Source organism: Solirhodobacter sp., from assembly GCF_964715405.1.
Genome location: NZ_CBAICG010000017.1, coordinates 1 through 53,388, shown reverse-complemented (window position 1 = coordinate 53,388; position 53,388 = coordinate 1). Strand labels below are relative to the sequence as shown.

General features: G+C 68.1%; 59 protein-coding genes and 1 pseudogene (1 of these 60 only partly in view). 28 read left to right on the top strand and 32 right to left on the bottom strand.

The features are described from left to right. Window positions 1–393, bottom strand: the beginning of a protein-coding gene (locus tag AC11WY_RS09660; protein ID WP_482924834.1) for a uracil-DNA glycosylase. 408 nt of this gene lie to the left of the window's left edge; 393 of the gene's 801 nt are visible here — the first part of the coding sequence; the start codon lies at window positions 391–393; the stop codon falls past the left edge of the window. Between the two features lie 188 nt (window positions 394–581). Here AC11WY_RS09660 and AC11WY_RS09655 point away from each other — a divergent pair, with 188 nt between their 5' ends. The 5 genes from AC11WY_RS09655 to AC11WY_RS09635 all read left to right on the top strand — a co-directional run bounded on the left by AC11WY_RS09655 (window position 582) and on the right by AC11WY_RS09635 (window position 4,485). Beyond that, window positions 582–1,544 carry an aspartate carbamoyltransferase catalytic subunit gene (locus AC11WY_RS09655; RefSeq protein ID WP_482924832.1) on the top strand — a complete coding sequence of 321 codons (963 nt, stop codon included), beginning with the start codon at window positions 582–584 and terminating at the stop codon, window positions 1,542–1,544. Next, window positions 1,541–2,119: a hypothetical protein gene (locus AC11WY_RS09650; protein ID WP_482924830.1), complete on the top strand. Its 579-nt coding sequence runs from the start codon at window positions 1,541–1,543 to the stop codon at window positions 2,117–2,119. The genes AC11WY_RS09655 and AC11WY_RS09650 overlap by 4 nt, the downstream gene beginning before the upstream one ends. After that, the gene (gene pyrC, locus AC11WY_RS09645) at window positions 2,116–3,396 is read left to right on the top strand and encodes a dihydroorotase (protein WP_482924829.1); all 1,281 of its coding nucleotides are present in this window, start codon (window positions 2,116–2,118) and stop codon (window positions 3,394–3,396) included. The genes AC11WY_RS09650 and pyrC overlap by 4 nt, the downstream gene beginning before the upstream one ends. Window positions 3,397–3,399: 3 nt before the next feature. After that, on the top strand, window positions 3,400–4,014 hold the full coding sequence (gene plsY / locus AC11WY_RS09640; RefSeq protein ID WP_482924827.1) for a glycerol-3-phosphate 1-O-acyltransferase PlsY: 615 nt from the start codon (window positions 3,400–3,402) through the stop codon (window positions 4,012–4,014). Window positions 4,015–4,083: 69 nt separating this feature from the next. Beyond that, window positions 4,084–4,485, top strand: a complete 402-nt coding sequence (locus tag AC11WY_RS09635) for a DUF805 domain-containing protein (protein ID WP_482924825.1) — start codon at window positions 4,084–4,086, stop codon at window positions 4,483–4,485. A 113-nt stretch (window positions 4,486–4,598) separates the two neighbouring features. On the opposite strand, the gene AC11WY_RS09630 is transcribed toward AC11WY_RS09635, so the two are convergent. The 3 genes from AC11WY_RS09630 to AC11WY_RS09620 form a co-directional block, all read right to left on the bottom strand. Next, window positions 4,599–5,972 (bottom strand): glutamate--cysteine ligase, encoded by a 1,374-nt coding sequence (locus tag AC11WY_RS09630; RefSeq protein ID WP_482924823.1) that lies wholly within the window; start codon window positions 5,970–5,972, stop codon window positions 4,599–4,601. Between the two features lie 73 nt (window positions 5,973–6,045). After that, a complete protein-coding gene (locus tag AC11WY_RS09625) occupies window positions 6,046–6,561 on the bottom strand; it encodes a hypothetical protein (RefSeq protein WP_482924821.1) in 516 nt (171 codons plus the stop codon). A 3-nt stretch (window positions 6,562–6,564) separates the two neighbouring features. Continuing rightward, the gene (locus tag AC11WY_RS09620; protein ID WP_482924819.1) at window positions 6,565–7,296 is read right to left on the bottom strand and encodes a 16S rRNA (uracil(1498)-N(3))-methyltransferase; all 732 of its coding nucleotides are present in this window, start codon (window positions 7,294–7,296) and stop codon (window positions 6,565–6,567) included. Between the two features lie 12 nt (window positions 7,297–7,308). On the opposite strand from AC11WY_RS09620, the gene ubiA reads away from it, so the two are divergent. The 3 genes from ubiA (at window position 7,309) to AC11WY_RS09605 (ending at window position 10,805) form a co-directional block, all read left to right on the top strand. Then, complete coding sequence (gene ubiA, locus AC11WY_RS09615) at window positions 7,309–8,280, top strand: 4-hydroxybenzoate octaprenyltransferase (protein ID WP_482924818.1); 972 nt, start codon at window positions 7,309–7,311, stop codon at window positions 8,278–8,280. Window positions 8,281–8,381: 101 nt separating this feature from the next. Then, a complete protein-coding gene (locus tag AC11WY_RS09610) occupies window positions 8,382–10,466 on the top strand; it encodes an OmpA family protein (RefSeq protein ID WP_482924816.1) in 2,085 nt (694 codons plus the stop codon). A 12-nt stretch (window positions 10,467–10,478) separates the two neighbouring features. After that, complete coding sequence (locus tag AC11WY_RS09605; RefSeq protein WP_482924814.1) at window positions 10,479–10,805, top strand: hypothetical protein; 327 nt, start codon at window positions 10,479–10,481, stop codon at window positions 10,803–10,805. 109 nt (window positions 10,806–10,914) lie between these two features. On the opposite strand, the gene AC11WY_RS09600 is transcribed toward AC11WY_RS09605, so the two are convergent. From AC11WY_RS09600 to AC11WY_RS09555, 10 genes are all read right to left on the bottom strand, one after another. Then, on the bottom strand, window positions 10,915–11,304 hold the full coding sequence (locus AC11WY_RS09600; protein WP_482924813.1) for a c-type cytochrome: 390 nt from the start codon (window positions 11,302–11,304) through the stop codon (window positions 10,915–10,917). 86 nt (window positions 11,305–11,390) lie between these two features. Continuing rightward, the gene (locus AC11WY_RS09595) at window positions 11,391–12,227 is read right to left on the bottom strand and encodes an FTR1 family iron permease (RefSeq protein WP_482924811.1); all 837 of its coding nucleotides are present in this window, start codon (window positions 12,225–12,227) and stop codon (window positions 11,391–11,393) included. Between the two features lie 13 nt (window positions 12,228–12,240). Continuing rightward, a complete protein-coding gene (locus AC11WY_RS09590) occupies window positions 12,241–12,579 on the bottom strand; it encodes a cupredoxin domain-containing protein (RefSeq protein WP_482924810.1) in 339 nt (112 codons plus the stop codon). Window positions 12,580–12,686: 107 nt separating this feature from the next. Further along, entirely contained in the window at window positions 12,687–13,130 is a 444-nt protein-coding gene (locus tag AC11WY_RS09585) for a molybdenum cofactor biosynthesis protein MoaE (RefSeq protein WP_482924808.1), read from the bottom strand. A gap of 1 nt (window position 13,131) precedes the next feature. After that, window positions 13,132–13,380 (bottom strand): molybdopterin converting factor subunit 1, encoded by a 249-nt coding sequence (gene moaD, locus AC11WY_RS09580; RefSeq protein ID WP_482924806.1) that lies wholly within the window; start codon window positions 13,378–13,380, stop codon window positions 13,132–13,134. Beyond that, the gene (gene pgsA, locus AC11WY_RS09575) at window positions 13,377–13,982 is read right to left on the bottom strand and encodes a CDP-diacylglycerol--glycerol-3-phosphate 3-phosphatidyltransferase (protein WP_482924804.1); all 606 of its coding nucleotides are present in this window, start codon (window positions 13,980–13,982) and stop codon (window positions 13,377–13,379) included. The genes moaD and pgsA overlap by 4 nt, the downstream gene beginning before the upstream one ends. A 93-nt stretch (window positions 13,983–14,075) precedes the next feature. Continuing rightward, the gene (uvrC, locus tag AC11WY_RS09570; RefSeq protein ID WP_482924802.1) at window positions 14,076–15,965 is read right to left on the bottom strand and encodes an excinuclease ABC subunit UvrC; all 1,890 of its coding nucleotides are present in this window, start codon (window positions 15,963–15,965) and stop codon (window positions 14,076–14,078) included. 306 nt (window positions 15,966–16,271) lie between these two features. Next, on the bottom strand, window positions 16,272–17,057 hold the full coding sequence (locus AC11WY_RS09565; protein ID WP_482924801.1) for an SDR family oxidoreductase: 786 nt from the start codon (window positions 17,055–17,057) through the stop codon (window positions 16,272–16,274). After that, a complete protein-coding gene (locus tag AC11WY_RS09560) occupies window positions 17,054–17,227 on the bottom strand; it encodes a hypothetical protein (protein ID WP_482924799.1) in 174 nt (57 codons plus the stop codon). Before AC11WY_RS09560 ends, AC11WY_RS09565 begins: the two co-directional genes overlap by 4 nt. A 4-nt stretch (window positions 17,228–17,231) precedes the next feature. Then, on the bottom strand, window positions 17,232–18,032 hold the full coding sequence (locus tag AC11WY_RS09555; RefSeq protein ID WP_482924860.1) for a S49 family peptidase: 801 nt from the start codon (window positions 18,030–18,032) through the stop codon (window positions 17,232–17,234). 125 nt (window positions 18,033–18,157) lie between these two features. On the opposite strand from AC11WY_RS09555, the gene AC11WY_RS09550 reads away from it, so the two are divergent. Continuing rightward, window positions 18,158–19,675: a malonate--CoA ligase gene (locus AC11WY_RS09550; RefSeq protein ID WP_482924798.1), complete on the top strand. Its 1,518-nt coding sequence runs from the start codon at window positions 18,158–18,160 to the stop codon at window positions 19,673–19,675. Between the two features lie 387 nt (window positions 19,676–20,062). On the opposite strand, the gene AC11WY_RS09545 is transcribed toward AC11WY_RS09550, so the two are convergent. Both AC11WY_RS09545 and greA read right to left on the bottom strand, forming a co-directional pair. Then, a complete protein-coding gene (locus AC11WY_RS09545; protein ID WP_482924796.1) occupies window positions 20,063–21,088 on the bottom strand; it encodes a hypothetical protein in 1,026 nt (341 codons plus the stop codon). A 19-nt stretch (window positions 21,089–21,107) separates the two neighbouring features. Next, entirely contained in the window at window positions 21,108–21,578 is a 471-nt protein-coding gene (greA, locus tag AC11WY_RS09540; protein ID WP_482924795.1) for a transcription elongation factor GreA, read from the bottom strand. A 297-nt stretch (window positions 21,579–21,875) separates the two neighbouring features. Between greA and AC11WY_RS09535 the strand changes: the two genes are divergently transcribed. The 3 genes from AC11WY_RS09535 to AC11WY_RS09525 all read left to right on the top strand — a co-directional run bounded on the left by AC11WY_RS09535 (window position 21,876) and on the right by AC11WY_RS09525 (window position 26,211). Next, a complete protein-coding gene (locus AC11WY_RS09535) occupies window positions 21,876–23,528 on the top strand; it encodes an electron transfer flavoprotein-ubiquinone oxidoreductase (RefSeq protein ID WP_482924793.1) in 1,653 nt (550 codons plus the stop codon). Between the two features lie 114 nt (window positions 23,529–23,642). After that, complete coding sequence (locus AC11WY_RS09530) at window positions 23,643–25,358, top strand: tetratricopeptide repeat protein (protein WP_482924791.1); 1,716 nt, start codon at window positions 23,643–23,645, stop codon at window positions 25,356–25,358. After that, a complete protein-coding gene (locus AC11WY_RS09525; RefSeq protein ID WP_482924790.1) occupies window positions 25,339–26,211 on the top strand; it encodes a 4-(cytidine 5'-diphospho)-2-C-methyl-D-erythritol kinase in 873 nt (290 codons plus the stop codon). Before AC11WY_RS09530 ends, AC11WY_RS09525 begins: the two co-directional genes overlap by 20 nt. Here AC11WY_RS09525 and AC11WY_RS09520 read toward each other — a convergent pair. Beyond that, the gene (locus AC11WY_RS09520) at window positions 26,187–27,188 is read right to left on the bottom strand and encodes a polyprenyl synthetase family protein (protein WP_482924788.1); all 1,002 of its coding nucleotides are present in this window, start codon (window positions 27,186–27,188) and stop codon (window positions 26,187–26,189) included. The genes AC11WY_RS09525 and AC11WY_RS09520 overlap by 25 nt on opposite strands. A 50-nt stretch (window positions 27,189–27,238) precedes the next feature. On the opposite strand from AC11WY_RS09520, the gene AC11WY_RS09515 reads away from it, so the two are divergent. The 3 genes from AC11WY_RS09515 (at window position 27,239) to AC11WY_RS09505 (ending at window position 28,511) form a co-directional block, all read left to right on the top strand. Further along, window positions 27,239–27,454, top strand: a complete 216-nt coding sequence (locus tag AC11WY_RS09515; RefSeq protein ID WP_482924787.1) for a putative signal transducing protein — start codon at window positions 27,239–27,241, stop codon at window positions 27,452–27,454. Between the two features lie 3 nt (window positions 27,455–27,457). Further along, a complete protein-coding gene (locus AC11WY_RS09510; protein WP_482924785.1) occupies window positions 27,458–28,222 on the top strand; it encodes a tRNA1(Val) (adenine(37)-N6)-methyltransferase in 765 nt (254 codons plus the stop codon). A gap of 121 nt (window positions 28,223–28,343) precedes the next feature. Further along, the gene (locus tag AC11WY_RS09505) at window positions 28,344–28,511 is read left to right on the top strand and encodes a YdcH family protein (RefSeq protein ID WP_482924784.1); all 168 of its coding nucleotides are present in this window, start codon (window positions 28,344–28,346) and stop codon (window positions 28,509–28,511) included. Here AC11WY_RS09505 and yddG read toward each other — a convergent pair. The 4 genes from yddG to AC11WY_RS09485 all read right to left on the bottom strand — a co-directional run bounded on the left by yddG (window position 28,498) and on the right by AC11WY_RS09485 (window position 32,597). Continuing rightward, entirely contained in the window at window positions 28,498–29,412 is a 915-nt protein-coding gene (yddG, locus tag AC11WY_RS09500; protein ID WP_482924782.1) for an aromatic amino acid exporter YddG, read from the bottom strand. The genes AC11WY_RS09505 and yddG overlap by 14 nt on opposite strands. Before the next feature lie 88 nt (window positions 29,413–29,500). Beyond that, window positions 29,501–30,226 (bottom strand): acetoacetyl-CoA reductase, encoded by a 726-nt coding sequence (gene phbB, locus AC11WY_RS09495; protein WP_482924780.1) that lies wholly within the window; start codon window positions 30,224–30,226, stop codon window positions 29,501–29,503. Between the two features lie 98 nt (window positions 30,227–30,324). Further along, a complete protein-coding gene (locus tag AC11WY_RS09490) occupies window positions 30,325–31,500 on the bottom strand; it encodes an acetyl-CoA C-acetyltransferase (RefSeq protein ID WP_482924778.1) in 1,176 nt (391 codons plus the stop codon). 263 nt (window positions 31,501–31,763) lie between these two features. Next, window positions 31,764–32,597 (bottom strand): EAL domain-containing protein, encoded by an 834-nt coding sequence (locus AC11WY_RS09485; RefSeq protein WP_482924776.1) that lies wholly within the window; start codon window positions 32,595–32,597, stop codon window positions 31,764–31,766. 114 nt (window positions 32,598–32,711) lie between these two features. Here AC11WY_RS09485 and AC11WY_RS09480 point away from each other — a divergent pair, with 114 nt between their 5' ends. The 4 genes from AC11WY_RS09480 (at window position 32,712) to AC11WY_RS09465 (ending at window position 35,904) form a co-directional block, all read left to right on the top strand. Next, on the top strand, window positions 32,712–33,278 hold the full coding sequence (locus tag AC11WY_RS09480; RefSeq protein WP_482924774.1) for a DNA-3-methyladenine glycosylase I: 567 nt from the start codon (window positions 32,712–32,714) through the stop codon (window positions 33,276–33,278). Window positions 33,279–33,341: 63 nt separating this feature from the next. Beyond that, window positions 33,342–33,962 carry a class I SAM-dependent methyltransferase gene (locus AC11WY_RS09475; protein ID WP_482924772.1) on the top strand — a complete coding sequence of 207 codons (621 nt, stop codon included), beginning with the start codon at window positions 33,342–33,344 and terminating at the stop codon, window positions 33,960–33,962. A 146-nt stretch (window positions 33,963–34,108) separates the two neighbouring features. Beyond that, window positions 34,109–34,765, top strand: a complete 657-nt coding sequence (trhA, locus tag AC11WY_RS09470) for a PAQR family membrane homeostasis protein TrhA (protein WP_482924770.1) — start codon at window positions 34,109–34,111, stop codon at window positions 34,763–34,765. Window positions 34,766–35,079: 314 nt separating this feature from the next. After that, window positions 35,080–35,904, top strand: a complete 825-nt coding sequence (locus AC11WY_RS09465; protein WP_482924768.1) for an SAM-dependent methyltransferase — start codon at window positions 35,080–35,082, stop codon at window positions 35,902–35,904. A 3-nt stretch (window positions 35,905–35,907) separates the two neighbouring features. Here the strand turns inward: AC11WY_RS09465 and AC11WY_RS09460 are convergent, their stop codons facing one another. From AC11WY_RS09460 to AC11WY_RS09450, 3 genes and pseudogenes are all read right to left on the bottom strand, one after another. Next, the gene (locus AC11WY_RS09460) at window positions 35,908–36,768 is read right to left on the bottom strand and encodes a D-amino-acid transaminase (RefSeq protein WP_482924766.1); all 861 of its coding nucleotides are present in this window, start codon (window positions 36,766–36,768) and stop codon (window positions 35,908–35,910) included. A 4-nt stretch (window positions 36,769–36,772) separates the two neighbouring features. Then, window positions 36,773–37,735: pseudogene (gene dgcA / locus AC11WY_RS09455) on the bottom strand (N-acetyl-D-Glu racemase DgcA). Next, the gene (locus AC11WY_RS09450) at window positions 37,732–38,055 is read right to left on the bottom strand and encodes a hypothetical protein (RefSeq protein WP_482924765.1); all 324 of its coding nucleotides are present in this window, start codon (window positions 38,053–38,055) and stop codon (window positions 37,732–37,734) included. The pseudogene dgcA and the gene AC11WY_RS09450 overlap by 4 nt, the downstream one beginning before the upstream one ends. 184 nt (window positions 38,056–38,239) lie before the next feature. Here AC11WY_RS09450 and AC11WY_RS09445 point away from each other — a divergent pair, with 184 nt between their 5' ends. From AC11WY_RS09445 to AC11WY_RS09430, 4 genes are all read left to right on the top strand, one after another. Next, entirely contained in the window at window positions 38,240–39,199 is a 960-nt protein-coding gene (locus AC11WY_RS09445; RefSeq protein ID WP_482924763.1) for an L-malyl-CoA/beta-methylmalyl-CoA lyase, read from the top strand. Between the two features lie 239 nt (window positions 39,200–39,438). Then, a complete protein-coding gene (locus AC11WY_RS09440; RefSeq protein WP_482924761.1) occupies window positions 39,439–39,744 on the top strand; it encodes a hypothetical protein in 306 nt (101 codons plus the stop codon). An 84-nt stretch (window positions 39,745–39,828) separates the two neighbouring features. Beyond that, window positions 39,829–40,788: an acetyl-CoA carboxylase carboxyltransferase subunit alpha gene (locus tag AC11WY_RS09435; protein WP_482924759.1), complete on the top strand. Its 960-nt coding sequence runs from the start codon at window positions 39,829–39,831 to the stop codon at window positions 40,786–40,788. Further along, a complete protein-coding gene (locus AC11WY_RS09430; protein WP_482924758.1) occupies window positions 40,785–41,099 on the top strand; it encodes a DMT family transporter in 315 nt (104 codons plus the stop codon). Before AC11WY_RS09435 ends, AC11WY_RS09430 begins: the two co-directional genes overlap by 4 nt. Before the next feature lie 103 nt (window positions 41,100–41,202). Here the strand turns inward: AC11WY_RS09430 and AC11WY_RS09425 are convergent, their stop codons facing one another. Genes AC11WY_RS09425 through AC11WY_RS09415 form a run of 3 tightly spaced genes read right to left on the bottom strand, consistent with a single transcriptional unit; the run spans window position 41,203 to window position 43,510 of the window. Continuing rightward, window positions 41,203–41,937, bottom strand: a complete 735-nt coding sequence (locus AC11WY_RS09425; RefSeq protein WP_482924756.1) for a lysophospholipid acyltransferase family protein — start codon at window positions 41,935–41,937, stop codon at window positions 41,203–41,205. Beyond that, window positions 41,937–42,842, bottom strand: coding sequence for a cell division protein FtsX (locus AC11WY_RS09420; protein WP_482924754.1), 906 nt, complete (start codon window positions 42,840–42,842; stop codon window positions 41,937–41,939). The genes AC11WY_RS09425 and AC11WY_RS09420 overlap by 1 nt, the downstream gene beginning before the upstream one ends. Beyond that, on the bottom strand, window positions 42,839–43,510 hold the full coding sequence (locus AC11WY_RS09415; RefSeq protein ID WP_482924752.1) for a cell division ATP-binding protein FtsE: 672 nt from the start codon (window positions 43,508–43,510) through the stop codon (window positions 42,839–42,841). The genes AC11WY_RS09420 and AC11WY_RS09415 overlap by 4 nt, the downstream gene beginning before the upstream one ends. Window positions 43,511–43,685: 175 nt before the next feature. On the opposite strand from AC11WY_RS09415, the gene AC11WY_RS09410 reads away from it, so the two are divergent. Then, on the top strand, window positions 43,686–44,579 hold the full coding sequence (locus tag AC11WY_RS09410) for a zinc-ribbon domain-containing protein (protein WP_482924750.1): 894 nt from the start codon (window positions 43,686–43,688) through the stop codon (window positions 44,577–44,579). Window positions 44,580–44,603: 24 nt separating this feature from the next. On the opposite strand, the gene AC11WY_RS09405 is transcribed toward AC11WY_RS09410, so the two are convergent. The 4 genes from AC11WY_RS09405 to argH are packed head-to-tail and all read right to left on the bottom strand — an operon-like array spanning window position 44,604 to window position 50,082. Further along, on the bottom strand, window positions 44,604–47,174 hold the full coding sequence (locus tag AC11WY_RS09405) for a TIGR02302 family protein (protein ID WP_482924748.1): 2,571 nt from the start codon (window positions 47,172–47,174) through the stop codon (window positions 44,604–44,606). A gap of 36 nt (window positions 47,175–47,210) precedes the next feature. Further along, window positions 47,211–48,476, bottom strand: a complete 1,266-nt coding sequence (gene lysA / locus AC11WY_RS09400) for a diaminopimelate decarboxylase (protein WP_482924746.1) — start codon at window positions 48,474–48,476, stop codon at window positions 47,211–47,213. Between the two features lie 56 nt (window positions 48,477–48,532). Beyond that, entirely contained in the window at window positions 48,533–48,676 is a 144-nt protein-coding gene (locus AC11WY_RS09395) for a hypothetical protein (protein WP_482924744.1), read from the bottom strand. Further along, a complete protein-coding gene (gene argH / locus AC11WY_RS09390) occupies window positions 48,673–50,082 on the bottom strand; it encodes an argininosuccinate lyase (protein WP_482924742.1) in 1,410 nt (469 codons plus the stop codon). The genes AC11WY_RS09395 and argH overlap by 4 nt, the downstream gene beginning before the upstream one ends. Before the next feature lie 23 nt (window positions 50,083–50,105). Between argH and AC11WY_RS09385 the strand changes: the two genes are divergently transcribed. From AC11WY_RS09385 to AC11WY_RS09370, 4 genes are all read left to right on the top strand, one after another. After that, on the top strand, window positions 50,106–50,663 hold the full coding sequence (locus AC11WY_RS09385; protein ID WP_482924740.1) for a TlpA family protein disulfide reductase: 558 nt from the start codon (window positions 50,106–50,108) through the stop codon (window positions 50,661–50,663). Window positions 50,664–50,777: 114 nt separating this feature from the next. Next, a complete protein-coding gene (gene gfa, locus AC11WY_RS09380) occupies window positions 50,778–51,353 on the top strand; it encodes an S-(hydroxymethyl)glutathione synthase (RefSeq protein ID WP_482924738.1) in 576 nt (191 codons plus the stop codon). 75 nt (window positions 51,354–51,428) lie between these two features. Continuing rightward, entirely contained in the window at window positions 51,429–51,824 is a 396-nt protein-coding gene (locus AC11WY_RS09375; RefSeq protein WP_482924737.1) for a hypothetical protein, read from the top strand. Beyond that, a complete protein-coding gene (locus tag AC11WY_RS09370) occupies window positions 51,821–52,759 on the top strand; it encodes a sterol desaturase family protein (RefSeq protein WP_482924735.1) in 939 nt (312 codons plus the stop codon). Before AC11WY_RS09375 ends, AC11WY_RS09370 begins: the two co-directional genes overlap by 4 nt. A gap of 53 nt (window positions 52,760–52,812) precedes the next feature. Here AC11WY_RS09370 and AC11WY_RS09365 read toward each other — a convergent pair whose 3' ends face one another. After that, on the bottom strand, window positions 52,813–53,208 hold the full coding sequence (locus AC11WY_RS09365; RefSeq protein ID WP_482924733.1) for a hypothetical protein: 396 nt from the start codon (window positions 53,206–53,208) through the stop codon (window positions 52,813–52,815). Between the last annotated feature and the right edge of the window lie 180 nt (window positions 53,209–53,388).

Sequence of the window (53,388 nt, the reverse complement as noted above, 5' to 3'; positions counted from 1 at the left end):
GGGGCGGCCTTCGAGGTCTTCCTCGCGGCCCGGCGCCTCGCCCAGGATCAGCACACGGGCGGCGGGGTTGCCGTCGGCGAAAACGGTGTTGCGCGCGCCCTTTTTCAACTCGCAGAGGTCGAAGGCGGCGATGGCGTCACGAAGGTCGGCAAGCGTGCGGGCGGATTGCGCGGCGGCGCGGGCGGCGGCGACGGGGTCCGGGCCGGTTGCATCGGGGAGGGCATGATTTTTCTGCGAAAAATCGGGGGCTGGTGGCGCGGCGCGCGGGGCGGCGACGGGCTCGACGGCATCGAAGCGGGTCACCGGCTGTTCGCCGATCGCCTCATCCGCGCCAAGCTCCACCTGCCACGCCAGCGCGGCCAGTGCCGCGTGAAAGTCGAGCCCCTGTTCCATGCCGCCAAGCTAGGCGCATGGGTCCGAAACGGCAATGGCCCGGCGGGCAGGCATATCCACAGGCGCAGGAGTGGGGGTTTCACACCCCCACACCCCCGTGGGATACTTGAGAACGGAAGAAGGTGGGCGGCGGAAGGCTTGCCCGGGACGGTGGGGCTTCCTATAAGCCAGCAAAGACCGGAGGCCCCATGACATTCCGCGCGCGACACCTGCTTGGCATCGAGCATCTGGCCCCCGACGAGATTCGCACCCTTCTTGATCTGGCCGACACCTACGTCGACCTCAACCGCCGCACGATCAAGCGGACCGATACGCTGGCGGGGATGACGCAGATCAACATGTTCTTCGAAGCCTCCACCCGCACGCAGGCGAGTTTCGAACTGGCCGGCAAGCGGCTGGGGGCGGATGTGATGAACATGGCGGTCGCCCATTCCAGCGTGAAGAAGGGCGAGACGCTGATCGACACCGCGCTGACGCTGAACGCGATGCGGCCGGACCTGCTGGTGGTGCGGCATCCGTCGTCGGGCGCGGTGAATCTGCTGGCGTCGAAGGTGAACTGCGCCGTGCTGAACGCGGGCGACGGGCGGCATGAGCATCCGACGCAGGCATTGCTGGATGCGCTGACGATCCGGCGGGCGAAGGGGCGGTTGCAGCGGCTGACGGTGGCGATCTGCGGCGACATCGCGCATTCGCGGGTCGCGCGGTCGAACATCCTGCTGCTGGGCAAGATGGAGAACCGCATCCGCCTGATCGGGCCGCCGACTCTGATGCCCGCGGGTGTCTCCGAGTTCGGCTGCGAGGTCTACGACGACATGCGCGCCGGGCTGGAGGGCGCCGACGTGGTGATGATGCTGCGCTTGCAGAAGGAGCGGATGGACGGCGCCTTCATCCCGTCGGAGCGGGAGTATTACCACCGCTTTGGCCTCGACGCGGAAAAGCTGTCGTTCGCCAAGGACGACGCCATCGTGATGCATCCGGGGCCGATGAACCGGGGGGTGGAGATCGACGGCGAGCTGGCCGACGACATCAACCGGAGCGTGATTCAGGAGCAGGTGGAGATGGGGGTGGCGGTGCGGATGGCCGCGATGGACCTGCTGGCGCGGAACCTGAAGGCGGAGCGGGGACGGATGGCGGCGGGGGCGGTGGGGTGAGCGGCGACTGGTCCGCCATTCTTGAACCCGGTGAGCGGGTGATCTGGCAGGGTCAGCCGGACGGGCGGTTCATCCTCAGGTGGCGGACACCGTTGGACCCCTACAGCGGGGTCATAGCTCTTGTCATGGCGTGCCTAGCCCTGATCCATTTCGGCTCGGGCAAGGCTTTTCTGATCGCCTATTTCATCGTGATCCTTCCGTTCGGACTCATCATGCTCGGCATTGCCATTCGCTTCCTCGTACTCCTGCCAGTCCGGGATGCCCGGACAAGGCGTGCGACGACATACCTTCTGAGCAACCGCTGGGCGCGAGCGGTCAGGTCGTACCCTGAGCAGGCGGTCGATCGCTACGCGATATCGCCCTCCACCGAGGTGACGTTGGATGAGGGCCGCGGCGGAAATTCGGACGGTAACGTCTGGTTCGGGGCCGTCCGGGTCATGCCGCTGACTATCCTATTCTGGCACGGATCCAGAGTAAGGTCATCTCCCGCAACTCGGCCCGTGGGTTTCGAACTGATCCCCGACGCGCGGGCCGTCTATGATCTGATCCAAGGGTTGCAGCGAGGCGCGGCATGAGTGCGACAATTACCTTCACCAACGCCCGCCTGATCGACCCTGACTCGGGCGAGGAGACCCTTGGCAGCCTGCGCATCGAGGACGGGGTGATCGCCGCTGTGGGCGATCTGGCCCCCGAAGGCCGCATCATCGACTGCCACGGCCACTGCCTCGCGCCCGGCATTGTCGACCTTGGTGTCAAGGTGGGCGAGCCTGGCGAGCGGCACAAGGAGTCGTTCCGCTCGGCGGGGCTGGCGGCGGCGGCGGGGGGGGTGACGACGATCATCGCGCGGCCCGACACGCATCCGGCGATCGACAGCCCGGAGACGCTGGAGTTCGTGACGCGGCGGGCGGCGGGGGCGTCGCCGGTGCATATCCGGCATATGGCGGCGCTGACCAAGGGCCGCGAGGGGCGCGAGATGACCGAGATCGGGTTCCTGCTCGACGCGGGGGCGGTGGCGTTCACCGATTGCGACCATGTGGTGGCCGACAGCAAGGTGCTGTCGCGCTGCATGACCTATGCGCGCAGCCTGGGGGCGCTGGTGATCGGGCATCCGCAGGATCCGGGGCTGTCGAAGGGGGCGGCGGTGACGAGCGGAAAGTTCGCCAGCCTGAAGGGCCTGCCGGGCGTCAGCGCGATGGCGGAGCGGATGGGGTTCGACCGCGACATGGCGCTGGTCGAGATGACGGGGGCGCGCTACCACGCCGACCAGATCACCTGCGCGCGCACGCTGCCCGCGCTGGAACGGGCGAAGGCGAACGGGCTTGATGTGACGGCGGGGGTGTCGATCCACCATGTCACGCTGAACGAGTTCGACGTGGGCGACTATCGCACCTTCTTCAAGCTGACGCCGCCGCTGCGGGCCGAGGATGACCGGGTGGCGGTGGCGCAGGCGCTGGCCTCGGGCCTGATCGACACCTTATGTTCGATGCACACCCCGCAGGACGAGGAATCCAAACGCCTGCCCTATGAGGAGGCGGCGGCGGGCGCGGTGGCGTTGCAGACGCTGCTGCCCGCGGCGATGCGGCTTTATCACGACGGCACCATGACCCTGCCGCGCCTGTTCCGGGCGATGAGCCTGAACCCGGCGAAGCGGCTGGGCCTGCCTTGCGGGCGGCTGGCGGTGGGGGCGCCGGCCGATCTGGTGCTCTTTGACCCCGATGCGCCGTTCGTGCTCGACCGGTTCACCATGCTGGCGTCGAAGTCGAAGAACACGCCGTTTGACGGCGCGAAGATGGAGGGTAAGGTGCTGGCGACTTTTGTCGGCGGTGTGCAGGTTTACGGGCGGGAGGGCTAGGGGATGCCGGAGATCACGAGCCAACCCTGGCAACTGGCGCTGGTGGCGGTGCTGGCCTACCTGCTCGGCTCGGTGCCGTTCGGGGTGCTGGTGACGCGGGCGATGGGGCTGGGCGATATTCGCGCGATCGGGTCGGGCAACATCGGCGCGACCAACGTGCTGCGCACCGGCAACAAGCTGGCGGCCCTGCTGACGCTGGTGCTGGATGGCGCCAAGGGGGCGGTGGCGGTGCTGGCCGGGCGGTTCGCGCTGGGCGAGGATGCGGCGCAGGTCGCGGCGCTGGCGGCGTTTCTGGGCCACATTTACCCGATCTACCTGCGCTTCAAGGGTGGCAAGGGGGTGGCGACGTTCCTGGGCATCCTCTTGGCGCTGGCTTGGCCGGTGGGGCTGGCCAGTTGCGCCACCTGGCTGGTGGTGGCGGTGGTGGCGCGGGTGTCATCGGTCGCGGCCCTGATGGCGGCGGCGCTGACGAGCCTGTGGCTGCTGCCCTTCGGGCAGGGCCAGATGCTGTTTCTGGTGGTGATCCTGACGGTGCTGATCTACCTCCGCCACGCCGCGAACATCCGCAGGCTCAAGGCGGGCACGGAACCGAAGATCGGCCGGAAAACAGCCACCTGACGCAATTTCGTAGACAAATTGCCACAGCGCGGGCATCCTTCAGGCACAAAACGCCAAGAGGGACGCGCCATGGATTTCAAGACTTCCGTACGGACCTGCCTGTCGAACTACGCCACGTTCAGCGGGCGCGCGGCCCGGCCCGAGTTCTGGTGGTTCGCGCTGTTCAACGTGCTTATGCATATCATCGCGAGCGTCCTGGACCGCACATTGTTCGGCGTGCGCGACATGCACATGGCCGCGGCAGACGGGGGCATGGCGTTCAACTACCAGCCGGCGCTGATCGGGGGGCTGGTGTCGTTGGCGCTGTTGTTGCCCAGCCTTGCCGTGGCGGCCCGCCGGTTGCACGACATCGACCGTTCGGGCTGGTGGCTGCTGATCGGGCTTATCCCGGTGATCGGCTGGCTGATCCTGCTGTACTGGTACGTCCAGGCGGGCACCCAGGGGTCGAACCGCTTTGGCTCGCCCGCCTGAGTGCGGGCGGCGGCGCGGCGCTCCAAAGCGGTTTGCGTTGATCCTGAATCAGAATTCGCCCCAGGACTTGGGCGAACTCTGATGTCGTCCTGTCAGATAGACCGCAATTCGCCCTAGTAGCTGTAGTCCGCATAGATCCGGCTGAGGTCGCCACCCCAGTCGCCATGATAATGCGCCAGCAACTCGTCAGCCGGGGTGCGGCCGGTTTCGACGCTGTCCTTCAGTACGTCGAGGAAGTGGGTTTCGTCCGGGATCCGGCCGCCCGCGCCCGGTCTGGCGCGCGCCTTCAGCCCGGCCTCGGAGATGGCGACCACCTCGCGGGCGAGGTCGAGCATCTTCACGCCATGCGTATCGGCCTGAAGACCGTCGACCGATGACGCCACGCGCAGCGCGCTGCGGGTTTCGGCGTCCCAGCCCTTGACCAGATCCCAGGCGGCATCGAGCGACGTCTGGTCGTAGAGCAGCCCGACCCAGAGTGCGGGCAGCGCGCTCAGATGCGCCGCATCGCCGCCGTCGGCGCCGCGCATTTCGAGGTATTTCTTCACCCGCGCCTCGGGGAACACCGTTGTCATGTGGTCGGCCCAGTCGCTGAGCGTCGGCTTTTCGCCGGGCAGGGCGGGCAACTGCCCCTTGAGGAAATCGCGGAACGACTGGCCCAGCGCGTTGATGTATTTGCCGTCGCGGTAGACGAAGTACATCGGCACGTCGAGCACGTAATCGACGTAGCGCTGAAACCCCATGCCCTCTTCGAAGACGAAGGGCAACATGCCGGTGCGCGACGGGTCAAGATCGCGCCAGATGCGGCTGCGCCAGCTTTTGAAGCCGTTGGGCTTGCCCTCGAAAAACGGCGAATTGGCAAAGAGCGCGGTCGCGACCGGTTGCAGCGCCAGCGACACGCGCAGTTTCTGCACCATGTCGGCTTCGGACGCGAAATCAAGGTTGACCTGCACGGTGCAGGTGCGCCGCATCATCTGGGTGCCGTGGCTGCCGACGCGGCCCATGTAGTCGTCCATCAGCTTGTAGCGGCCCTTGGGCATCAGCGGCATCTGGTCATGCGTCCAGACCGGCGCGGCGCCGAGGCCGATGAACCGGATGCCCAGCGGGTCGGCAATGGCCTGCACCTCGCGCAGGTGCGCGCTCAGCTCGTCGCGGGTCTGGTGGATGGTGTCGACCTGCGCGCCCGACAGTTCGAACTGGCCGCCGGGTTCCAGGCTGACGTTGGCGCCATCGGCACGGGTCAGGCCGATGATGGCGCCCTGCTCGTAGACCGGGGTCCAGCCGAAGCGGTCGCGCATCCCTTCCAGCAGTGCGCGGATGCTGCGCGGGCCGTCGTAGGGCAGCGGTTCGAGCGTGTCGGCAAGGTAGCCGAACTTCTCATGCTCGGTGCCGATCTTCCAGTCAGCCTTCGGTTTGCAGCCCGATGCCATGTATTCGGCCAGTTGGCCCATGTACTCGATCGGTCCGCCGCCGGACTGGGGAATTGACATCTGGAGGCTCCGTTCCGGGCTGCGACTATCCGGCGCAACAGGTGGCGCGGCAGGGGGGGCAAGTCAAGGCCGGTCAGGCAAGCCGCCGCTGCGCCCGCCGCCGCCAGACGATGCGCGGCATGTCCGGCGGTCCTTCGATCGCGGCCAGCAGGGCGGTGCTGTCAAGGCCGGGCAGCCCGGCGAAGGCGTCAAAGAGCACCTCGGCCCCTTCGGCGGCCGTCGGGATGTAAAGCGTGTCGCCGCTGCTTTGCGACAGCCGCCAGACACGGCGGTCATTGCGGGTCAGAAGCGCGATCTCGTCGATCAGCGAGAGCCCGGCAAAGCCGCCTTCGGTCGGTCCGAAGTAGGTGATCTGGCCTTCCACCACCTGCACCACGCCGGGGTCGCTGACACCGCGGGAAAAGCGCATCCGGCGCAGGCCGATGATGCCGAGGCCAAGGCCGAGGGCCATGAAGCCACCTCCGACGACCAAGAGGAACGGCCCCCCCATCGCGGCGATCCAGAGTCCGAGCGCCGCGATCGCGGCAGCAACAAGAACCTCGCGCCAGCGTCGCAGGGTGGCCATCGCCTCGGGGCGCAGGAATTCCATCGCTCAGCCCGCCCGCCAGTCGCCAAGGGTCGCCTGCCACAGCGTCAGCGCGGCGACGGCGGCGGTATCGGCGCGCAGGATGCGGGGGCCGAGGCTGACCGGCAGCACCTGCGGCAGGGCGCGCAGGCGGGCACGCTCGGGCTCGGAAAAGCCGCCCTCGGGGCCGATCAGGATCGCCCAGGGGCCGGGCGGCTGGCCGGTCAGCGCCTCGGCGGGCCCGACGCGGCTTTCGTCGGCCCAGAGGATGCGGCGGCCCTCGGGCCAGCGGTCGAGCAGGCGGGCGAGCGGTTGCAGATCGGCAACTTCGGGCACGAAGGTGCCGCCGCATTGCTCGGCGGCCTCGACGGCATGGGCCTGCAGGCGGTCCTGGCGGATGCGCTCGGCATTGGTGAACGCGGTCTGCACCGGCAGGATGCGGGCGGCGCCAAGCTCGGCGGCCTTTTCCACGATGAAATCGGTGCGCGCCTTCTTGATCGGCGCGAAGATCAGCCAGAGGTCGGGCGGCAATTGCAGCGCCCGCGTCTGACCGGTGCAGCCAAGGAGGCCGCCGCGCTTGCCCGCCGCCGCAACCCCGGCCCGCCATTCGCCATCGCGCCCGTTGAACAGCCGCACCGCATCGCCGACCGCAAGCCGCATCACGCCAAAGAGATAATGCGCCTGATCGGCGCTCAGCGGAACCGATTGCCCCGGCCCCAGCGGGTGCTCTACAAAGAGCCTGATCTTCGCATCCGACATGAGGCGGACCTTATGCCCGAGCCCCAGCGAATTCCAGAGCCGGCGGGACAGGTCGCCGATGCCGTGCGTGGCAACTGGGTGGACCGCTACGCCCCGGTTGAGGCGCGCCCCTATCTGCGGCTGAGCCGGGCGGACCGGCCGATCGGCACCTGGCTGTTGCTGCTGCCGTGCTGGTGGGGCGTGGCGCTAGCGGCGGCGGCCGATCCGGTCGGCATGGGCTGGGGCGATGTGTGGATCGCGCTGGGCTGCGGCGCGGGCGCCTGGCTGATGCGCGGCGCGGGCTGCACCTGGAACGACATCACCGACCGCGAGTTCGACGGCGCCGTGGCGCGCACGAGGTCGCGCCCGATCCCGTCGGGGCAGGTGACGGTGAAACAGGCGGCGGCCTGGATGGCGGTGCAGGCGCTGGTGGCCTTTGCGATTCTGCTGACCTTCAATGTCAGGGCGATCGAGATGGGCGTGGCCTCGCTGGCGCTGGTGGCGATCTATCCTTTTGCCAAGCGGTTCACCTGGTGGCCGCAGGTGTTTCTGGGGCTGGCGTTCAACTGGGGCGCCTTGCTGGCCTGGACCGCGCATACCGGCAGGATCGGCGGGCCGTCGCTTTTGCTTTACGTCTCGGGCATCGCCTGGACGCTGTTCTACGACACGATCTATGCCCATCAGGACAAGGACGACGACGAACTGATCGGGGTGAAATCCACCGCGCGGCTGTTCGGCGCCGATACACCGGACTGGCTGCGCGCGTTTGCCGTGGTGACGGTGCTGGTGATGAGCCTGGCGATCATCACCGCGCTGACGCCGCGGGTGTCGGCGCTGGCGATGGTGCTGGCGCTGGGCGGGGCTTGGGGGCTGGGCTGGCACCTGACCTGGCAACTGGCCAAGCTGGACATCGACGATCCGGCGGCCTGCCTGACGCTGTTCCGGTCGAACCGCACGGCGGGGCTGATCCCGGCGGTGCTGTTCGCGCTGGCGGCGCTGGCCTGAGGGCTGCGCTGTTTCTTGCCGTCCGGGTCTGCGGTCGATTGATCCCCCGGTTCATGCCGCTTAAGGAAGAGGCACCCGCCTCCGGAGACCGCTGAAGGCCCATGCGCCCCACACAGACCCTGATCGCGCTTGCCGCCTTCGCCACGGCCGCAGCGTTAAGCTATGCTGGCGCCGTCTGGACGGTGAACGGAGTCGAACGCCGGACGCGGCAGATCGTGTCGCACACCCTTTCGGTGGACGGTTACGATTGGGCGCGCGTCGCCACCGACGGGTTGCAGATCAGCCTGACGGGGACCGCACCCACCGAGGCGGCGCGGTTCAAGGTGCTGGCGATCGTCAACTCTTCGGTCGATTCCGCCCGGGTCCGCGACCTGATGCAGGTGACCCCGGCGCAGGACATCCCGCCGCCCCGATTCTCGGTCGAGATGCTGCGCAACGGCGACGGTATCTCGCTGATCGGGCTGGTGCCCGCGGCGATCGGCCATGACGTCATCGCTCAGCGCGTGGCGGCCCTGACGACACCGGGTGGCGTCACCGACTTGCTGGAAACCGCCGACGCGCCGGTGCCCGCGGGTTGGGATCAGGCCCTGGCCTTTGGCCTGGCGGCGCTGAAGGAACTGCCGCGCGCAAAGATTTCGATCTCGGCCGACAAGGTGCGCGTGACCGGGATCGCCAGCAGCGAGACCGAGCAGCACCATTACGAGACCGACCTTGCCCGCGCCGCGCCACCGGGGCTTGCGGTCGAGGTGGTGATCTCGGCGCCGCGACCGGTCATCACGCCCTTCACGCTGCGCTTTGTGATCGATGACGCGGGCCCGCGCTTCGATGCCTGTTCCGCCGATACCGACAAGGCGCGCGACCAGATCGTTGCGGCCGCGGTGGCGGCCGGGGTCATCGGCAAGGTGCAATGCACGGTGGGCATGGGGGTGCCGACGCCGCACTGGGCCGAGGCTGCGGTGCAAGGCATCGCCGCGGTGAAAGAGCTTGGCAGGGGCACCGTCACGTTCTCGGATGCCGACGTGTCGCTGCTGGCGACCGAGGATACGCCGCAGGCGAGCTTTGACAAGGTGGTGGGTGAACTGGGGGCGACGCTGCCCGATGTGTTCTCGCTGAACGCGACGCTGCCGAAGAAGGCGGCGGCGACGAAATCGGATGGGCCGGTGGAGTTCACCGTTGCCCTGACGCCCGACGGCAAGGTGGCGCTGCGCGGGCGGTTGACCGACGACCGGATGCGCAACGTGGTGGACAGCTACGCCCGCGCCCGCTTTGGCGCCGATCAGGTGTTCACTGCGACGCGGACCGACGACAAGCTGCCCGACGGCTGGCCGGTGCGCGTGCTGGCCGGGCTGGAGGCGCTGTCGGTGCTGCACGACGGCACCCTGCTGGTGCAACCCGATCTGGTCGTCGTGACCGGCACCGCAGGTGTGCCGGACGCGCAGGACCGCATCTCGCGCATCCTGTCGGGCAAGCTGGGGCAAGGGCAGGCATTCTCGATCAAGGTCGCTTATGACAAACGCTACGACCCGCAGGCGGGCTTGCCCACGCCGCAGGAATGCGCCGACACGGTCAAGACGGCGATGGCCGTGCACAAGATCGCCTTTGAGCCGGGCTCGGATACCTTCACGGCCGACTCTGCGCCGACGCTGGACGCCGTCGCCGCCGCGTTGCGCAAATGCACCGATGCGAAGATGGAAATTGCCGGATACACCGATAGCCAGGGGCGGCCGCAGATGAACCTCGCCCTCAGCCAGGCGCGGGCAGAGGCGGTGCTGGCTGCGCTGTCGCAGCGGCGTGTGCTGGTTGGCAACCTCGTCGCGCGCGGCTATGGCGAAACGCATCCGATCGCCGATAACGGCAGCGACACGGGCCGCGAGGCGAACCGCCGGATCGAGATCACGCTTCTGCCCGATGCGCCGGATGCGGGCCAGCCCGCCGCCGACCAGACGCCGGATGCCGCAAGCCCGGATCAGGCGACCGCGCCCGCGACCCCGGATGCCGCCGCGCCTGTCATGGACCCCAACGCCGGTGCGGGCAGCGATTCCAGTGCCGACCCGAACGCAACGGATGGCGACGCCCCGGCGATGGATTCAACCGGGTCGGGCGCGACCGACGATGTGACCGGCACCGGTTCCAGCGCCCCGGTGCAAGACACGGTGCGACCCAAGACGCGGCCCCCAGGAAACTGACGTGAGGAAGCCATGAACCGGACCGAATTCATCGCCGTGACGGCCACGCTCCTGTTCGTGGCCTTTGCCCTCGGGTGGTTCGCCTACTGGCTGCTGCACCGCTTCACACGGGTCAGCCAGGCCGACATGAGCGAACTGGACCTGATGGCGCAGTCGCTGCACGAGGCCGAGGAAACGCGTGATCAGGCGATCGAATACATCCAGGACCGCGAGGCCGATCTGACGAGCCAGATCTCGCAGACCGAGGCCGAACTGCGCGCCGCGATGGAAGGTCTGCGCGACGCCCGCCGCGAGGCCGAGGAACTGCGCAGCTATATCGAGCGCATGAACGCCAATTGAAAGGGCGGGCACACTGCCCAAGCGCAGCATGCCCGCCGGTACCTCGGCATTTTCCCATCCCGACCGGCGCATCCCAACTGTCGGTCGCGAATGGAAAAAGGCCGGATCGTCACTTGGTTGTCAGCGTCAGCAGATAGGCGACCACATCGTCCGCCTGCGCGTCGGTGATCTTGCCCTTCCAGCGCGGCATCACCTTGTCCAATGGCCCGCCTTCCTCGTCGACGCCATCAAGGATCGAGGCCTTCATCTTCGCGGCGTCCTTGTGATAAAGCGGCTCAAGCGATTCTTCGGTCAGGTTCGCCGACTTGGTGTCGCCGAAGGTGATCCCGCCCGTGGCGTCCTGCTTGTGGCAGACCGAACATTTCTGCAGGAAGAGCGTCTTGCCCGCCGCGACGTCGGCCGCCGCGAAAGCTGCCGACGCAGATACCGCCACAGCGCCGAGGATCAGCGCCGCTCGGGTCGCTGGCTTGCGCCAGCCTGATGGTGCATTTCCAAACATATTCAAGTCCTTGCATTGTGTCGCGGCCGGATATGGCACGACACGCGCAAAATCGCGCGCGACGGCCTGTCGCGCCTTGATCCAGATCAGGCTGCGCGTTCGGCGGCGCGCGCCCGCCGAACCTGCACACGCAGGGTCAGTGCGACCAGGCCCCAGTAGACGATCCAGGCGCCCAGCGTTACCGCATCGGGCGCGGATCGGTAGCCGGTCAGCGCGGCAACCATCCCGCCCACCGGGCCGCTGTCGTCCAGCAGGGCGCCGGTATCCCAGAGCGAGGCGCCATAGGGCAGCAGGCCTGCCGCCACCAGATCGCCAACGCCGGTGACGAACAGCGCGGCCCCCAGCAGCAGCAGCACGACCTCGGACACCCGGAAGAACCACCGCCAGGGCAGGAACCGGCTGCCGAGCCGCAGCGCCGCATAGGTCAGCGCGGCAGCGGCCAATCCGGTCGCCACCGCCGCCAGAACGCCCGGCAGCGTCGCCGTCGGCGCCGCAGCCACCGTGCCATAGAGAAAGACAACGGTCTCGCTGCCCTCGCGCGCCACGGCGAGCATGGCGAGCAGGAACACGGTGCCCCAGTGGTCGGCGCGCGCCGCGGTCTCCAGCCCGGTCTCCAGCTCGCGCTTCAGGGTGCGGCCATGACGACGCATCCAGACCACCATCTGCACGATCAGCGCCGAGGCGAGGAAGACCATTCCGGTCATCAACCCTTCGCGCATCGCGCCCGACAGCAACTCCGAAAAGCCCAGCACCAGTGCCGCAAAGCCCAGGGCCACGGCAAGACCCGCCGCCACGCCACCCCACAGGTAGGCGCGCGCGCGCGGCCCGGCCTGGCGGTTGCTGAGCCAACTGGCAAGAATGCCGATGACCAGCAGGGCCTCGACGCTTTCACGCCAGAGGATGAAAATGATCTGCCCGGTCATCGTGCGGCCTTTCTCATTTCGCCGTGATCACGCCCTTGGCGGCGCCGTGAAAGTCGTCGAGGAAGGGATAGGCGCCCGCGGGCAGGGTGAGCGGCAGCGTCAGTTCGGCCCCCGGTGCCACGATCTTCTCGATATGCAGGCGGTGGCTTTCGAATTCGGCGGGAGTCTTGCCGGTATTGCGCACCGTCAGCGTGAACGGGACCCCGGCGGGCACGTCAAGGCTGGTCGGGTCGGCCTTGCCGTCGGTCAGCGTCAGCGTGACGGCGGTGGGCGTGTCTGCCCAGCCGGGCGCGCCCGGCAGGACAAGCGCCAGAATGATCGTGGCGCGGCGCAGCATGGCGGAAAGGGTCATCGGGTTCTCCACAGCGCGGGGCCTGCCGCGCCTTCGATCCAGCGTTAGATCATCGCCCGAGTCGGGGGAAGCGAATTGTTGACTGTTTCACTCAGGTGTGTGGTTGTTCACCAGCGCGCCAGCGTCGCCTCGTCTTCGTCCTTGGCTGCGACCCACTCGGCACCGGCGGTCGTGACCTCGCGTTTCCAGAACGGCGCGCGGGATTTCAGGTAGTCCATCAGGAACTCGGCCGCGGCGAAGGCATCGCCCCGGTGCGGTGCGGCGGTGGCGACCATCATGATCGCCTCGCCCACCGCCAGCGGGCCGAAGCGGTGGATGATCAGGCTGTCGCGCAGGTTCCAGCGGGCCACGGCCTCGGCCTCGATGGCGGCGATGGCGCGTTCGGTCATGCCGGGGTAGTGCTCGATCTCCATCCGCTGCAAGCCGCCGCCATCACGGTCGCGCACGACACCGGTGAAGGTGACGAGGGCGCCGACATCGGCGCGGCCCTGCCCGAAGGCGGCGACTTCGGCGCCAAGGTCAAACGGTGCGGCCTGGACGCGCACCGCCACGTCAGCCCCCGGTCATCGGCGGGAAGAAGGCGACCTCGCGCACACCCGCCAGCGGGGCGTCGAAGCCGGTCAATTGCTGATCGACCGCCACCCGCAGGGCGGAAAGATCGGCAAAGGCGGCCTCATACCGCTCCTCGCGCAGGCGCAGTTCGGCGACGAGGTCGGCCACCGTCGCGGCCCCGGTTTCAATGCGTTCCTTCGGCAGGCCAATGCGTTCGCGCACCCAGGCGAAGTAAAGCACGTCGATCATGATTTCACTTCGCTGCGCAGGAAGGGCAACGCCTTGCGGAAGTAGTCGATCCCGGTCCACAGCGTCAGCGCCGCCGCGAGCCAGATCAGCACCAGGCCAAGCTGCGTGGCCGAGGTGGCCGACCAGTGCGCGGGTTGCAAGCCGCGATCCTCGACATAGCCAAGGCCGGTGCCCAGAAACAGCTCGGCAATCGCCAGCATCTGCGCCGTGGTCTTCCACTTCGCCAGCTTGGTGACCGCCAGCAGCCCGGACCTTGACCCCAGATACTCGCGCAGGCCGGACACGAAGACCTCGCGGAACAGGATCACCGTGACGGGCAGGATCAGCCAGGGGTTCATGCCGGAGTACCCGGTGATGACAACCAGCGCGATCACCACCATCGCCTTGTCGGCGATCGGGTCGAGCATGGTGCCGAACTTTGATTCCTGGCCCCAGCGGCGGGCAAGGTAGCCATCGATCCAGTCCGTCAGCGAGGCGATCACGAAAAGGCCGAGTGCGAACCAGTCGGCGGCGGGGCGCTGAAAATAAAGAAACATGACCGGCACACCGGGCGCCGCGAAAAGTCGCAGCACGGTCAGGCTGTTCGGGATCCACCATCTCATGGCGCATACCTAGCCCATTCGGACGGGTCACGAAAAGGGGGATCACAAGGGGCGGCGGCGGCTCGCCGAAGCGTGACCGCAGATCGCGCGTGATCAGCCACGGTCGTGGAAGAAGTCGTGGATGGTCTGCGCCATCGTCGCGGAGATCCCTTCGACCGCCATCAGATCGGGCAGGCCCGCCCGCGCCACCGCCTTTGCGCTGCCGAAGTGCTGCAAGAGCGCGCGTTTGCGGGTGGCGCCGACGCCGGGGATATCGTCCAGCGGGGTGACGCCCACCGCTTTTGCCCGCTTCGCCCGATGCGCCCCGATGGCCCAGCGGTGCGCCTCGTCGCGCAGACGCTGCACGAAGAACAGGACGGGGTCGTTGTGGCGCAGCGCGAACGGGGGCAGGCCGCTGCGGTGGAATTCCTCTTTCCCGGCGTCGCGATCGATGCCCTTGGCAACGCCGACCATCGGCACGTCATCAACGCCAAGGTCGGCCAGAACCCGCGCCACCGCCGACACCTGCCCGGCGCCGCCGTCGATCAGCAGCAGGTCGGGCCAGGCCTCTGACGTGCGGTCGGGGTCTTCCTTCAGCAGGCGTTCAAAGCGGCGGGTCAGCACCTCTTTCATCATGCCGAAGTCGTCGCCCGGCGTGATCTCGGTGCCCTTGATGTTGAACTTGCGATACTGGCTTTTCAGGAATCCCTCGGCCCCCGCCACGATCATGCCGCCCACGGCATTGGTGCCCATGATGTGGCTGTTGTCGTAGACCTCGATCCGTTTCGGCGTCTGCGGCAGGTCGAACGCCTCGGCCAGCCCCTCCAGCAGCCGCGCCTGGCTGGCGCTTTCGGCCAGCTTGCGGGCCAGGCTTTCCTTGGCGTTGCGCAGCGCGTTCTCGACCAGTTCCGCCTTCTCGCCCCGCTGGGGCACCGCCAGTTCGACCTTGCGCCCGGCGCGCTCGGCCAGCAGGTGCAGCGTCAGGTCTTCGTCCTCGATCGGGTGCGACAGCAGGATCAGCCGCGGCGGCACCTTGTCGTCGTAGAACTGGGCGAGGAAGGCCTCCAGGATCTCCGCCTCCTCGGCCCCGGCGCCGGTGCGCGGGTAGAAATCGCGGTTGCCCCAGTTCTGGTTGCCGCGGATGAAGAAGACCTGCACGCAGGCGTGCCCGCCCTCCAGATGCAGGGCGATCACGTCGGCCTCGGCCACCCCGCGCGGGTTGATGCCCTGCGCGCTTTGCACCTGGGTCAGCGCCTTGATGCGGTCGCGCAGCGCCGCCGCGCGCTCGAACTCCATCGCCTCCGACGCCTTCGCCATCTCGGCCGCCAGATGCGCCTGCACGGCGGTCGAGCGGCCTTCGAGGAAGTTTTCCGCGTCGTCGATCAGGGCGTTGTAGTCGGCTTCCGTGACGTAGCCGACGCAGGGCGCCGAACAGCGCTTGATCTGGTAGAGCAGGCAGGGCCGGGTGCGGCTTTCGAACGTCGCGTCGGTGCAGGTGCGCAGCAGGAACACGCGCTGCAACTGGTTCAGCGTGCGGTTCACCGCGCCCGCGCTGGCGAAGGGGCCGAAGTAGCTGCCCTTCTCGCTGCGCTTGCCGCGATGCTTCTTGATCTGCGCAAAGCGGTGTTCGCGGCTGAGCAGGATGTTGGGAAAACTCTTGTCGTCGCGCAAAAGCACGTTGTAGCGCGGCTTGAGCTGCTTGATCAGGTTCTGTTCCAGCAACAGCGCCTCGGTTTCCGTGCGCGTGGTCAGGAACATCATCTGCGCCGTCTCGCGGATCATCCGCGCGATGCGGCCGGAATGTCCCGAGGGCCGCGCGTAGTTCGACACCCGTGCCTTCAGATTGCGCGCCTTGCCGACGTAAAGCACGCGCGCCTCGGCATCCAGCATCCGGTAGACGCCGGGCGAGGCGTCCAGCGTCTTGAGGAAGGACTGGATCAGGGCATGGCCGGTCAGGGCAGGCAGGGCCGGCGCTGCAAGCTCGGTCTGGTCACGGTCTGTCATCTGCGGCACCCTGATTCCTGCCCCTTGGCTGCAATCTTATCCGCCCTCGGGCAAGAGAAAACATGTCCACGGTTTCTGTGGACAAGTCTGGAGAGAACTTTCGGGCAGGGGCAAATTTCCGTTGAATTCATGGGCCTTCGTGACTTTGCCTAATTTTTGGGCACTTGCATAAAGCATTGATCTAATGGGAAATAATTTAGTGTCAGAGGCAACCATCTGAAAACCTTACCAGATTCGTAACGGTTTCGTGAAGGGTTTGCCCAAAGTGGACAAGTCAAGAGGCCGCGGCGTCGTGAAGGGCCGCCGCTAGCCCTCCAGCCCCAGAATGTCGGGGGTCTGCCAGCCGAGATGTTGGCCTCCATCGACGCAGAGCAACTGCCCGGTAACTGACGCAGCGTCAAGGAAGTAGCCCAATGCGGCGGTGATCTCGGCCTGGTTCGCGCCGCGGCCCAGGATGGTGGCGGCGCGCTGGCGGGCGAAGTGCGCCTCGGATTGGCGCGCGCCCTTCACCGTCGGGCCGGGGCCGATCGCGTTCACCCGCACGCCCGGGGCCAGCGCCTGCGCGGCGGTCCGGGTCAGCGCCCAGAGGCCCATCTTGGCGATGGTGTAGCTCATGAACTCGGGGGTCGGCTTCAGCACGCGCTGGTCGATCATGTTCACCACCAGCGCGCGGGCGACCGCTTCGCCCGCCGCGTCTGCCGCCGGGGGGAGGGCCTGCGCGGCAAAACCCTGGGTCAGCACGAAGGGCGCGCGCAGGTTCGATTCCAGATGGCGATCCCAGCTTTTGCGGGTCGCGCTGGCGAGGCTGTCGTATTCGAAGATCGAGGCGTTGTTGACCAGCACGGTCAGCGCCCCGCCAAGGGCCGCGGCGGATCGGCCGACCAGCGTTTCCGTCTCTGCCTCGACCAGCAGATCGGCGTGCAGCGCCTCGGCCCGCCGCCCCATCGCCCTGATCTCGGCAGCCACCGCCTCGGCCTCATCGCGCGAAGACGAATAGTGCACCGCCACGTCATGCCCGCGCCCGGCGAGGTACAGCGCCATTGCGCGGCCCAGCCTGCGCCCGGCCCCGGTGACCAGCGCGCGCCCGGTCATGCCCGCCCACCCTTGCCACAGGGGCAGGGGCCCGGCCCGATGCGGTAGCGCCCGCAGGCGGGGCACTTGCGCCCGCCCACCCTGCCGCCGCGTTGGCCGGGCAGGCGAAGCCGCCCGATGAAGGCAAGCGCAACGATGGCCAGCAGGAACAGCGCGACGACCTTGACCATTCGCCTAAAGCCCGTACCGCGCCCAGAGCGCGCGATCCTCGACGCCGGCCAGCGCCTCGCCCAGCACCTGCGCGCCGAACCGGCGCAGCAGACCCCGGCGCGGGCCGTAGGGAACAAGGCGAACCTTGTCGCCGTAAAGCTGCTTCAGTTTCGGCACCAGATGCGCGATGCCATCGGCGAGCCCGACCGCCACCGCCTGCCGCCCGACCCAGACATCGCCGGTAAACAGGTCGCCCTCGGCCAGTCTCCCGGCCCGCCGCGCCTTGACCTGCGCGATGAAGGCGGCGTGGATGGGTTCCTGCAACGCCTTCAACCGGGCGACATCCTCGGGCTTTTCCGGCTTGAACGGGTCGAGGAAGCTTTTCGACGCGCCCGCCGTATGCACCCGTCGCTCGATCCCCTGCCGGGTCATCAACTCGTGAAATCCGAAGCTCGACGAGATCACGCCGATGGAGCCCACGACCGAACTGTCGTCGATCCAGATCTGGTCGGCGGCAGTCGCCAGCCAGTAGCCGCCCGAGGCCGCGACATCCTCGACGAAGGCGTGAATCGGGATGCCTTTCTCGACCGCCAGCCGCCGCAGCCGCGCCGCCAGCAGCGCCGTCTGCACCGGCGAGCCGCCGGGCGAGTTGATCGCGAGCGCCACCGCGGCGGGTTTGCCCTTGCGGAAGGCGCGCTCGATGACCGGGGCAAGGTCGGCGTCGCTGAGGCCGCCACCGGTGCGGCCACCGGCGGCGATAACGCCCTGAAGGCGGATGACGGCGACCAAGGGCGGGCGTTTCAGGAAGGGGATCAGGGTTTTCATCGCCCTGATGTAGAGCGCGGGGGCCATGCGAACAAGTCACGACTGCGGCTTTGACGCCGACGGCTTGAGCGCCGGTCCCGCCCGTGCCAGAACGGCGTCCACATTGCCGCCGGGGAGGGATGACGATGGCCAACCTGCTGTTCGATGCGCTGTTCGCGCCGCTGGCCGAAAGCGACCGCCGCCTGCTGATCCTGCCGGACGGGTCCGAGGTGACGGGGCGGGCCTTTGCGGCGACCGTGGCACGCTTCGCCAACGCTCTGGTGGCGGCCGGGGTGCAGCCCGGCGACCGGGTAGCGGTGCAGATCGCGAAATCGGCCGAGGCCCTGGCGGTCTATGGTGCGACGGTGGCGGCGGGGGCGATCTTCCTCCCGCTGAACACCGGCTATACCGCGGAGGAGGTTGCTTATTTCCTGAACAACGCCACGCCGCGGCTGTTTCTGTGCGACGACGCGAACGCAGTCGCGCTCGCCCCCGTGGCGGAGGCGGCGGGCGCGACCTTGATGACGTTGAACGCGGACGGCGGCGGCAGCTTCCCGGCGGCGGCGGCAGGGCAACCCGAAAGCTTCGCGCCGGTGGCGCGCGGGGCCGATGACCTTGCCGCCCTGCTTTACACCTCGGGCACCACCGGGCGGTCGAAGGGGGCGATGCTGAGCCATGCCAACCTGCTGTCGAACGCCGAGGTGCTGGTGCGGGAATGGCGGTTCACGGCGGAGGACGTGCTGCTGCATGCGCTGCCGATCTTCCACACCCACGGGCTGTTCGTTGCCTGCAACGTCAGCCTGCTGACCGGGGGGGCGATGATCTTCCTGCCGGGGTTCGACCGCGATGAGGTGATCCGCTGGCTGCCGCAGGCGACCGCGATGATGGGGGTGCCGACGTACTACACGCGGCTGCTGGACCATCCGCGGTTTGCGCAGCAACTCGTTGAACACATGCGGCTTTTCACCTCGGGCTCGGCGCCCTTGATGGCGGAAACGCATGTTCATTTCGAGGCGCGCACCGGGCACCGCATTCTGGAACGCTACGGCATGACCGAGACGAGCATGATCACCTCGAACCCCTATGAGGGCAAGCGGCGGGCAGGCACGGTGGGCCTGCCGCTGCCGGGGGTGGAGCTGAAGATCACCGATCCGGTGACCGGCGCGACGCTGCCGCAGGGCGAGGCCGGGATGATCGAGGTGCGCGGGCCGAACGTCTTCAAGGGCTACTGGCAGATGCCGGAAAAGACCCGCGAGGAGCTGCGCGACGACGGGTTCTTCATCACCGGCGACATCGGCCAGATCGACGCGGAAGGCTATCTCAGCATCGTCGGACGGGCGAAAGACCTTATCATTACCGGGGGTTACAACGTCTACCCCAAGGAGATCGAGCTGATGCTGGACGAGCAGTTGTGGGTGGAGGAATCCGCCGTGATCGGCCTGCCGCACCCCGACTTCGGCGAGGCGGTGTTCGGCGTGCTGGTGGTGAAGCGGGGCGAGAGCGTCGACACCGAGGCGATCCTGGCGGCGCTGGCGGGGCGGCTGGCGAAGTTCAAGCTGCCCAAGGGGTTGGTGGTGGTGGACGAACTGCCGCGCAACGCGTTGGGCAAGGTCCAGAAGAACCTGCTGCGCGAGCAGTTCAAGGGGCAGTTCGCGGGAGCTTAACGAAACCTTCCTAGGGCGTGCCGGGGGCGACGCGCGGTTCGGGGTTTCGGCGGTCAAGGCATTGGAAGAGCTGGGAAATCGGCATACCGATTTCGCACCGAAACCACACCGAAAAGGCACCGACGTGAAACCGATGTTCGGGGGTGGAGCGAGCAGCCGCCAGACCGCGCAACGGAGGGCGGCACCCGACCGCGGGGGGCGCTGCAACGACGATGGTCTGCGCTTTATGGTGCGGCATCCCCGACCGTCGTGCCCTGCGCCAACGTCGCAAAAGCGCCCGCCCAGGGGGCGGTCGGGCGCTGCCCGGCGGGCTTCGCCCTTGATTCCGGGCAAGAGGAGCGAAGGTCCATGGGTGCCGCAGAGCCGGACCAAACCCCGGCCCCGCCCTCAGTCGAAAATCCCGGTCACCCGGCCGAACAGCATGAAGGCGCGGGCGGTGCGGGTTTCGGCAAGTTCGGCGACCTCGGCATCCGAGGCGTTCTTCTCGAAGTCCTGAAAGGTGCGGTCGAACTGGCGCAGGAAGTGATGCGCGGCGTCGCGGAACACCGGGTCGTTGCGCATCCGGCCCGACGACAGCGCGAGGCTGGAGCGGTCGCGCACGCCGCCAAGGCCCGCGATGGCGCGGCCGCGTTCGCCCTGGGCAAAACGGCGCCAGACCTCGGGGCGGGCGCGGTCGGGTTTCAGGTCGTCCATGAAGATGCCGTCCTGGGCCAGCAGGGTCAGCACGTCCTGCGCGGCGCGGATCAGCTTGGCGACGGTGCGATCCTCCAGCGCGGCGCGCAGGGTGCGGAAGCCCTCGCGGTCATCGGCATTCTCGGGGAAGTTCATCGCCCGGATGAAGTCACCGATCGAGATCGGCGGCCGCAGCTCCTCGGCCGGGGTGCCGAGCGCGAGGGCCGGCTCATCCTCGGCAGGCCCCGGTTTCGCGGCGGCGAGGGTGGTCTTGCGATCGGGCGGCGGGGCCGCCGGGGCCAGTTCGCGGCGCGAGGTGAAGGTGGCGATGGCGGTTTCGGTCTGGCGCTGGGCGGCCGCGATCTCATCCAGCTTCTGTTCCACCGAGGGTCTTCCGGCCGTCTGCCCGGCGGTCTGCTGCAGATAGGCGCTGCGCATCGCGGCCACCGTGACCTGCAACCGCGCCGCCTCTTCGCGCAGCTCGTGCACGGTGCGCGCGGTGGTGGTGGCGACCCAGATCAGCGCGATGGGCAGGAAGACGGCGAGGAAGGTCATCACCCCGTTGGTGGCCCCCGCCGCCTGCGCGCGGGCATCGGAGTACAGGAAGAACGTGCCAACCGCCCCCAGCCAGAGCAGGCTGAGCAGCACCGCGACCACCTCGGTCGCGGAGACGCGGCGTCGCGGCTCGGGCGGGAACGGGCCCGCGGCATCGGTCGGTTGGGTCTGGTTTGCGTCGCTCACGGGCAGGGTCTTTCGGGCGTCAGACGTATCGGATGCTCAGAACCTCATAGCTGCGCTCGCCGCCGGGGGTCTTGACCTCGACGCTGTCGCCTTCGTCCTTGCCGATCAGGGCGCGGGCAAGCGGCGATTTGATGTTCAGCAACCCGCGCTCGATGTCGGCCTCGGGCTCGCCGACGATCTGATAGGTCTTCTGTTCCTCGGTGTCCTCGTCGACCAGCGTCACCGTGGCGCCGAACTTGATCGGGCCGGACAGCCGGGCGGTGTCGATCACATCGGCCAGCGACAGGAAAGCCTCCAACTGGGTGATGCGCCCCTCGATGAAGCTCTGCTTTTCGCGGGCGGCGTGGTATTCGGCGTTTTCGGACAGGTCGCCATGTTCGCGCGCCTCCGCGATGGCGCGGATCACGGCGGGACGCTCCACCGACTTCAGCAGCTTCAGTTCGTCATCGAGCGCAGTAAAACCCGCGCGGGTCATCGGAATCTTTTCCATCGGTCCCTGTGCATGAAAAGCGCCGAGCCGCCCGTCAGGGGCGTGACGCCGTCCTTCAGTCCTATCAAGGGCACCTGACCTCAGCGCCGCCCGGATTGCAAGGGCCGAGCGCCGCCATCGCCAGCCTGCGGCCGGGAAACGCCGCGATGCGGCGGGAAATCGGCGCCCGATCGGGCAAATGCGACGTCGTGATGCCGCGTTGCGATTGACCCTTGCCGGGCTGGCGGGCTAACGCTCTGGGCAGGATTTGGATCGCATTGGCGGGGTCTTGGCCCGCACCGACCGGGAGAGTGACGCATGACCGAGATCGTCCGCGAGTCGATGGACTATGACGTTGTGATCGTCGGCGCCGGGCCCGCGGGCCTGTCGGCCGCGATCCGGCTGAAGCAGCTTGACGCCGATCTGTCGGTGGTGGTGCTGGAGAAGGGCTCCGAGGTCGGCGCGCACATCCTTTCCGGCGCGGTGCTCGACCCCTCGGGCCTCGATGCACTGATGCCGGACTGGCGCGAGCGGGGCGCCCCGATCATGGTGCCGGTGCGCGAGGACAACTTCTACCTGCTGGGCGAAGGCGGGCAGATGCGGATCCCGAACTGGCCGATGCCGCCCCTGATGAGCAATCACGGCAACTACATCGTCTCGATGGCCAACGTCTGCCGCTGGATGGCCACGCAGGCCGAGGCGCTGGGGGTGGAGATTTTCCCCGGCATGTCGTGTTCGGAAATCGTCTGGGGCGCGGATGGTTCGGTGAGGGGCGTCGTGGCGGGCGAGTTCGGCAAGCTGGCCGACGGCACGCCCGGCCCCAACTACGAGCCGGGGATGGAACTGCTGGGCAAGTATGTTTTCCTGTCGGAAGGCGTGCGCGGGTCGCTGGCCAAGCAGGTGATCGCGAAGTTCGACCTGTCAAAAGGGCATTGCCCGCAGAAGTTCGGCCTTGGCATGAAGGAAATCTGGGAGATCGACCCGGCCAAGCACCGCGAGGGCACCGTCACCCACACGATGGGCTGGCCGCTGGGCAAGAACGCGGGCGGCGGGTCGTTCATCTATCATCTTGAGAACAATCAGGTTTACATCGGCTTCGTGGTGCACCTGAACTATCGCAACCCGCACCTTTACCCCTACATGGAATTCCAGCGTTTCAAGCATCACCCGATGGTCGCCGAACTGCTGAAAGGCGGCAAGCGCGTGGCCTATGGCGCGCGGGCAATCTCCGAGGGCGGTTGGCAGTCGATCCCGAAGCTGGTGGCGCCGGGGGTGGCGCTGCTGGGCTGTTCGGCGGGGCTGGTGAACGTGCCGCGCATCAAGGGCAACCACAACGCGATGCTGTCGGGCAAGGCGGCGGCCGAGGCGGCGTATGAGGCGATCAAGGCGGGCCGGTCGGGTGACGAGTTGACGGGCTACGAGGCCGATCTGCGCTCGGGGCCGATCGCGAAAGACCTGAAGAAGGTGCGCAACGTCAAGCCGCTGTGGTCGCATTACGGGCTGACGACCTCGCTGGCGGTGGGCGGCTTCGACATGTGGACCAACAACCTCTTTGGCGTCTCGATCCTCGGCACGCTGAAGCACGGCAAGACCGATGCCGCGGCGACCGGGCTGGCCAAGGACTTCAAGCCGATCGACTATCCGCGCCCGGATGGGGTGATCAGCTTCGACCGGCTGACCAATGTCGCCTTCAGCTTTACCAACCACGAGGAAAGCCAGCCCTGCCACCTGCGCCTGAAAGACGAATCGGTGCCGATCGGGGTCAACCTGCCGAAGTACGACGAACCGGCGCAGCGCTACTGCCCGGCGGGGGTTTACGAGGTGGTGGGGCAGGAAACCGGCACTCCGCGATTCCAGATCAACTTTCAGAACTGCGTGCACTGCAAGACCTGCGATATCAAGGATCCGAGCCAGAACATCGTCTGGACCACGCCGCAGGGCGGGGACGGGCCGAACTATCCGAACATGTGATAATTCCGTGATCTGCCAGAATCGGGGGCGGTCAGATCGCCACCGCCGATTGCGTCTGCCCGCGGGGGGCTTTAGCCTTGGCGGAACCGCAGCCCCGATGACGAGGCCCGATCCGTGACATTGACCCGCCGCCGCATCCGTCTGGCAACCCTGCTTGCCGCCGGAGTGTTCGTTTCCCCCGTTTACGCCGATGGGGTCGCGGGGCCATATCTTGCGGCGCAGGCGGCCAGTCAGCGGTCGGACTATGCCGCCGCCGCCAGCTATTTCACCCAGGCGCTGGCGCATGACCCCGACAACATCGGGTTGATGGAAGTGGCCGCCCTGTCGGATGTGGCGCTGGGTGACTTTGCCGCGGCTTTGCCGCTTGCCAGGGCGATGGTCGCCGACGGCGGGGCCAGCCAGACAGCGAACATCGTCATCCTGGCCGATCAGCTCAAGCGGGGCGCCTTTGACGAGGCGGTGGCGGGGATTGCCGCCGGGAAAGGCCTCGGGCCGCTGGTGGATGGGCTGGTCGGGGCCTGGGCCCTGGTCGGCGAGGGCAAGATGTCGGACGCGCTCGCCGCCTTCGACAAGCTGGGTGCCAGCCCCGGGCTGGAGGCCTTCGCGCTTTACCACAAGGCGCTGGCGATGGCCTCGGTGGGCGATTTCGAGGGCGCCGAGAAGATCTTTTCCGGCAATGGCGGCGCCGTGCTGAACCTGTCGCGGCGCGGGGTGATCGCCGATGCCGAGGTGCTCAGTCAGCTTGACCGCAACCCCGACGCGCTGAAGCTGCTGGACACCTCCTTCGGCCCCGAGTCCGACCCGGCGATCGACGCGCTGCGCCAACGTCTGAAGGACGGCCAGACGCTGCCCTTCGACATGGTCCGCACCGCCGCCGATGGCTTGTCGGAGGTCTTCTTCTCGGTTGCGGCCGCCTTGAAGGGCGAGGCCGCCGCCAGCTTCTCGCTGGTCTATGCGCGCACGGCCGAGGCCCTGCGGCCCGACAACGCCGACGCGATCCTGCTGTCGGGCGACCTGCTGGAAACGCAGGGCCAGCATGACCTGGCGATCGCCGCCTATGGCAAGGTCTCGCGCGATGATCCGGCCTATTACAACGCCCAGCTCGGGCGGGCACAGGCGCTTTATGCCTCGGGTCAGATCGATGCCGGGATCGACGAGATGAAGCAGATCGCGACGGCCCACCCCGAGTTGATCGCGGCGCAGGTCGGCCTTGGCGACCTGTTGCGGCGGCAGGAACGCTTTGCCGAGGCGGTCACGGCCTATGACGCCGCCGTGGCGCTGATCCAGACGCCGCGGCCGGACGACTGGTCGCTGTTCTATGTGCGCGGCATCTGCAACGAACGGCAGGGCCAGTGGGACAAGGCCGAACCCGATTTCCGCCAGGCGCTGACGCTGAAACCCGATCAGCCCGAGGTTCTGAACTACCTTGGTTACGCGCTGGTCGAACGCAACGAGAAGCTTCCCGAGGCGCTGGACATGATCAAGCGCGCCGTGGTTGCCCGGCCGGATGACGGCTACATCGTCGACAGTCTGTCCTGGGCCTATTTCCGCACCGGCGATTACGCCAGGGCGCTGCCGGTGGCGGAACATGCCTCGCAACTGATGCCGGTGGATGCGGTGGTGACCGACCATCTGGGCGACGTCTACTGGGCCGTGGGCCGCAAGCTGGAGGCCGCGTTCCAGTGGCATCGCGCCCTGTCCTTCGACCCCGAACCCAAGGATGCCGCCCGGATCAAGCGCAAGCTGGCGATCGGGCTTGATGGCGTGCTGAAGGAAGAGGGCGCCGCGCCGCTGAAGGTTGTCGTGGACAATGGCGCCAGCGGCGGTTGAGGCCTTCGCGCCCGCCAAGATCAATCTGGCGCTTCACGTCACCGGGCAGCGGGCGGACGGGTATCACCTGCTCGACAGCCTCGTGGTGTTCGCCGATGTCGGCGACCGGGTGCTGGTGCGCGCCGCCCCGGCTCTGTCACTTGCGGTGACGGGGCCGCGCGCGGCCGGGGTGCCAACCGACGCGGGCAATCTGGTGCTGCGCGCGGCGCATCTGCTGGCACCGGGGCAGGGCGCGCGGATCACGCTGGAAAAGCACCTGCCGGTGGCGTCCGGCATCGGCGGCGGTTCGGCGGATGCGGCGGCGGCGTTGCGGGCGCTGGCGCGGCTTTGGGGCCGGGCGCTGCCAGCGGCGGCGGATGTGCTGGCGCTGGGGGCGGATGTCCCCGCCTGCCTGGACGGGCGGCCGCTGCGGATGGGCGGGATCGGTGAACATCTGGCGCCGCTGCCGCCTTTGCCGCCGGTCTGGCTGGTGCTGGCCAATCCCGGCGTCGCGGTTGCCACGCCCGCCGTGTTCCGGGCGCTGACCCGGCGCGACAATGCGGGCCTGCCGCACGATATGCCGCGCGTCACCACCGCCGCCGATCTGGCGACCTGGCTGCGGCTGACGCGCAATGATCTTGAGGCACCGGCGCTGACCCTTGCCCCGGTCATCGGCACCACGCTGCGCGCGCTGTCGGCGCAGCCCGGCTGCCTGCTGGCGCGGATGTCGGGGTCGGGGGCGACCTGCTTTGGCCTGTTCGCCGATCCGCTGTCGGCGGCGGCGGCGGCGCGTGCGACCCGGGCCGCCGAACCGGGCTGGTGGGTCGTCGATGCGGGCCTTGCGCCGCCTCAGGCGACGCGAGCCACCACGTAGTCGGCCAGATCGGCCAGCATCGTCTTGATCTCATGGCACGGCAGCGGCATCAGCGCGGCCTTGGCGCGCGCCACCCAGGCCAGCGCCTCGGCCCGCGTCGTGGTCATCGTGCCATGGCGCTGCAACAGCGCCATCGCCTGCGCCAGATCGCCGTCCCGCTGATCGCCCTTTTCGATCACGCGCTGCCAGAAGGCGCGTTCGGTCGTGTCGGCGGCCGCGACCGCGCGGATCACCGGCAGCGTCAGCTTGCGTTCGCGGAAGTCGTCGCCGACGTTCTTGCCGATCACCGCGCTGGTGCCGCCGTAATCGAGCAGGTCATCGACGATCTGGAAGGCGATTCCCAGCGCATCGCCATAGACGTGCAGCGCGCGCACCTGATCCTCGGGTGCGCCTGCGATGACGCCGCCGACCTCGGTTGCCGCCGAGAACAGCGCCGCCGTCTTGCCGCGCACGACTTGCAGGTAGATGCCCTCGGTGGTGCGCAGATCCTGCGCCGCGGTCAGTTGCAGCACCTCGCCCTCGGCAATCGTGGCCGAGGCGTTGGCGAGGATGTCGAGCACGCGCAGGTTGCCGGTTTCGACCATCAACTGGAAGCTGCGCGAAAACAGATAGTCGCCGACCAGCACCGAAGATTTGTTGTCCCACAAGAGGTTGGCGGTGGGCCGGCCGCGTCGCTGGGCGCTTTCGTCCACCACGTCGTCATGCAGCAGGGTGGCGGTGTGGATGAATTCGACCGTCGCGGCCAGATGAACGTGATAGGGCCCGTCGTAGCCGCAGAGCCGCGCGGCGGCCAGCGTCAGCATCGGGCGCAGCCGCTTGCCGCCCGCCTCGACCAGATGCGCCGTCACCTCGGGAATGCGCGGCGCGTGTTCCGACGCCATCCGCGTGCGGATCAGGGCGTTGACTGCCTCCATATCGGCCGCGAGATAGGCCCCCAGCCGGTCGTGTGGTGCCTGACGTGCCTCGAACAATCCCATATCCGTCTGGTCCCTCGACAATGCCGCGGACTTCCCCTTAAGTCGGCCCCATGAGAGAGCTATTGCGCACCACGGACCCCACGATCGTCGCCTTCGCGACCGCGCTTCTTCAGGGCGAGGGTATAGCGGCGTTTCCGGTGGACGTCCACATGAGCGTGCTCGAAGGCTCGGTCGGCATATTGCCGCGCCGCCTGATGGTGCGCGAACAGGACCTGTTCATCGCCCGCATCGTGATGAAGGACAATGACATCCCGCTGGGGTTCTAGCGCATGTTCGACGCGGTGGACCTGACCGATGACGGCTTCCTTGGCGGCCGGTTGCGGGTGTTGCAGCCGCGGCTGGGGTATCGGGCGGCGACCGACCCGGTGCTGCTGGCCGCCGCCGTGCCCGTCCGCGCCGGGCAGAGCGTGCTGGAACTTGGCTGCGGCGCCGGGGTCGCGGCGCTGTGCCTGCTGGTGCGGGTGCCGGGGGTGCGCGTGGCGGGGCTGGAGCGGCAGGCGGGCTATGCCGACCTTGCCCGCCGGAACGCCGCGCGCAACGCGCTGTCGCTGACGGTGGAAGACGGCGATCTGGCGGCGATGCCCCCGGCGCTGCGGGCGGCGGCCTTCGACCATGTGATCGTCAACCCGCCCTATTTCCCCCCCGGTGGCGGCACCGCGGCCCGTGATTCCGGCCGTGAGGCCGCGCTGCGCGAGGCGACGCCGTTGGCCGCATGGCTTGACGCCGCGACCCGCCGCCTGATCCCCGGCGGCCATCTGACGGTGATCCATGCCGCCGACCGCCTGCCCGACCTGCTGGCCGCCTGCGACGGGCGGCTGGGCAGCCTGACCCTGCTGCCGCTCGCCCCGCGCGAGGGGCGGGCCGCGACGCGGGTGATCCTGCAGGCCCGCAAGGGGGGGCGCGGCGCGTTCCGGCTGCTGGCGCCGTTCGTGCTGCACCTTGGCCCCGCCCATGACGGCGATCGCGACAGTTTCACCCCGACGGCGCGCGCGATCCTGCGCGACGGCGCCGCACTGGAGCCGCTGGCCGGTTAATCCTTCGGCAATCGGGGTGTGTTCACCTGCCCGTCACCGGGGGGTGAACGTCGTCGCGCGTGACACGACTCGGGAAGTGTGATGGAATCGTGACAGAGCAACCCACGAGAGGAGGACGACCATGACCATGACGTCGCATCTGCAGGAGCTTCGCCGCAAACACGAAACCCTCTCGGAACGCGTGGAACAGGCTCAACGGAGCCCGAGCACCGACGCCCTGACGATTGCCGACCTCAAGAAGCAGAAGCTGAAGCTGAAGGAAGAGATCACGCGCCTCAGCCAGCACTAGGCCCAGCACTCGGCCCAGCACTTGGTGCCGAACGCCGGTTCAACCGCGCGCTGCTGCGCGCGGCGATCCCTGCGCCGCCTGCAATCAACCCTGCCGCGATCAGAATCGCGGGCGATGCGGTTGTGACCCCCGCAAGGATCAGGGCCAGCGTGGACAGGAGCGGCGCGGCGTAGGACGCCACGCCGAGCATCTGGATATCGCCGCCCTTCACGCCGATATCCCAGACATAAAAGGCGATTCCCACCGGCCCCACGCCCAGTGCGAGGCAGGCGGACCAGCCCAGCGCGCCCACCGGCCAGATCGTCGGCTCCACCGCAAGGTGCAGGCCCGCCGACAGAACTGCCGTGGCCAGGCAGAACACCGCCACGCTTTCGGTCGGCACGCTGCCCAGACGCCGCGACAGCACCGAATAGCCCGACCAGGTCAGCGCGCAGAGGAAGGCGAGGCCATAGCCCGGCAGCGCCGCGCCACTGAACCCGGTGCCGCCGCGCAGCACGATGAGGGCCGCGCCCGCGAAAGCGATCAAGGCGCCCAGCACGTGCCCGGCGCTGAGCCGTTCGCCGGGCAGAAGGCCCGAGAACAGCACGATCAGCAGCGGCCAGAGATAGGCGATCAGCCCCGCCTCGGCCGCCGGGGCCATGCGCAGCGCGGAAAAGTAGAGCGCGTGAAAGCCAAAAAGCGCCACCGTGCCAAAGGCATAGACCCGCCAGCCGATCTGCCGCAGCACGCCCGCCTGACCGCGCGCCAGCGTCCAGCCCAACCCGATCGCCCCGCCGATGGAAAAACAGATCGCATTCAGCTCCAGCGGCGGCACCGGCGCCGAGCCCACGGTGAAGAGGGCGAGCAGCGACCACAGCAGAATCGCGGCGAAACCGATGAGGGTAGCGCGGGGGCGGGTCATGGCGCGCATCCCTACATGCGGTATCGTTTCGGTCAAACGGAAACGGTCCGCCGCGGGGGGCGGGCCGTTCCGGGGGCGTAGTCGCGTGTCAGACGAAGAACTGGCCGCCGTTGGCCGTGATCGTCGAGCCGGTGATGAAGCCCGCGTCGTCGGCGGCCAGGAACACCACGCAGCGCGCGATTTCCGCGGGCTCGCCGAGGCGGCCGACCGGGATTTGCGGGATGATGCGCTCGGCCAGAACCTTTTCGTCGATCGCGCGCACCATCTCGGTGCCGATGTAGCCGGGGCAGATCGCGTTGACGGTGATGCCCGCCCGCGCGCCCTCTTGCGCCAGCGCCTTGGTGAAGCCGAGGTCGCCCGCCTTCGCGGCCGAATAGTTCGCCTGCCCGGCCTGCCCTTTCTGCCCGTTGATCGAGGAGATGTTGACGACCCGGCCGAACTTGCGATCGCGCATCCCGGTCCAGACCGGGTGGGTCATGTTGTAAAGGCCGGTGAGGTTGGTATCGATGACCTCTTTCCACTGGGCGGGCGTCATCTTGTGGAACATCGCGTCGCGCGTGATACCCGCGTTGTTCACCAGCACCTCGACCGGGCCGAGGTCGGCCTCGACCTTGGCGATGCCGTCCTTGCAGGCGTCGTAGTCGGCCACCGACCACTTGTAGGTCGGGATGCCGGTTTGGGCGGTGAACTTGGCGGCGGCCTCGTCGTTGCCGGCGTAGTTTGCGGCCACGCGGTAGCCAGCGGCCTTGAGCGCGATCGAGATGGCGGCGCCGATACCGCGCGACCCCCCGGTGACGAGAGCAACTCTGGACATGATTCCTCCGTTCTGTCTGTCAATCTTGAAACGGTGTTACCGAATGGAAGATCGACACGCAATAATATTGCGTGTCGATCTTGCAGTTGCAGCAAGGGTCAGGCCCGGGTCAGGCACATGGCAACGCCCATGCCGCCACCGATGCAGAGCGTGGCAAGGCCCTTTTTCGAGTCGCGCCGCTTCATCTCGAACAGAAGCGTGTTGAGGATGCGCGCGCCCGAGGCGCCGATCGGGTGGCCGATGGCGATGGCGCCGCCGTTCACGTTGACGATCGACGGATCCCAGCCCATGTCCTTGTTGACCGCGCAGGCCTGTGCCGCGAAGGCCTCGTTGGCTTCGACCAAATCAAGATCCTCCGCCCTCCAGCCGGCTTTTTCCAGCGCCTTGCGGCTGGCGAAGATCGGGCCGACGCCCATGATCGACGGGTCGACCCCGGTCGTGGCGTAAGAGGCGATGCGGGCCAGCGGTTCCAGCCCGCGCCTTTCGGCCTCGGCCGCGCTCATCAGCAGCATGCCCGCCGCGCCGTCGTTCAGGCCGCTGGCGTTGCCCGCGGTCACCGAGCCATCCTTGGCGAAGGCCGGGCGCAGCTTTTGCATGGCGTCGAGCGTCGCGCCCGCACGGATGTATTCGTCGGCATCGACCACGATGTCGCCCTTGCGGGTCTTCACCGTGTAGCCGACGATCTCGTCGCGGAACTTGCCGGCCTTCTGCGCGGCCTCGGCCTTGTTCTGGCTGGCCACCGCGAACTGGTCCTGCATGTCGCGGCTGATCTGCCACTGCTGGGCCACGTTCTCGGCGGTCTGGCCCATGTGGTAGCCGTTGAAGGCATCCCAGAGCCCGTCGCGGATCATCGAGTCGATCATCTGCATGTCGCCCATCTTGGTGCCCGCGCGCAGATGCGCGACGTGGGGCGACAGCGACATGCTTTCCTGCCCGCCCGCCGCGACGATTGCGGCATCGCCAAGCTGGATGTGCTGGGCGGCGAGCGCGACGGCGCGCAGGCCCGAGCCGCAGACCTGGTTGATCGACCAGGCCGCGCTTTCGATCGGCAGACCGGCGCGGATGTGCGCCTGACGCGCCGGGTTCTGGCCCTGGCCCGCGGTCAGCACCTGGCCAAGGATGGTTTCCGACACCTCGGCCTTGTCGATCCCGGCGCGGGCGACGACTTCGGCGAGCACGGTGGCGCCCAGGTCATGCGCCGGAGTATTGGCGAAGGCGCCGTTGAAGCTGCCGACGGCCGTACGGGCCGCCGATACGATTACGACATTGGTCATGGTGGGGTCCTCTCCCTTGCGACGGTCTGCAGCGGGCGCCGCTGCGGGTCTGTCCGGGGCCGCTGCCGCCACGACGGGCGTCGCGGGGAAGGAGGACACACGGTCAGGGCCATCGGGCGCCTGCGCTGCTTTGCAGCATCCCCTAAGATGACCGGGCGTCAAGCGCAATGTCGCGACGATCCGGGGGATGCTTGCCGAGCGGAATGTGGCCGGAATGTGTCGGTGGCCGCACTGCAGGCCCGCCGCCCGGCTGTGCCCCCTGCCTAGGCCGTTCGCGCCGTCTCGGCCGCCTTCCACGGCGGCATCGTCGTTGGTGCACCGAACAGATAGCCTTGCAGGCAATCCACCCCGATCCGGGCGAGGAACTCGGCGTCACGCGGGTCTTCGACGAATTCGGCGACGGTGAACATGTCGAAGTGCTGTGCGATCGACAGCAAGGCCTGGGTCAGCACCTGATTGTCGGGGTCGCTGTGGATGCCCTGGACGAACTGCCCGTCGATCTTCAGGATGTCGAAGTCGAAATCCTTGAAGTAGCGGATCGCCGTGTAGCCCGCGCCGAAATCGTCGAGCGCGAAGGCGATGCCGGTCCGTTGCAGGTCATCCATGAAGACGCTGACGATGTCGGGCATGATCATCGCCGAGGCCTCGGTGATCTCGAGGATCAGCCGTTCCGCCGCCGTCGGGTCCGCGGCCAGGCCGCGCGCCAGGGTCCGCTTCCAGCGGGGATAGCCGATGGAGCGTGCCGACATGTTCACCGCGAGCCGCAGCGACGGCGTTTCCGCCAGCGCATCGAGCCCGAGTTCCAGTGCGAGGCAATCGATGATCCGCCCGGTCTCGGTGGTTTCCACCGCGCTCATGAAGTCGCGCGCGGGCAGGATGCGGCCGCTATCGTCGAGGATGCGGATCAGCCCCTCGTAGAAAGCCACCCTTTGCGGGTGGCGCGCCTGCACGATGGGCTGGAACGCCAGCATCACGTTGCGCCGTTCGAGCGCCCGCCGCACCAGCGCGATCGTCTCGCGGTCGCGTTCGCCGATGGCGAAGGACAGCGGACTTTCCAGCCCCGGTGGCGGGAGTTCCATTCCAAGACCATCTGCCATGCCGCAACCTCCATTCCGATGCAGCCAGATTGGCGCGAAGGCGGTAAAGAACTGGTGAAAGATCACATTTTGTTCTAATTTTCACGACATCGGTTCGGGGCAGGGGAGAGCGCAATGGGCGAACGCTGTGGCTGGTGCGGGCAGGATGCGCTTTACGTCGCTTACCACGATACCGAATGGGGTGTGCCCGAGCGGGACAGCCGCGCGCTGTTTGAAAAACTGATCCTCGACGGGTTTCAGGCCGGGCTGGCCTGGATCACCATCCTGCGCAAGCGGGACGCGTTCCGGGCCGCCTTCGAGGGGTTCGCGCCTGCCCGGATCGCCCGCTGGGGCGAGGCCGACGTGGCACGCCTGCTGGCCGACCCCGGCATCGTGCGATCCCGCGCCAAGATCGAGGCCGCGATCGGCAACGCCCGCGCCTGGGAGCGGATCGAGGAGCGCGAAGGCTTTGCGCATTTCCTGTGGGACCGGGTCGGGGGACAGCCGGTGCAGAACCGCTTTGCCCACCGCGCCGAGGTGCCCGCCGAAACGCCGCTGTCACGCGATCTTGCGCGCGACCTGAAGGCCGAGGGGTTCAAGTTCTGCGGCCCGGTCATCACCTACGCCTTCATGCAGGCGGTGGGGATGGTCAACGATCACCTGGTCACCTGCCCCGCGCATGGCCGGGTGGCAGGGCCCTGACGCATGGGGATGGACAGGGCCCGCCGTGCGGGCCTAACTGAGCCGGGCAAGGAGGCACCGACCATGAGCACCGCCGATTTCGACCGATGGCAGACCCGCTTTTCCGCGACCGAGGGCTATGTCTTCGGCGAGGCGCCGAACCATTTCCTTGTTGCCGTCGCCGATCTGTTGCCCGCGTCGGGCCGGGTGCTGGCCGTCGCCGATGGCGAGGGGCGCAACGGGGTCTGGCTGGCGACGCGGGGGCTGGATGTGGTGTCGCTCGACTTCTCGCCCGCCGCACAGGTCAAGGCGCGCCGACTGGCGGCGCGGCAGGGTGTTGCGCCCCAGTTCATCGAGGCCGACGTGCACGCCTGGGCCTACCCCGAGGCGGCGTTTGACGCGGTGGTGGAGATCTTCACCCAGTTTTCCAACCCCGAACAGCGGGTGCAGAAGTGGGCCGGGATGCGGCGGGCGGTGAAGCCGGGGGGCGTGGTGATCGTGCAGGGCTACACGCCGCGGCAACTGGCATTTGGCACCGGCGGCCCGCGGATCGAGGCGAACCTTTACACCGAACCGATGCTGCGCGCGGCCTTCGGCGACTGGGCGATCGAGCGGCTGGTCGAGGAAGACGTGGAAATGTCGGAGGGCGAGGGCCACGCGGGTCTCTCGGCGGTGATCGGGCTGGTCGCGCGCAAGCCGGGCTGAGCGCGCCCGCAGCGGGGTGGCCGCCCGCAGCGATCATCGGGGGGCATGGGCCGCGTCCGCATCGCGCCGCACGGCCCTGCGCGGCATTCTGCCGCCGTCGGCAGCCCCCCCTTCGGCTGTCGCGCGATCGCGCCTATATCGAAGCCATGGTCCTGCTTGCATCCCGATCCAGCTATAGCCGCGCCGAGCGTTTCAGCGACACGGTTGTTCATATCCTCGGTGTCTTCACCGTGCTGATCGCCGTGCCGGTGCTGATCGCGCTGACGGTGCGGTTCGGCGCGGGGGCTTCGGCCGTCACCGCCGTCTCGATCTACGGGGTTACGCTGATCGCGATGATCCTGTTCTCGGCGCTCTACAACACCGTCGGCCATCACCGCTGGACGGGTGTCTTGCGCAGGCTGGACCACTCGGCGATCTACGCCAAGATTGCCGGCACCTACACGCCGCTGACGCTGATCCCCGGCACGCATGGCGGCTACCTGCTGGCGGGCATCTGGGGTGCGGCGCTGGCCGGGATGGGGCTGAAGGCGATCTCGCCGGGGCGGCTGCGCTGGCTGGCGCTGACGCTTTACCTTGGCATGGGCTGGGCCGGGCTGGTGGCGGGCGGCAGCTTCCTGTCGGCGCTGTCCACCCCGGTCCTGACGCTGATCCTGATCGGCGGCGTGCTCTACACCATCGGCGTGGTGTTCTACCTCGTCGACCGGCTGCCGTTCCACTATACGATCTGGCATGTTTTCGTGCTGGCGGCGAGCCTGGTGTTCTATGCCGCCGTTACGGTTCTGGTGGTGCAGACGACGGCCTGACCGGGCAGCGCGCCGCGGGCCTCGGCCTCGTGGCATCCCCGTGTATTGCCGCGTTGCCGGGCGGCCGAGGCTCCCTGCGCCTTGGCGATGGCATAGAACTGACCTCAAGGCGAATTGCGGTTATCCTGAATCAGGATTCGTCCCAAGACCTGGGCGAATTCTGATGTCCTTGCGTCAGAGAAGACGCAAATCGCTGTAGCCGGGCACGGCGCCACCCTCGCACCGAGCGCTGCCCGTCGCTACAGATCATGGAGTGGACAGGCGCCGGGTTCGGAGCGAGGCTCGGCCAAGGAGTCGCCAGGGGAGTTTTCCGCATGGATACCGACCGGATCATCACCACGCACTACACGCACGGCGCCCTTGCGGCGGCGATCGGTGCGGGTCTTGACCGGCTGGACGGCGCGGGTGGCGCGCTGCTCGACAAACTGGGCGCGGTGGACGAGTTCCACATGGGCGGCCGCCCGGCCATCAGGGCGCTGGCCGAGGCGCTGTCGCTGGCGCCGGGACAGCGCGTTCTCGACGTCGGCTGCGGCTTGGGCGGCACGGCGCGCTACCTCGCCTCGGCCTGCGGCGTCGTGGTGGAGGGGATCGACCTGACGCCCGAGTTCGTCGAGGTCGGGCAGGCGCTGAACCGGCAACTGGGCCTCGACGGGCGGATCACACTCAGGGTCGGCAGCGCGCTTGACCTGCCCTTCGCGGGCGAAAGCTTCGACGCCGCGACGCTGCTGCACGTCGGCATGAACATCGCCGACAAACCCGCGCTCTTTGCCGGAATCGCGCGGGTGCTGCGGCCCGGCGCGCGGCTTGCCGTCTATGACGCGATGCGGACCGGGCCGGGCGAGGTCATGTTCCCGGTGCCTTGGGCGGGCAGCGCGGCGGCCTCGTTCCTCGCCGGGCCGCAGGAGTATCGCGCGGCGCTGGCGGAGGCGGGCTTCACGATCGACTCCGAAACCGACCGGCGCGAGATGGCGCTGGAGATGTTTCGCGTCCTGCGGGCGCGGATCGCGCTGTCGGGCCCGCCGCCGCTTGGCCTGGACATCGTGATGGGCCCCGACGCGGCCAGCAAGGTCGCCAACCTCATCGCCGGGCTGGAGGCCGGAACCTTCGCCCCGGTCCAGATCGTCGCGCGGCGCGGCTGAGGGTCAGATCGCGGCCTTGCGCATCTCGTCGAGGTAGATTTCACGCAGCCGCGCGGCCACCGGGCCGGGCGTGCCGGTGCCGATCACGATGCCATCGACCGCGACCACCGGCATCACGAAGGCCGAGGCCGAGGTGATGAAGGCCTCATCGGCCGCCGTCGCCTCGGCCAGGGTGAAGGGGCGCTCCTCCACCTCCATCTGCGCCTCGCGGGCGAAGCGCAGCACGGCGGCGCGGGTGATGCCGTGCAGGATCTCGGGGCCAAGGTTGCGGGTGATGATGCGGCCGCCCTTGACGATATAGGCGTTGTTCGAGGTGCCCTCGGTGACAAACCCGTCCTCGACCAGCCAGGCGTCGTCGGCGCCCGCCTTCTTGGCCATCATCTTGCCCATCGAGGGGTAGAGCAACTGCACCGTCTTGATGTCGCGCCGTCCCCAGCGGATGTCGTCGATCGAGATCACCTTCATGCCGGTCTTCGCCAGCGGGCTGTCGGCCAGGCCGGGCTTGGACTGGGTGAACAGCACCACAGTCGGCGCCACATCGGGGCCGGGATAGGCAAAGTCGCGGTCGCCCGGATTGCCGCGCGTGACCTGAAGGTAGATCATCCCGTCCGCCAGATCATTGCGCGCCACCATCTCGCGGTGGATCACCAGCCAGTCGGCGTCGGGATGGGGGTTGGCCATGTCCAGTTCGCCCAGGCTGCGCGCCAGTCGCGCGCAATGCCCGGCGAAGTCGATCAGCTTGCCGTCAAGCACCGAGGTGACCTCGTAGACCGCATCGGCCATCAGGAAGCCACGGTCGAAGATCGAGACGGTGGCGTCTTCCTCGGGAAGGTAGGCGCCGTTGACGTAGACGGTTCTGCTCATCATTCTATCCCCAGAGATCGCGCGAAGGCGGGTGCACCCCCGCCTCGTCATAGGTCAGCGGGTGGGCGCGGTCTTCGGCCAGAAGCAGCGGGCCGTCAAGGTCGACGTAGGCCGCACCCTGCGCGACCAGCGTGGCCGGGGCCATCGCCAGCGACGAGCCGACCATGCAGCCGACCATGATCCCGTAACCCTGGGCATGGGCGACATCGCGAAACGCCAGCGCCTCGGTCAGCCCGCCGGTCTTGTCGAGCTTGATGTTGACCATGTCATACTTGCCCGCCAGGTCGGCCAGCGAGGCCCGGTCGTGGCAGGACTCGTCGGCGCAGACCGGGATGGGGCGCGCGATCTCGGCCAGCATTTCGTCGGCTCCGGCGGGCAGCGGCTGTTCCACCAGCGCGACGCCGAGGCGTTCCAGATGCGGGACGAGGTCGGCGTAGATCTCGGCGGTCCAGCCCTCGTTGGCATCGACGATGATCTTCGCCTTGGGCGCCCCCGCCCGCACCGCCGCCAGCCGTGCCATGTCGTCGGCGGTGCCCAGCTTGATCTTCAACAGCGGCCGGTGCGCGTTCTTCGCCGCCTCGGCCCGCATCCGGTCGGGTTCATCCAGCGACAGCGTGAAGGCCGTCAGCATCGGCCCCGGCGTCGGCAGGCCCGCCAGGTCCCACACCCGCTTGCCCGCCCGCTTGGCCGCCCAGTCCCACAGCGCTCAATCGACCGCGTTGCGCGCGGCCCCGGGCGGCAGCGCCGCCTGCAGGTCAAGGCGCGAGATATCCTCGGGCAGGCTGGCGATCTCGGCCGCCACGCTGTCGAGGGTTTCGCCGTAGCGGGCATAGGGCACGCATTCGCCATGGCCCACGATGCCGTCGCGCGCGATGCGCACGGTCAGCACGCGCGCCTCGGTTTTCGAACCGCGCGCGATCGTGAAGGTCTGGGCCAGGCGGAAGGTGTCGCGGGTGACGGTAATCATCGTGGGCCTGAAAGCGTCGTGTGCGGCACCACGGCACAGACGCGCATGTCCGCGGGATCGTCGAGGTCAAGGTGGACGTCCACGATGTGCTGCCGCCACCATGCCGCGACCACCGCGCGAGCGCAGTTATCGGCGAACTCCCGGTCCGGATCGACATAGAAGACGGTGTGCGCGGGTATCGCCGGGGGTGGTGGGAACGGCAGTTCGAGGAGGGCAAACGCGAAGTACCGTCTGCCGACCTGACCGTCGAGACCTTCGACGATGCTGACGTTTTCGATCTTCCCCGAGAAGCACGTTTTCTGCGGTGTCGTATCGGTCATCTCGTTCCTCCCAAGCCATTCAAAAACCCTAGCACGACGATTGAACCTGCACACGCAAAACACGGTGCGGCCCAATGCAGCGGCGCGGCAAATGCTGCGGCTGCGAAAGAGGCGTTGCTATGCGCCGCGCAACAACATATCACCGTGGAGAGCCGTTGCGAAACATCATTACCCGAGAACCTCCATGTCCTTCCGCCTTCAGCCGCCCGCCCCCGCCCGCCCGAACCGTTGCCAGTTGTTCGGCCCCGGCTCGCGCACCCAGCTTTTCGAGAAGATGGCGGCCTCGGCGGCCGACGTGATCAACCTCGATCTGGAGGATTCGGTCGCGCCGTCGGACAAGGTGCCGGCGCGTGCCAACATCATCGCAGCCACGCGCGAGGTGGACTGGGGCAGCAAGGTTCTGTCGGTCCGCATCAACGGGCTCGATACGCCGTGGTGGTATCGCGACGTGGTGGACCTGCTGGAACAGGCGGGCGACCGGCTCGACCAGATCATGATCCCCAAGGTCGGCTGCGCGGCCGATGTCTACGCGGTGGACGCCCTGGTGACGGCGGTGGAACGCGCGATGGGGCGCACGAGGCCGATCAGCTTCGAGGTGATCATCGAATCGGCGGCAGGCATCGCCCATGTCGAGGACATCGCGGCCGCCAGCCCGCGCTTGCAGGCGATGAGCCTTGGCGCCGCCGATTTCGCGGCCAGCATGGGGATGCAGACCACCGGCATCGGCGGCACGCAGGAAAACTACTACATGCTGCACGAGGGCGCGCGGCACTGGTCCGACCCCTGGCACTGGGCGCAGGCCGCCATCGTCGCCGCCTGCCGCACACATGGTCTGTTGCCGGTCGATGGCCCGTTCGGCGACTTCTCGGATGACGAGGGCTTCCGGGCGCAGGCCCGGCGGTCGGCGACGCTGGGGATGGTCGGCAAGTGGGCGATCCACCCCAGGCAGGTGGCGCTGTGCAACGAGGTCTTCACCCCCTCTGGCGCGCAGGTGGCCGAGGCGCGCGAGATTCTGGCCGCGATGGCGGCCGCCAAGGCGCGCGGCGAGGGCGCGACCGTCTACAAGGGCCGCCTGGTCGACATCGCCAGCATCAAGCAGGCCGAGGGGATCGTGCGGCAGGCCGAAATGATCGCCGGGGCCTGAGGGCCGCGCCGACTGCGATGCGGCTTTGCGCTCGATCGCGCAAGGCCTCGTTGACAGACAGCCCGACGACTGTGCAACACTTCTGTGACGCTGCGTAACTTCAACGCAGCAAGCGAATCCCCGTCCGGGCCGGAGAGGAGGCCGACCTGGACATCAGGAGAGGAGGCGCGCCCCGGAGCGATCCGGGGCGCGGGCCGTTTCAGGGGGAAACGTCCCCAAGGTCCGTGCAGGAGAATGCCATGTTTCCCCGTCTCTGGATCGCCATCCCTGCCATCGTGTTCGCCTCTGCCGCGATGGCCGCGATCACCTACACCGGCGGCGACGGCAGCAGCCTTGCCACCGCCATCCATATCGTCGGCGCGCTCGGCGAGGATGACGGCGTGGCGTCGGAATACCAGTGGATCGGGGCACACCGGCCCGGCGCGAAGGTGCTGCGGCAGGCGCTGGTGATGGACAGCGGGCGCGCCTACGACATCCTGTCGATCCGCCACGGTGAGGCGACCGAGCAGGTGTTCTTCGACATCACCGATTATTTCGGCAAGTGATGCGGGCCATCCAAGACCGGCGCGCGAGTTGCAAATCTTTCGCCTGACGGGCATATACCCCTTCTGTCCGCTCCGGAGCATCGCATGAACTATCTCGAATTCGAAAAGCCCCTGGCCGAGATCGAGGGCAAGGCCGAAGAGCTGCGCGCCCTTGGCCGTGCCAACAAGGAGATGGACGTCGAGAAAGAGGCCGCCGCGCTCGACAAGAAGGCCGAGACGCTGTTGAAAGACCTCTACAAAGGGCTGACCCCCTGGCAGAAGTGTCTTGTCGCGCGCCATCCCGACCGGCCGCATTGCCGCGCCTATATCGACGCGCTGTTCACCGATTACATGCCGCTGGCGGGCGACCGCAACTTTGCCGACGACCACGCGGTGATGGGCGGTCTTGCCCGTTTCAACGACATGCCGGTGATGGTGATCGGCCATGAAAAGGGCAACGACACCAAAAGCCGGATCGAGCACAACTTCGGCATGGCCCGCCCCGAGGGCTATCGCAAGGCGATCCGCCTGATGGACCTCGCCCACCGCTTTCGCCTGCCGCTGGTGACGCTGGTCGACACGCCTGGCGCCTATCCCGGCAAGGGCGCCGAAGAGCGCGGCCAGGCCGAGGCGATCGCCCGCTCGACGCAGAAATGCCTCGAAATCGGGGTGCCCTTCGTCTCGGTGGTGATCGGCGAGGGCGGCTCGGGTGGCGCGGTGGCCTTTGCCACCGCGAACCGGGTCGCGATGCTGGAACATTCGATCTACTCGGTGATCTCGCCCGAGGGCTGCGCCTCGATCCTGTGGAAGGATGCCGAGAAGATGCGCGAGGCCGCCGAGGCGCTGCGCCTGACCGCGCAGGATCTGCAAAAACTGGGCGTGATCGACCGCATCGTCAAGGAACCCATCGGCGGTGCCCAACGCTCGCCCAAGGATGCCATCGAAGCCGTCGGCGCCGCCATCGCCGCGATGCTGAAGGAACTGTCGGGCAAGAAGCCCGAGGCGCTGATCCGCGACCGGCGGCAGAAGTTCCTCGACATGGGCACGAAGGGCCTGGCGGCGTGAACCCCTGGGCGATCCTGCTGATTGCCGGGGTCTGCGAAATGGCCTGGGCGGTCGGTCTGAAATACGCCAACGGCTTTACCGCCTTCTGGCCCTCGGCGATCACCCTGACGATCGCGGTGGCCAGCTTCGTGCTGCTCGGCACCGCGATGAAATCGCTCCCCGTGGGCACCGCATACGCCGTCTGGACCGGGATCGGCACGCTCGGCACGGCGATCCTCGCGGTGGTCCTGTTCGATGAACCGGTCACGCTCTTGCGGGTCGGCGGCATCGCCCTGATCGTCGCGGGCATCGCCGCGCTGAAGCTGGCCTGACGGCCGGTCGCATCGGCCGCGCCCACGAAAGCTGCCCCCAGCATCTTCTTGGCGCCAAATACTCCCGCCGGAGGCTCCTGTCCGCGCCGCCGGGCGCCCCGCGTCAGTCCGCCGCCCCGAACCCGGCCTCGGCCATCAGCCGGTTCGAGGCACCCTCGATCACGCGCTCCAGTTCCGCCATGAACGGCTCCACCGCCAGCCCCGGCGCGATCTCGGGCAGGAACTCCACCACCGCCAGCCCCGGCTTGCGATAGATCCCGGTGCGCGGCCAGAACAGGCCGACGTTGGTCGCCGCCGGGGTGCAGGGCTGGCCGAGTTGCTGATACAAAAGCCCGGTGCCCACCTTGTAGCTTTTCATCGCCCCCGGCGCGACGCGGGTGCCTTGCGGGTAGATGATCAACTGCCCCGGTTGCAGCCGCCCCTTGGACACACCGTCCATCATCTGCTGGATCGCCTGCCCGCGTTTGCCGCGATCGACCGGCACGCAGCCGATGCGCAGCCCGTACCAGCCCAGGATCGGCGCCCAGGTCAGTTCCTTCTTCATGATGAACTTGGGCCGCGGCGTCTCGCTGACGATCATGATGATGTCGAAGAACGACTGGTGTTTCGACGCGATCAGCGCCTCGCCGGTTGGCACGGTGCCGCGCACCTCGGACCGCAGGCCCACCATCACCCGCGCCGTGAAGCGCACCCAGCGGCAGTAGGTGTGCACGGCGGCAAAGGCACCGCGGCGATCAACGATGGCCCAGGGGGTGAAATACACCGCCATCAAGGCCATCATCGCATACATCTGCACGACGAAGAGCAGCGACATCACCCAGCGGGCGGCGTAGGTCATCAGGTCAGCCTCCGCAAGGTGTGGAACGCGGCGGCGCGGGTCGCCGCGAAAGAGACGACGGCCGCCAGCGGCGGGATCAGCAGCGGCCAAAGCCAGCCCACGCCCTGAAACCCGAGGCCGGTGAGGAAGCCGCCCGCCTCGTCGGTGGCGGGCAGCAGGAATACGGCGCCCATGCCCGCCAGCGTGCCCGCCGCGGCGCCCGACAGCGCGCGCAACGTGAACCGGCGCACGAAGGCGCGGGCGATGTAGGCGTCGCGCGCACCGATCAGCCGCAGCACGCGGATCACCTGCGCGTTGGCCGCCAGCGCGGCATTGGCGGCCAGCGTGATCATCGCCGCCGTCGCGCCGCCAATCAGCAGGATCGAGATCAGCCCGAGGGTGCGCAGCCGGTCGGCCGCCGCCACCAGCGGGCGCCGCCAGCGGGTATGGTCATCCAGCACCGCGCCCGGCGCCTCGGCGGCGAGGCGGTTCTTCAGGCCGTCGGCGTCGAAGCCGCCGCCGGTTTCGCGCACGTCGATCAGGCGGGGCACCGGCAGCGCGTCCAGCGGCAGGTCGGGGCCGAACCACGGCTCCAGCAGCTTGCGCTGCTCGTCGTCGCTCAGCGCGCGGGCTGACTCGACGCCCGGCGTCCCCTTCAGGATGTCGAGCACCTTTGCGGTCTGCGCCGCCATCTGGTCGGGCGGGGCCGAGATGCGGATCGTCGCGGTCTGTGCCAGTGCCGCCGACCAGCGTTCGGCCAGCCGCCCCGAGGCGATCGACAGCGCCAGCGCGAAGACCGCCAGAAACGCCATCGCCCCGGCGGTAAAGCTGGTCAGCCGGGCGGTAAAGCCGGTCGGCGGCACGATGCGGTCGGCGCTGCGGTCACCCGCCAGCAGTTCCACCAGGGCGGCGGCGCGGGCGTTCACAGGTCGCTCCCCGCCAGTTGCAGGCGGCGGTCGCGGATCCGCAGCACGCGGGCGGGCACCTGCGATTTGGCGGTGCGGATCAGGTTCATGTCATGCGTGGCGATCAGGATCGTCTTGCCCATCTTGTTCAGTTCCATCAGCAGCGTCAGCAGGCGCACCGACATGTCCCAATCCAGGTTGCCGGTGGGCTCGTCGGCCAGGATCACGTCGGGCGACATGATCACCGCGCGGGCCAGCGCCGCCCGCTGCCGTTCCCCCCCCGACAGCGACGGCGGCAGGTGCCCCGCTAGCGGCTTCAGCCCGACCCAGCCCAGCAGGTCGTCAAGGTCGGCGGAGGTGGCTTCGCGCCCCGATGCCGTCAGCGGCAGCGCCACGTTTTCGGCCAGCGGCAGGTGGTCGAGGAACTGGCAATCCTGATGCACCACGCCGATCCGGCGTCGCACCGCGGCCACATCGTCGCGTGACAGGCCGCGCATGTCGCGCGCGTCGATGGTGACGCGGCCCGCCGTCGGGTGCAACTCGCCATAGCAGAGCTTGAGGAACGTCGACTTGCCCGCGCCCGAGGGGCCGGTGAGAAAGTGGAACGAGCCCGGCGGCAGGCGCAGGCTGATATCGGTCAACAACTCGCCGCCGCCGTAGTTGTAGGCGACATTCTGGAACTCGATCACGCGGCTCTCCGAATCCTGACCCGCGCAGTTTCGCGCAGGCAGCGCGGGGTTGCAATCGGCGCGCCGACCAGATGCGGTTCGGTGCCACAAACACTTGGATAAGACCACCGGTCTTGCTACAACATGCCGAGGGGATGGCACTTTCGGGAGCGCCCGAACCGGATGAGGGGACCAGATGCGGCTGACTTGCCCGAATTGTGACGCCCAGTACGAGGTTGACGACCGCGCCATTCCAGACGCCGGGCGCGATGTCCAGTGCTCGAATTGCGGGCATACTTGGTTTCAGCTTGCGCCGCATGTCGAGGAAGCGATGGAGGACGAGGCCGCCACGTTCGGCGATGGCGCGCCCAAGCCCGCAGCCCTGCCGGAGCCGCCCGCAGCCGCGCCTTCGGCGCCGACCCTCCCGCGCGAACCGCCGCCGATCATTCCGGCCCCGGCTCCGGCACCCGTCCAGCCGGTCGCGCCAGTCGTGCCTGTCGCGCCGCCGCGTGTCGAGCCGCGTCGGCAAGTGCTTGACGAAAACGTGCAGGCCGTCCTGCGCGAAGAGGCCGAGCGCGAAAAGCGCGCGCGCGACTCCGAGCGTGGCGCGATCGAGACCCAGCCGGAGCTTGGTCTGGTCAGCCCCGGTCGCGCGGCGCCCCGCGCGCCCCAGCCGTCCGAGCCGCAACCCCTGCGGGAGCGTGCCGCGCCGCCGCTGCCCCTCGCCGAGGGAGAGGATGACGACGCCGAGCAGGTCGCGCCGCCCCGCAGCGCACGGCGCGGGCTTCTGCCCGACATCGAACAGATCAACTCGACCCTGCGCGCAACGACCGAACGAGGTCGCGCCGCGACGCCCGTCGAGGCCGAGTTGGCCACCGAGCAGCGCCGCGGTTTCCGGCTGGGCTTCCGCACCGTCGTGCTGATCGCGCTGGCGCTGGTGGTGATCTACGTCATGGCGCCGACGATCGCGGCGCGGGTGCCGACCTTGGCGCCTGTGCTGAGCCTGCTGGTTGCCGGGATGGATGGCGTCCGCACCCTGCTCGACCGGCTGTTCACCTCGGCGGTTTCACTGATCCACGGGCACGGCTGACACGGGCACGGCTGAGCCGAGCGCTCAGAACAGGTTCAGAAGCCGCTTGAGGTAGTCGCGTTCGATCGCCGGGCGGCTCTGATCGCCGGACCGCTTGCGGATTTCGTCCAGAATCTCGCGCGCCCGGCGATAGACATCCTCGCCCTGCAGCAGGTTCTCTGACGTTCCCAGCGCGCCCGCCTCCCCGATCTGGCGGCCCAGAGGGTCGCTTTGCCCCTTGGGGCCGGCGGTGTCGTCGGCCTGGCCCTGCTGGCCCGCCGTGCTGGCCGGGCCCTTGTTCATCGCCTGATCCATGTTGTGCAGGCCCTGCCGCAGCGCGTCCATCGCCTCGGCCTGGCTGTCGAGCGCGCCCGCGTTGTTGCCGTGGCGCAGCGCCTGTTCGGCTTGGTCCATCGCGCGCCCGGCCTGCCCCAGCGCGTCGCGCGCGGCCTTGCCATCGGCGGTGCCGTCGCCCGGCAGGGCGCCCTGCGACTGCTGGTCCAGTTGATTGCGCAGCGCCTGCTGGCGGTCGGCAAGGCTCTGACCGGGCTGGCCGTCGCCCTGCGCGCCTTGCCCGGTCTGGCCCTGGCCCGCCTGATCGGTGCCGCCCGGTTGCTGGCCGCCCGCCCCCTGGTCCTGCCCGGTCTGGCCGTCCTGCGGCTGCTGGCCGTCGCTGCCCTGTCCGGGCTGGCGGAACTGGCGCTGCAAGTCCTGGAACGTGTTGTCCGACAGGTTCTGTTGCTGGCGCAGCGTGTCCGACAGGCCCTTCATCGCCTTGCCGCCGGGCACCTGCATCCCGCCTTCACCCTGGGTGACGCGCATGTTCTCGGTCAGTTGCCGCAGCCGGTCGAGCAGTTGCTGCGCCTCGGCCATGCGACCCTGTTCCATCAGTTGCTGCAAGCGGTCCAGCATCTGCTGCATCTGGTCGCCGGTGATCGGCTGGCCCTGCTGGTTTTCCGAGCTCTGCTGATCCTTGCCGTCCTGCTGCTGGGCCAGTTTCGCCACATAATTCTGCAACGCCTTGTTCATGTCGTCCATCAGCTTGGCGATCTCGTCCTTGCTGGCGCCGCGCCGGATCGCCTCGGACAGCTTGTCTTGCGCCTGCCGCAGCGTTTCCAGCGCGTCCGACAGGGTGCCGTCCTCGACCTGCAAGGCCACCTGCCACAGCGCCTCGGCCACCTCGTCGCGCAGGGCGGGGGTCAGGCCCTGCTCGATCCCCGTCTCCAGCCGCTGCATCGCCACGCGCAGCAGAAGGTAGGCGCGCTGGTTCTTGATGAACCCCTCGGGCCGGTAGGTGATGGCGCGCAAAATCTCGTCGGTTCGCGGCGCATCGGCGGTCGACCACAGAAGGTCGCGCCGCATCTCGATCACCGCGGCGGCCAGCGGGTCGAAAAAGCGCCGCCCCGGCAGGTCGGTTGACAGTGTCGCCGCGCTGCCGGTCTGCCCGGCGGCGTCCTGCACCGTCAGCGTGATCTGCACCGGCAGGTTGGCCCAGGCGTCCTTCGACAGGTCATCGACCAGCATCTGGGTGAAGTCCGCCCGCGATCCGGTCACCGGCATCGGCAGATCCAGCACGATCGGCGGGCGCGGCGCGGGATCGGTGACCAGGCCATAGCGGCGGTCGATCGCGGCAAGGTTCAGCGTGATGGTCGCCGTGCCCTTGACCACGCCGAAATCATCGGTCGCGTGGAACGGCAGTTGCATCTCGCCGCTGGCCTTGCGTTCGGGCGGGCTGACGGTGGACACGGTGGGCGGCTGGTCGGGAACCACCGTCACCGTCCAGTCGCGACCGCCCGGCCCGTCGATGGCCAGCTTGCCCGACCGCGCGACGGTGAAATCCTGATCCGCCGCCGCGGCGCTGCCGACAAGGCCGGTGCGGCCGGAAACCGTCTCGGCCACAGTCAGCGCGCCGACCGCACCGTAAAGCCGCAGCGTGACCTTGCTGCCTGCGGGCACGCTGAAGCCGCCCTTGGGGATGTCATTGAGGTAAAGCGACGGCTTGCCGGTATAGGGCGGCGGCTGCACCCAACCCTCCCAGGTCGGGCCCGCCGCCACGGCGCCGCCGCTCGGCTGCGGCGTGACGGCCGTCAGCCGCCAGGCTGATCCGAACCCCGCCGCCAGCACGAAGGCCAGAAGCGCGACATAGCGCAGCGCGAAGGGGTCACGGCGCGCCAGCTTCAGGTCCGGCTCGACGGGCCGGGCGGCGGCGGCACGGGCCGCCATCCGCGCCAGATGCACGCGCCAGACCTCGACCGAGGCGGCATCGGTGGCGCCGATCGCCTGCGTATCCGACAGTGCTGCCAGCGGCCGCCCCGGCAGCGTCGCGTCCAGCCGCTGGATGGCGTCGTCCGGCGTCGGCCAGTGAAAGCTGCGGATGCCGGTGACGAGGCCCCAGAGGATGCCGCCCAGCCCGAACATCAGCCCGGCCCAAGCAATCTCGATCGGCAACTGGTCCAGCAGGCCGAAGGTGATCGCGGCGATCAGCAGCAGGCAAAGGCTCCAGACCAGCCAGAACGCCTGTGTCAGGCGTTCGGCCAACAGGCCCAGACGGGTCAGCCGAAGCGGCCAGCGCAAGGGCGCCATCGCCGCCTCGGGTATCCGGTTGCTATCGCTCATTCTTCCTTTCCGGCCGTGGCGCGCGGGTCAGGCGCGTCAGAGCCATTCCGGAACGGTATCGCGGTTCACGATGTCGATATAGGACGGTCGCGCGCGAATTACAGCGAAGTGATCGCCGCTCACCAGAACTTCGGGCACCAGGGGGCGGGAATTGTATTCCGACGCCATCACCGCGCCATAGGCCCCGGCCGAGCGGAAGGCGATCAGGTCGCCCGCCGCCAGCGGCGCCATCGGGCGCGCCCTGGCGAAGGTGTCGCCGGTTTCGCAGACCGGGCCGACCACGTCATAGGTCTGCGTCTCCAGCCCCGGCGCGGGTTCGATGACCGGCACGATGTCGTGGTGCGCATCATACATCGAGGGCCGCACCAGATCGTTCATCGCGGCATCGACGATCAGGAACTCGCGCTCCTCGCCCGATTTCACATAGATCACCCGGCTGACCAGAATGCCCGCGTTGCCCGAAATCAGCCGCCCCGGCTCGATCTCGATCTCGCAGCCCAGATCGCCGACGGTACGCTTGATCATCGCGCCATACTGCGCGGGCAGAGGCGGGGCCTCGTTGCCGCGCGTATAGGGGATGCCAAGGCCGCCGCCGAGGTCCAGCCGCCGGATGTCATGCCCCTCGGCGCGCAGCCGCCGGGTCAGGTCGGCGACCTTGGTGAAGGCCTGCTCGAACGGTTCCAGTTCGGTCAACTGGCTGCCGATGTGCACATCGATGCCGACGACCTTCAGCCCCGGCAGCCGCGCGGCTTCGGCATAGACCTCGGACGCGCGGGTGATCGGGATGCCGAACTTGTTTTCCTTCTTGCCGGTCGCGATCTTGGCGTGGGTCTTGGCGTCCACGTCGGGGTTCACCCGGATGGTGATCGGCGCGACCACGCCCATCGCCGTTGCCACCTCGGACAGCGCGCGCAGTTCCGGCTCGCTTTCCACGTTGAACTGGCGGATGCCGCCTTCCAGGGCCAGTTGCATCTCGGCGCGGGTCTTGCCGACGCCGGAAAACACGATCCGGTCGCCCGGCACACCCGCCGCCTTGGCGCGCAGGTATTCCCCGGCCGAGACGACATCCATCCCGGCCCCCAGATCGCCCAGCAGCTTCAGCACCGCGACGTTCGACAGCGATTTGATGGCAAAGCACACCAGATGCGGCAGCGGCGACAGCGCCTCCTGAAACAGCTTGAAGTGCCGCGTCAGGGTGGCCGCCGAATAGCAGTAGAACGGGGTGCCCACGCTCGCCGCGATCTCGGCGACCGGCACATCCTCGGCGTGCAGCGCGCCGTTGCGATACAGGAAATGGTCCATGATTTCGCCTCTATCCAGAACACCGTGCCTTTGCAATCGGCAAGCCTGCGGGGGCGCTAAAGCTTGCCCGCCACCGCCACCTGCGCCGTGCCGCTGATCGTCACCGCGGCGCTTGGCGTGGTGCCGTCGGCCGCCTTGGGGCGCCCGTCGATGCCGCAGGCCGTCAGGGCCAGCAGCGCGAGGATGAGTGCGCCCCTCATGCCAGCCGCTCCTTCCAGCGGGCGACCTGCGCGCGCACCTGATCGGGCGCGGTGCCGCCGTAAGAGGTGCGGCTGGCCACCGAATTCTCGACCCCCAGCACGGAATACACCTCTTGCGTGATGCCCGCGTGGCCGGTCTGCATCTCGGCCAGCGTCAGGTCGGGCAGATCGCAGCCCTTCCGCTCGGCCAGCGCCACCAGCGCCCCGGTAACGTGATGCGCCTCGCGGAACGGCAGGTCCAGCGCGCGCACCAGCCAGTCGGCCAGATCGGTCGCGGTGGAAAAGCCCGCGCCCGCCGCCGCCTTCAGCGCGGGCACCTGCGCCGCCATGTCCTGCACCATCCCGGTCATCGCGGCGAGGCTGAGCATCAGCGTGTCGGCGGCGTCGAAGACCTGTTCCTTGTCTTCCTGCATGTCCTTGGAATAGGCCAAGGGTAGCCCCTTCATCACGGTGAACAGCGCCACCATCGCCCCCAGAATTCGCCCGATCTTGGCGCGCAGCAGTTCCGCCGCATCGGGGTTGCGCTTCTGCGGCATGATCGACGATCCGGTGGAGAAGCGGTCCGACAGCCGCACAAAGCGGAACTGGGCCGAGGACCAGATCACCAGTTCCTCGGCGAACCGGCTCAGGTGCATGGCGCAGATGCTGGCCGCACTCAGGAACTCCAGCGCGAAGTCGCGATCCGCCACCGCGTCGAGCGAATTCGCCATCGGCCGGTCGAACCCCAGCGCCTGCGCCGTCATGTGCCGGTCGATCGGGAACGAGGTTCCCGCCAGCGCCGCCGCCCCCAGCGGGCATTCGTTCATCCGGGCGCGGGCGTCGCGAAAGCGGCTGGCATCGCGGCCCAGCATCTCGACATAGGCCATCATGTGGTGGCCCCAGGTCACCGGCTGCGCGGTTTGCAGGTGGGTGAAGCCCGGCATCACCCAGTCGGCCCCCGCCGCCGCCTGTTCCAGAAACGCGCGCTGCAACGCTTCGATCCCGGCGATGGCGGCATCGGTCTGATCGCGCACCCAGAGCCGGAAATCGGTCGCCACCTGGTCGTTGCGGCTGCGCGCGGTGTGCAGCCGCCCGGCGGCATCGCCGATCACCTCTTTCAGCCGCGCCTCGACGTTCATGTGAATGTCTTCCAGCGCGGTCGAAAACGGGAAATCCCCGGCCTCGATCTCTGACAACACCGTGAGAAGCCCTTCCCGGATCGCTTTCGCGTCACTAGAAGCAATGATGCCCTGCGCCGCCAGCATCGCGGCATGGGCGCGCGAACCCCGGATGTCCTGGGCGTGCAGCCGCTGGTCGAACCCGATCGAGGCGTTGATCGCCTCCATGATCGCGTCGGGGCCCGCGGCGAAGCGCCCGCCCCACATGGTGTTCGCGGTCTTGGTGTCGTTCGCGGGTCGGTCGCTCATCGTCTGGCCCTTCCGGAGGGGAAATGCGTCATCTTGCTTCCGCCGTCTTCTACGCGGCCCTTGCGCTTGGCGCAAATGCCGCCGTGGCCGATACCGCATCGCTGCAGGCGCTGCGCGACGGCGACATGGAAAAACTGAACTTTGCCGAGGCACCCAAGGCGCTGCCCGACCTGCCGATCACCGACGAAACCGGCGCCGTGCATCACCTCGGCGACTACGCGGGCAAATACGTCGTGCTGAACTTCTGGGCCACCTGGTGCGCACCCTGCCGCAAGGAGATGACCACGCTCGACCAGCTTCAGGCGACCATGGGCGGCGACCGCCTTGCCGTCGTACCGGTCGCGACCATGCGCAACACGGTGACCGGGGTTCAGAAGTTCTTTGCCGAGGATGACGTGACCCATCTGCCGCTGCGGCTGGACCCCGACGCCGCCCTGGCCCGGTCGATCGGCATCATGGGCCTGCCGGTCACGCTGATCCTGAACCCCGAGGGGCAGGAGGTCGCGCGTCTGATCGGCGAGGCCGACTGGAACAGCGACAGCGCCAAGGCGATCCTGACCGCGATGATGGCAGGCGGCTGAGACCGGGGCGGCTGAGACCGGGGCGACTGAGACCGGCGCGCGGCGAATTCCGCTTGACAGGGTGCGGTCGCAGCGCGGCACTGGCGCCATGCGTTCACGCAGGGAGGAACCGTCTTGAGCCATAGCCATATTCACCTTCATCCCGCCATCGACCACGGCATCGCGCCGGGTCGCGCCAATTTCAGCGGCGGCACGCTGACGTGCCATTGCGCCAGTGACCCCGTCACCGTGCGGGTCGACAGCCAATGCGCCCACAACCACGCCTGCGGTTGCACCAAGTGCTGGAAACCGCGCGGCGCGATCTTCTCGGTCGTTGCGGTGGTGCCGCGCGACAAGGTCCACGTCACCGCGAACGGCAACAAGCTGAAGGTCGTCGACGAGAAGGCCACGATCCAGCGCCATGCCTGCACCGGCTGCGGCGTGCACCTGTTCGGGCGGATCGAGAACACCGGCCACGCCTTTTACGGGCTGGATTTCATCCACACCGAACTGTCGCACGAGTCCGGCTGGGCGTCGCCCGAGTTCGCGGCCTTCGTTTCCTCCGTCATCGAATCCGGCACGCCGCCCGACCTGATGCCGATGGTGCGCGGGCGGTTGAAGGAAATCGGGCTGGAGCCCTACGACTGCCTCTCGCCGACGCTGATGGACGTGCTCGCCACGCATCAGGCCAAGATGAACGGCGTGCTTTAGGCGCTTGACGCAACGGCGCCGTTGACAGGCCCCCCCGTCCCCGCGCCATCCTCGGCGCCGGGGACGGAGGAACGCATGCCGCTTGGGCTCTTGGTGCTGCTGGTCATCGCGGGGATTGGGGGCATCGCGGTGCTGTTGCACCTGACCGGCCATTCCCGTCCGTTCGAGATCGACAGCGAGGCGACTGCCCGGCGCGAGTGGCAGCGCCATTGCCCCGATGACGATGTCCGCGCCGTCCTGATCGGCGCCAACCGCCGCGCCGCGCTGGTCGAGACCGCGCGGGGCCGGGGCCTGTTGTGGTCCTTCGGCGCCGATACCACGGCGCAGCAGATCGACCGGGTCGAGGTCACCGACCGCCCCGATGGCCTGATCCTTCGGATCGGCAGCTTCACCGCCCCCGCCGTCCGCCTTCGCCTTTCACCCGAGGAACGCGCGCTGTGGCGTGCCCGCCTGACAGGAGTGTCCCGATGACCGGCCTGCACTACCCCGATGTCGTCCAGCTTGCCGTGCCGGGCTTCATCCTGCTGATCCTGCTGGAATTCGGCTGGATCGCCTGGACCCATCGCGGCGGCCGCTACGAGACCCGCGACGCGCTGACCTCGCTCTTGATGGGGGCGGGCAACGTCGCCTCGGGCATCGCGCTGGGGTTCCTGACCTGGGGGTTCTACCTGCTGCTGTGGAAGGTGACACCGTTCGACCTTGGCACCTCGTGGCCGGTGCTGGCGCTGTGCTTCGTGCTGGACGATCTGCGCTACTACTGGGTGCACCGCCTTGGCCACCGCAGCCGCTGGGTCTGGGCCAGCCACGTCAACCACCACTCCAGCCAGCACTACAACCTGACCACCGCGCTGCGGCAGACCTGGACGGGGCCTTTCACCTTCATGATGGTGCTTTCCGCCCCGCTGATCCTGCTGGGCTTCCATCCCGCGATGGTGCTGTTCGTCGGCGGGCTGAACCTGCTTTACCAGTTCTGGATCCACACCGAGGCGATCGGCAAGCTGCCCGGATGGGTCGAGGCGGCGATGAACACCCCCAGCCACCACCGCGTTCACCACGGCCGCAACCCGCGTTACCTCGACAAGAACTACGCCGGCGTCTTCATCGTGTGGGACAAGCTTTTCGGCACGTTCGTGGAGGAACAGGCCGACGACAAGCCGGAATACGGCCTTGTGCACAACCTCGGCACGTTCAACCCGCTGCGGGTGGCGTTCCACGAATGGATCGGCATCTGGAACGACGCGACGCAACCCGGCCTGACCCTGCGCCAGCGGCTGATGTATTGCGTGGCCCCGCCGGGCTGGAGCCACGACGGCTCCCGCCGCATGTCGGAAGGGCTGCGCGCCGCCTACCTTGACCGCCACCCCGAACTGCGCGGCACGCCGGGGTTCGAGGATGCGGGCAAGTAGGGGGCGGACCGAGTCAATTCATGTCAATCGACGTGACGGATTGAGTGTTGGTGTCATATGACCGCGGGGAGGAACCGCCGACCTGCACCAGATGGCATTTTGCTTAGCTGCTTGGCGCCGTCGTCGGACCGCAGTGACCGTTCACGAAATTCTTTGAACAAGCCGCTTACATCATCTCCTTCCCAACGGAAACGCCGATGCTTACGCTTCGCTGTCGGCGGAATCTCAATCAAGATGGCCTTCCCATCCTTGTCCAGACGCATTCGATAGAACGACTCCATCACATTGCGATGGACGCCAATCACGAGCCGCACTTGCTCAGCAAGCCCCCGCGACACATCCCAATCCCCCAGGGTATACTGCTCCAGCAAGCCAGAATTTTGTTTTGCGCTTTCATAGGTCTTGTTCAGGTTGACCAATAGCACCGCGCCCGGAATCTTTCGGCTCAACTCGCCTCTCAGGACAGGGGTTCCGTATTCTTGGAACGTCTGATCAAGCGCTTCGGCTGCGCCGATTTGGCTGCCTGATCGTTGCGGTGAGGCTGCGTTCGGGCAAAGTGCTCCGGTTTCGGGCTTTCGCAGCCGCCGTCATGGCGGCAAGCTGGTTTTCGGACGGACTCGTGCTCATGC

What these genes read in the sequence shown, in the direction of transcription:
- plsY (WP_482924827.1), top strand. Translation starts at nt 3,400, where the DNA reads ATGCCGGAGATCACGAGCCAACCCTGGCAACTGGCGCTGGTGGCGGTG.
- AC11WY_RS09565 (WP_482924801.1), bottom strand. Translation starts at nt 17,057, where the DNA reads ATGACCGGGCGCGCGCTGGTCACCGGGGCCGGGCGCAGGCTGGGCCGC.
- AC11WY_RS09610 (WP_482924816.1), top strand. Translation starts at nt 8,382, where the DNA reads ATGCGCCCCACACAGACCCTGATCGCGCTTGCCGCCTTCGCCACGGCC.
- AC11WY_RS09550 (WP_482924798.1), top strand. Translation starts at nt 18,158, where the DNA reads ATGGCCAACCTGCTGTTCGATGCGCTGTTCGCGCCGCTGGCCGAAAGC.
- AC11WY_RS09445 (WP_482924763.1), top strand. Translation starts at nt 38,240, where the DNA reads ATGTCCTTCCGCCTTCAGCCGCCCGCCCCCGCCCGCCCGAACCGTTGC.
- argH (WP_482924742.1), bottom strand. Translation starts at nt 50,082, where the DNA reads ATGAGCGACCGACCCGCGAACGACACCAAGACCGCGAACACCATGTGG.
- AC11WY_RS09475 (WP_482924772.1), top strand. Translation starts at nt 33,342, where the DNA reads ATGAGCACCGCCGATTTCGACCGATGGCAGACCCGCTTTTCCGCGACC.
- AC11WY_RS09555 (WP_482924860.1), bottom strand. Translation starts at nt 18,032, where the DNA reads ATGAAAACCCTGATCCCCTTCCTGAAACGCCCGCCCTTGGTCGCCGTC.
- AC11WY_RS09465 (WP_482924768.1), top strand. Translation starts at nt 35,080, where the DNA reads ATGGATACCGACCGGATCATCACCACGCACTACACGCACGGCGCCCTT.
- AC11WY_RS09590 (WP_482924810.1), bottom strand. Translation starts at nt 12,579, where the DNA reads ATGACCCTTTCCGCCATGCTGCGCCGCGCCACGATCATTCTGGCGCTT.
- AC11WY_RS09440 (WP_482924761.1), top strand. Translation starts at nt 39,439, where the DNA reads ATGTTTCCCCGTCTCTGGATCGCCATCCCTGCCATCGTGTTCGCCTCT.
- AC11WY_RS09460 (WP_482924766.1), bottom strand. Translation starts at nt 36,768, where the DNA reads ATGAGCAGAACCGTCTACGTCAACGGCGCCTACCTTCCCGAGGAAGAC.
- ubiA (WP_482924818.1), top strand. Translation starts at nt 7,309, where the DNA reads ATGCCCGAGCCCCAGCGAATTCCAGAGCCGGCGGGACAGGTCGCCGAT.
- AC11WY_RS09630 (WP_482924823.1), bottom strand. Translation starts at nt 5,972, where the DNA reads ATGTCAATTCCCCAGTCCGGCGGCGGACCGATCGAGTACATGGGCCAA.
- AC11WY_RS09505 (WP_482924784.1), top strand. Translation starts at nt 28,344, where the DNA reads ATGACCATGACGTCGCATCTGCAGGAGCTTCGCCGCAAACACGAAACC.
- AC11WY_RS09480 (WP_482924774.1), top strand. Translation starts at nt 32,712, where the DNA reads ATGGGCGAACGCTGTGGCTGGTGCGGGCAGGATGCGCTTTACGTCGCT.
- lysA (WP_482924746.1), bottom strand. Translation starts at nt 48,476, where the DNA reads ATGGACCATTTCCTGTATCGCAACGGCGCGCTGCACGCCGAGGATGTG.
- moaD (WP_482924806.1), bottom strand. Translation starts at nt 13,380, where the DNA reads ATGATCGACGTGCTTTACTTCGCCTGGGTGCGCGAACGCATTGGCCTG.
- AC11WY_RS09450 (WP_482924765.1), bottom strand. Translation starts at nt 38,055, where the DNA reads ATGACCGATACGACACCGCAGAAAACGTGCTTCTCGGGGAAGATCGAA.
- AC11WY_RS09595 (WP_482924811.1), bottom strand. Translation starts at nt 12,227, where the DNA reads ATGACCGGGCAGATCATTTTCATCCTCTGGCGTGAAAGCGTCGAGGCC.
- AC11WY_RS09375 (WP_482924737.1), top strand. Translation starts at nt 51,429, where the DNA reads ATGCCGCTTGGGCTCTTGGTGCTGCTGGTCATCGCGGGGATTGGGGGC.
- trhA (WP_482924770.1), top strand. Translation starts at nt 34,109, where the DNA reads ATGGTCCTGCTTGCATCCCGATCCAGCTATAGCCGCGCCGAGCGTTTC.
- pgsA (WP_482924804.1), bottom strand. Translation starts at nt 13,982, where the DNA reads ATGAGATGGTGGATCCCGAACAGCCTGACCGTGCTGCGACTTTTCGCG.
- AC11WY_RS09560 (WP_482924799.1), bottom strand. Translation starts at nt 17,227, where the DNA reads ATGGTCAAGGTCGTCGCGCTGTTCCTGCTGGCCATCGTTGCGCTTGCC.
- AC11WY_RS09395 (WP_482924744.1), bottom strand. Translation starts at nt 48,676, where the DNA reads ATGAGGGGCGCACTCATCCTCGCGCTGCTGGCCCTGACGGCCTGCGGC.
- AC11WY_RS09655 (WP_482924832.1), top strand. Translation starts at nt 582, where the DNA reads ATGACATTCCGCGCGCGACACCTGCTTGGCATCGAGCATCTGGCCCCC.
- AC11WY_RS09385 (WP_482924740.1), top strand. Translation starts at nt 50,106, where the DNA reads ATGCGTCATCTTGCTTCCGCCGTCTTCTACGCGGCCCTTGCGCTTGGC.
- AC11WY_RS09535 (WP_482924793.1), top strand. Translation starts at nt 21,876, where the DNA reads ATGACCGAGATCGTCCGCGAGTCGATGGACTATGACGTTGTGATCGTC.
- AC11WY_RS09370 (WP_482924735.1), top strand. Translation starts at nt 51,821, where the DNA reads ATGACCGGCCTGCACTACCCCGATGTCGTCCAGCTTGCCGTGCCGGGC.
- AC11WY_RS09605 (WP_482924814.1), top strand. Translation starts at nt 10,479, where the DNA reads ATGAACCGGACCGAATTCATCGCCGTGACGGCCACGCTCCTGTTCGTG.
- AC11WY_RS09620 (WP_482924819.1), bottom strand. Translation starts at nt 7,296, where the DNA reads ATGTCGGATGCGAAGATCAGGCTCTTTGTAGAGCACCCGCTGGGGCCG.
- AC11WY_RS09510 (WP_482924785.1), top strand. Translation starts at nt 27,458, where the DNA reads ATGTTCGACGCGGTGGACCTGACCGATGACGGCTTCCTTGGCGGCCGG.
- uvrC (WP_482924802.1), bottom strand. Translation starts at nt 15,965, where the DNA reads ATGACAGACCGTGACCAGACCGAGCTTGCAGCGCCGGCCCTGCCTGCC.
- greA (WP_482924795.1), bottom strand. Translation starts at nt 21,578, where the DNA reads ATGGAAAAGATTCCGATGACCCGCGCGGGTTTTACTGCGCTCGATGAC.
- AC11WY_RS09520 (WP_482924788.1), bottom strand. Translation starts at nt 27,188, where the DNA reads ATGGGATTGTTCGAGGCACGTCAGGCACCACACGACCGGCTGGGGGCC.
- AC11WY_RS09515 (WP_482924787.1), top strand. Translation starts at nt 27,239, where the DNA reads ATGAGAGAGCTATTGCGCACCACGGACCCCACGATCGTCGCCTTCGCG.
- AC11WY_RS09410 (WP_482924750.1), top strand. Translation starts at nt 43,686, where the DNA reads ATGCGGCTGACTTGCCCGAATTGTGACGCCCAGTACGAGGTTGACGAC.
- yddG (WP_482924782.1), bottom strand. Translation starts at nt 29,412, where the DNA reads ATGACCCGCCCCCGCGCTACCCTCATCGGTTTCGCCGCGATTCTGCTG.
- AC11WY_RS09425 (WP_482924756.1), bottom strand. Translation starts at nt 41,937, where the DNA reads ATGACCTACGCCGCCCGCTGGGTGATGTCGCTGCTCTTCGTCGTGCAG.
- AC11WY_RS09485 (WP_482924776.1), bottom strand. Translation starts at nt 32,597, where the DNA reads ATGGCAGATGGTCTTGGAATGGAACTCCCGCCACCGGGGCTGGAAAGT.
- phbB (WP_482924780.1), bottom strand. Translation starts at nt 30,226, where the DNA reads ATGTCCAGAGTTGCTCTCGTCACCGGGGGGTCGCGCGGTATCGGCGCC.
- AC11WY_RS09490 (WP_482924778.1), bottom strand. Translation starts at nt 31,500, where the DNA reads ATGACCAATGTCGTAATCGTATCGGCGGCCCGTACGGCCGTCGGCAGC.
- AC11WY_RS09600 (WP_482924813.1), bottom strand. Translation starts at nt 11,304, where the DNA reads ATGTTTGGAAATGCACCATCAGGCTGGCGCAAGCCAGCGACCCGAGCG.
- AC11WY_RS09435 (WP_482924759.1), top strand. Translation starts at nt 39,829, where the DNA reads ATGAACTATCTCGAATTCGAAAAGCCCCTGGCCGAGATCGAGGGCAAG.
- AC11WY_RS09405 (WP_482924748.1), bottom strand. Translation starts at nt 47,174, where the DNA reads ATGAGCGATAGCAACCGGATACCCGAGGCGGCGATGGCGCCCTTGCGC.
- pyrC (WP_482924829.1), top strand. Translation starts at nt 2,116, where the DNA reads ATGAGTGCGACAATTACCTTCACCAACGCCCGCCTGATCGACCCTGAC.
- AC11WY_RS09625 (WP_482924821.1), bottom strand. Translation starts at nt 6,561, where the DNA reads ATGGAATTCCTGCGCCCCGAGGCGATGGCCACCCTGCGACGCTGGCGC.
- AC11WY_RS09525 (WP_482924790.1), top strand. Translation starts at nt 25,339, where the DNA reads ATGGCGCCAGCGGCGGTTGAGGCCTTCGCGCCCGCCAAGATCAATCTG.
- AC11WY_RS09635 (WP_482924825.1), top strand. Translation starts at nt 4,084, where the DNA reads ATGGATTTCAAGACTTCCGTACGGACCTGCCTGTCGAACTACGCCACG.